We start from the raw sequence: 51,733 nt of genomic DNA, 5'->3' as shown, positions 1-51,733 counted from the left end.
CAGAAGTGGGACGCGCTGGACGAGTTGCTCGGCCATAGCGGCTCGACGCCGCATTTGAACTGGTTGGCGGAGAAGCAGCGGATCAAGCAGATAAGTTGGTGGAGTGAGGTGGCGGAGAAAGTGGGGTTGCCGGTGTATGGGAAGGTGTTTCACTTTCATCCGGTGGGGTTGGTGGGACATTTCTCTAGCCAGAAGGCTTATTGTTTTACCTTGGGCATGATGAAAAAAATATATTCGAAGTCAAGCTCATCAATGTTTCCTAGAATGCAAAAAATAATAAATGAATTGAACGAGCATATAGAGCTTTATAAGCTTGACACCGACTTAAGGCGCGCCCATTTTTGGGCACAAGTTACGCACGAAACCGGGGTAAATATCAGCATTGAAGAGTCTTTTATTTATTCAAAACAAGGTTTAATTGGCACATTTGGATATTTCGGACGTCACCCTGACAAAGCAACAGTTTTCGGCTATGCGGATAGTGCTCGCAAGACTATTAATGCTGCTGGTGAAAAAATCACCAGCATAGACCATGAAGAGATAGCAAATCGCGCTTACGGAGGCCTGCTTGGAAATGGAGATTATTTCACTGGTGATGGTTGGAAATACAGAGGTCGTGGCCTCAAGCAACTAACTGGTAGAAGCAACTACAACAAATTCAATAAATGGCATAAAAAACACTGGCCCAATGATCCAATAGACTTTGTCGAGAATCCAAATTCACTCCTTGAGGCGAAATATGCAGTAAGGTCTGCAGCTTACTTTTGGATAGATAATCACCTATATAACATCGCAGACTCCGGAGCAACAAGCAATGCTGTTGACAGGATGACCGAGATTATAAACAAACACACGCATAGCTATCCCGAACGCCGAGAAAACTTCGAAAAAATATGGAGAGAAAAATGGCTTATCCAATAAAAAAACCACAGGCTTTTTTCTTCGCGGAACTGAGCAACACACCCAAACATCTGCTTACCTTTAAAACATCAGACACTCTACGTCTTTTTCTGAGAGGCAGAAACTCGCTTATTGCGATAACTCTTCTATTCACATCAATTAATATTCGCGCGGACTGGTACGTAATTGACAACTACAAAGGCAGCATTGGACCTTATCAGATTCATATCTCTCTTCAGAAATACGACGACTATGGCAGCGGTCAAAATATAAGGGGGAGCTATTATTATGACAAGCATCTCGCTTCAATCCCTTTGTACGGGCGATACAGTTCATCATCGATTGAGCTATGTGAGATTCACAATAATAGAGAATATGAAACATACCTGAATCTAGGGCGAAATGACGGATTTAATATGCATTCCTGTTCGTTCAAATTGACAAAAAACGGAGATGACCTTGTCGGTGTCTGGCAAGGCGAAAAAAAAAGCTACGAAGTACTATTGAAACACACCAGCTCATTCGATAGCGAACGCAAGCAGAAAATCACTACAGAAAAAATCGAAATCCCTTTCTGGGGTCAAACTCCCGCACATGGCTTTATTGGTATTTACCAAGAAGATGAAAATGGAGCTTATATAAACAAAGTAAATATCATAGACAAAACGACCGGAGAGATCGTGCAGACTTTCAATCCTCAGTTACATGGATGTGATTTTGGATTTTTTATGACCACCATATATCAGAATATCGAAAGCAAAAAGGAGCGCTCGCAGGTTCGACTTAACTGCTACAGTACTAAATCCGATATCTTTTCGGATTACAGGTATGACAGTGAAAATCATCGATATTTATTTATCGACAATCAGTAATATTAGAGGTCGCGGCCGCATCCACTTGATATGAAAAAATAATTACCGAAAATTCTCAGACTTGCTGTCTTTTGACTTTGTTTCAAATCCAGACGCTGCGGCAAAATCCGAGTACTCCAGACCTATTATGATTATCGGCATGACTGAAGGAATTTTCACAGAAAAGAAACTGACCAACTACTTAAATATCAATAGAGTGGAATACTCGCCGGCAAGAAAGATCATAAATGGCAACGACGAAAAAGTGTTGACTGCCTCCTATGCAAAAAAATTTGAGGTCATTCAAAAACAGACATCTAAGTTATCTATGGAGTTTTAACATGACTAAACAGAGCCCCCTATCCAGAAAGAAAAATGCATTTCGCTCGCATTTGGAATGAAGGATTCCTTCAATGATTAAGACTATAAACTTATACCTCCTGACTTCATTGATCATAGGGGAAGCTGCTTGGGCGAAAGACCCTTATGTCGATATTGATACCACGATGTGTAGAGCGGGAGAAACAATATACATAAGTTGCGCATTGGATGGCGGTCCTGATGAGCATGATTATGATGGCCCAGTGGCTTCTATATGCGCTAAAAATAACGTTTCGCCCGAGACCGGTTATGTGCAATATCGCTATGGACTGCCAATTGATGGAAGGCAAGCACAAAAATTGGAAATGCAATTTCCAGAGAAAAAAAGCCCTCCCAAAGAAAAATTTAAAATCTATGAATCCAATAATCTTGAAAGCGTTGCAGTAGCATTGCGCTTCACAAACGGAAAATACACTTACTCATTTGAAAGTTACGGGCTTGGAGGCTACAAAGTCGTTGCCAGGGAGAGTGACAGAGAGGTGTTTAGTAAGAGCTGCACTTTACCCGGAGTAAATTACTTGGTCGACAAAGCCTATCAAGGAATAGAACGTATAAATTTTGATCAGCAGAAAATCCCTGGTACCAACGAATAAAATTCACTACATGGGGGGATTTTTTGTAACGTCATCACCTAGACCAAGAAATTTGACGACATTATCTCCTGGGGTGGCCAACCGTCGATTTATTTCAACCTCGATGGCAACTTGCCGAGCATTGGCGAGGTACTGAAGGCCTAGGCCAAAAAAGGTGTCGATACTCGAGCGCTGGGTTGGGATATTCGACGGTTGTGAATTGCTCAGGTCCTCGGAAGGCTACGACATCATCTACGACTACGGCACGCCYCGACATGCCCTCGCCTCGTTCTTCAGCAACATCCGCCARTTCAACGAAACGCAACTCGAACGCTACCGCCYCATGGCCGACGCWGAAGACAAGGGACCGGTAAAGAGCCGCCTCTTCGACATCATCGACCGCAACCGCGACGGCAAAATGACCGCCGAGGAACTGCAGGCAGCCATCCGCCTGCCGGCCCATGCGCAATCGATATCGGAACTGATCATTCACAAGGAAAGTGAGTGGTATCACCAGTCACAGAAGTGGGACGCGCTGGATGAGTTGCTCGGCCATAGCGGCTCGACGCCGCATTTGAACTGGTTGGCGGAGAAGCAGCGGATCAAGCAGATAAGTTGGTGGAGTGAGGTAGCGGAGAAAGTGGGGTTGCCGGTGTATGGGAAGGTGTTTCACTTTCATCCGGTGGGGGTGAGTGGATTGCTCAACACGACTGAAAGAAGAATTACTGTGGAACTGTTAGAAAAAGTCACGGGGAAATCTGGCAATTGGTTTACGGGACGAGGAGGTGGACGCAACTTTATTAACGAATTCAAGGCGAGATATCCATTAATACACAAACATGACAAGTATGAATTTGTTGCTAGTTTAAATAAAGCTTTTGAGAGATATCAAATTACAAGCCCGCACCAACAAGCACATTTTATTGCTCAGTGTTTTCACGAGTCAGCGGGCTTCGAAACAACTGTAGAATTTGCGTCAGGTGAGCAGTACGACCCTGGCAGGCATGTCAATGCTGCAGCCAGCGGGAATACGGAAATCGGTGATGGCCCTAGATATAAAGGAAGAGGTCTAATTCAGCTCACTTGGAAAAATAATTATGCAGCTTACTCGAGCTACAGAGGAGTTGACTTTGTACGCTCGCCAAACTTAATTGCCGAAAACATGTTTGATGCCATAGATGTTTCATGTTGGTACTGGCGGCACAACGGCGCGGTAAGTAGACGACACAATGCACGTGGAAACATTAACATCCTTATAGACAACGAGCCCGACAATGTCAGGCTCGTTACGTTGGCGGTAAATGGTGGTGATAATGGACTGCATGAACGAGTAAAAATATACGAAGCGATTAGAGAAGAGTGGGGATTAAATAAATGAACACCATGAAACCGGTATTAACTGCTGGACTTTCACTGGCGCTATGCTTTCTTTCTTTTGGGGTTAATGCTGACCCTTCTCTGCCTATTCTAAAAATTGATAATCGCACACCTCTTGCGATTTCGGTTTCTTTGCAAGGGATTCCTTATTCATTGCCGCCACCTACTAATTTCATGAGGCAAATCGAAGGGATTTATAGCAATGTTTATATTGAGGATTTAGATGGAGATGGAATAGGAGAAGTAATTTTTCGTCTAGAAGGAGACAGCATCAATATCTGCTATAAGGTATTGCAATACAGAGCCGCCAGCAATTCTTTAGATGAATTAATTTTCGATGATGGGGCTTTGTGTAATTTTAGAATCGGAGGTGATTATATCACCAGCTCCTACAGGGATGGCTCGACATGGAGTGAATATTTATATCACATTAGAGATGGGGTAGTTAAGCTTGAGATTCTAGATAGTTGCGTTGGGTGTGGAGAAATAAAGAGAGAGGTGTATCACCCGGATGGGTCAATTACTCGGCTTTTGGTTTCCGATAATGTTGATCATGAGCGTAGAACTCCATTGAGCGCTACGGTTTCATCATTTAAAGCCGTTATTTTTTCTTCGCCAGAGGCTGCAAGGTATACAAAAAAATATTTAGTCCAAGGAGACGAGGTCACACTGCTCGACTTTTTCAAAGACGATGATGGTTCGGATTGGATTGAATTTAGGTTTTCGGGGGTGGCAGTGACCGAAGGATGGTTAAAATGCAGTGACCTAGATAATTGCGAGAATATCAAGTAAATGTTCTCACCGCTGATCACCCACACAGAAAGTAAGTGGAATCAACAGCCACAGAAGTGGGAGGCGCTGGATGAGTTACTCGACCATAGCGGCTCGACGCCGCATTTGAACTGGCTGGCGGAGAAAAAGCGGATCAAGCAATTGATTTGTTAGGGGGACGAGGCGGACAGCGAGGGGTTGCCGGTGCAGGGTAAGGTGTTTCACTTTCATCCGGCGGGGTTGGATGGACAGTTGGCGAAGCTAGGTAGTCCAATTGATGTGGATGAGCTTTTAATGCAATACGAGAAGACACATACGCACTTCTCGCCTGCCATTTTAAAGCAGACATCAAAATTTTCCATGGAGTTTTAACATGACTAAATACTTTCCCCTACTCCTATCGCTACTACTTCTAGCCTGTTCAAAAGCTGCATCTAGAGAAATAGTGAGCGGGCAAACTCCGAGAAGTATCATACTGCGCGATAGCAATAGCGAAGTGATCTACAAGAATATAGTTGGCGACAAAGAAGGTTTCGACCGAAAACTAATAACCATAAATGACTCCCCTGCACTGCGCGCGAGTGCTAGATATAAGTTCTACTACACTCTGACACCTAAGGAGAACGAGATACTAATTGACTGCGCCTACTTTGACGTACGAAATATTTATAATGGCGCCAGAGTATCCACCGCTATATGCGGGCTAAATACACAACTTACCGAGAACTACGATGAGATTGCGCAGGATTATTCAAATACATGGAGAGAGTCATTTTTTTCATTTGACACTAAAGAGATATTTGAGACTGGTATTGGGAAAGATTTTTTCCTGGGAAAAATAGGAGAAATTGAAATCTTTGATAGATACCCATCAGCAAACTCACTAGAAAACTCAGCACCTCAAAAAATCATTAAAAGCCGCTCTGGGTGCTTTAATTTTGCAGATGCTGTTGGGTTTCTGGTTTTTATCAACAAAGATAAGCCCACTCTCCATTACCTTGATGTGCTTCGTTCTGAAGATCCGGTGCGACTTCAAAGAATACAGGAGCAGGATCTAAAAAAATAGCGGTGGAAAAATGTACGTGACGTTTCAGCGTAAATTTTAAACTCAACGAAACGCAACTCGAACGCTACCGCCCCATGGCCGACGCTGAAGACAAAGGACCGATCAAGAGCCGACTGTTCGACATCTTCGACTGCAACTCTCTGAGCTGCCACAGGCTGCGATCCCTTTGTCTTGATTCTCGGCAATCCCAAGCAAATCTAGAAAAGATCACAGCTTTCGGCAGCTCGGGTCGCGATTATTCAGGTGGGTCGAGTTGATCCAGTGCGCGGTTTACCGCCAGTTCACCCAGCATGATCACCTGCGCAATACCCAACAGCGCATTGCGGTTCGTCCCTTCCAGATGATCCACCAGATCGTTGGCCATGACATTGGCCGACGCCAGCGATTCACAGGCATGCACCAGCAAGGTTTCAGTGTTGAGTTCGGGATTGACGATGAACATCGTGCCGGGCTTGCGCGGCATCGCCATGATGTGGGGGCCGGGATTGAGATCGTGGCTTTCGTATGGGGATGCCGGATCGGTGTCCGGGGGATTGGGTGTGACCTTGAACATGGAATGAACCTCTAGCGCGAATAGTAAAGAGCCATCACCCTCGCTACCAAACGAAGGGTGGCGGCCACACGCGGGTTGGTAGACCGGTCGCACTAGAACCCGGCGCCCGCAAGGGAGCCCCGCGCATGACCACCATATAAAACACAGTCCCAAAAAATGACTGCATCAAGGTGGCGCAATGCGCCTAGAACGAAGACGGGCTACCAAACCCGATCGCTGTTTTCCAGCGACCGACAAACGATAAAACCCACCCCCAAGGCGCACAAGCCGGCGGATTCTGGCGTACCTGTAGGCAACGACGCAAGGTGTTGTAGCTTGCGGGAAGTAACGCTTACAGCGCTTAAACGCGCACGTTTAAACAGTACTGAATGATTGGATTCAAGCAACCTGCCAGCGCTGAAATCATGATGGAAATACAGGAAACATCCGACGTACTTTTACGTTGAGCCTGCCCCCTCCTATCCCCCAAGGGATATATACACCGCAAAACCCCGATTGCTAGTTTGGCCCCCGACGCACTGATTCATCACTGCAAGGGAGCCCGCCTCGTGAACAACACCCCGTCAAGCGATATCGAATTCTGCAATGTGGTCAAACGCTATGGCGAGGTGCAGGCCGTCAGCGGTCTGGATTTCGCGGTGCGGCGTGGCTCGTTTCATTCCTTTCTCGGCGGCTCGGGCTGTGGCAAGACCACCACCCTGCGCATGATCGCCGGCTTCGAACAGCCCACCAGCGGCGAGGTTCGCCTAGCCGGTAAAAGTGTGGCCGGTGTGCCGGCGTTCGAGCGGCCGGTGAACATGGTGTTCCAGCATTACGCGCTGTTCCCGCATTTGACCGTGGCGCTGAACATCGCCTACGGCCTGCGCTATCGCACCCCGCGCCCGGACAAAAAGCAGCAACTGCGCATGGCCGATGAAGCACTGGAGATGGTGCGCCTGAGCGGCTTTGGCCAGCGCAAGCCGAGTGAACTGTCCGGCGGCCAGCAACAACGTGTCGCCCTCGCCCGCGCCTTGGTCAACAAGCCAACGGTGTTGCTACTCGACGAGCCGCTGGCCGCGCTGGACCGCAAGCTGCGCAAGGAGATGCAATCGGAACTGCTGCGCTTGCAACGCGAGGTCGGCATCACCTTCGTGCTGGTTACCCACGACCAGGAAGAAGCCCTATCGATGAGCGACAGCATCAGCGTGATGCACAACGGTTCGATCATCCAGACCGCCACCCCGGAACAACTCTACGAAGCCCCGGCCAGCCGCTACGTGGCTGATTTTATCGGCGAGTCCAACCTGTTCGACGGCACTGTGCGCCAGCTCAACGGCAACTCGGTGGTACTGCGTACCGAGCAAGGGCTGGAGCTGACCAGCCCGCTGACACCTACCGGCAAAGGCCTGAGCGCCAACGCCGCCGGTTGCATTGCGGTGCGGCCGGAGCTGATCAGCATCGCCGGGGCCAACGCCGAGATGACCCGGGAAGTGAAGCTGCCGGGCTGCGTCGAAGATCGCATCTACCTGGGCAATTCCACCGAGTACCGCGTGCGCACCCAGGCCTTCGGCGTGGTCTGCGTGCGGGTGCCGCGCCAGCAGGACCATGGCGCCAATGCATTCGAACACGGCGCGCCAGTGCGCGTCGGCTGGGATCACGCCAATGGCCTGGCCATGGCGTTGTAAATCATCGATTCGTTTCATCAACCGGATGTGGAGCGTGCTATGGACCAGAAGACTTTTATAAAAACCTTGCGCAGCTGGCAGAACGGCTCGATCAGTCGCCGCGAGTTCCTTGGCCGCACGGGCCTTGGGATCGCCGCCGCCGTGGTCGCCACCAACATGCCCGGCCTGCTGACCTCCACCGCCGAGGCTGCCGAGCAAACCAAACTCGGTGATCGCCTGTCGCTGGCGACCTGGCCGAACTATCACAGCCAGGAAAACCTAGACACCTTCGGCAAGACCACCGGCGCCCGGGTGTCGATGAGCGTGTTCGGTTCCAACGAAGAAATGCTCGCCAAATTGCAGGCCGGCGGCAGTGGCTGGGACGTGCTGGTGCCGACCAACTACACCATCAGCACCTACGTCGGCCTGGGGCTGATCGAGCCGCTGGACCTGTCGCGCATTCCCAACTTCGACGCCTCGGCGTTCCAGCAGAAGTTCATGGCCCAGGGCACGGTGGACGGCAAGGTCTATGCGGTGCCGAAAAACTGGGGCACCACCGGCATGCTCTACGACGCCGGCAAGCTGAAAAACGGCCCTGCCAGCTGGAAGGAATTCTGGGCCGCCGCCCAAGGCCCGGCGAGCGGCCGCACGATGGTCCACGACTACCAGTTGACCGCCATCGGCAACGCGCTGAAGAGCTTCGGCTACAGCTTCAACTCCCTGGACCCGAAAGAACTGGCCGACGCGGAAAAGCTGCTGATCGAGGTCAAGCCACACCTGTTCGCGATCAACTCCGACATTCAGCCATCGATGCGCAGCGGCGATGCCTGGCTGGCGATGTCCTGGACCGGCGACGCCTCGCAACTGCACCGCGATAACGCGCAAATGCAGTTCGAACTGGGCAAGGAAGGTGGCGAGCTGTGGAGCGACTTCTTCGCGATTCCGAAAAGCTCGGAGCACAAGGACGCCGCCTACGCCTTCATCAACTACCTGCTCGATCCGCAGCACAACAAGCTCGAAGTGCTGAGCCACGGCTACCCGAGCGGCGACAAGCGTGTCGACGCGCTGCTGCCGGTGGCGATGCTCGACGATCCGATCATGTACCCGGCCGCCGAGGCCCTGAGCCCGCTGGAGTTCGGTGCCGCCGCGACGTTGACCAGCCCGGCCCGCGCCGAACTGATGGCGCGTTTCAAGTCCGCCTGATCGCTTGACCATGGCCAATGAGGAGTCACCCATGAATGCCGCCGCCCACCCGCAAACGGTGCAGCCGGGCCATGCCCTGTCGGTCGAGGTTCGCCAACGGCGCAGCCTCGGCCGGCGCATCACCCTGCTGATGCTCTTGCCTTCGACCCTGTGGTTCTTGCTGCTGTTGTTGATGCCACTGGTGATCATCCTGGTCTTCAGTTTTGGCGAGCGCAGCGCTGTGGGCGGTTACGCCGGTGGCTTCACCCTGGCCAACTACCTGAACCTCGGTTCTCGCGGCGCGGCATTCAGCAACACGCTGATGCTCGCGCCGCTGGGCACCCTGGTGTGCCTGGTGGCGGCGTATCCATTGGCGTACTTCCTTGCGGTCAAAGTCACAAGGAACCGCTCGCTGTTGCTGACCCTGGTGATCGTGCCGTTCTGGACCAGTTTTTTGATCCGCACCTATGCGTGGATTTTCATCCTCAGCGGCAAAGGCATCCCGGCGCTGCTGGCCAGCCTGGGTCTTGAGGATGTGCGGCTGATCAACACGCCGTGGGCGGTGCTGATCGGCATCGTCTACGGCTACCTGCCGCTGATGGTGTTCCCGATCTACGTCAGCCTGGAAAAACTCGACAAGCGCCTGCTCGAAGCCTCGGCGGACCTGGGCGCCAGTGCCTTCGAAAGCTTCCGCCGGATCACCCTGCCACTGTCCGCGCCGGGGATCATCACCGGGGTGATGCTGGTGTTCATCCTGCTGATGGGCGAGTTCCTGATCCCGGCCATTCTCGGCGGCGGCAAGGTGTTCTTTGTCGGCAACGCGCTGGTCGACCTGTTCCTGCAATCGCGCAACTGGCCGTTCGGCAGTGCGCTGGCCATGACGTTGGTGGCGATGATGCTGCTGATCATCGGCGTGTACTTGAAACTGGTGGCGCGCTACGGCGGCCGCCCTGCCGACGGAGGCCTGTGACATGTGGTTGCGCAGCTATTCGACCTCGCTGTACCTGTTTCTCTACGCGCCGATTGCCTTGATCGTGCTGTTCAGCTTCAACGCCGGGCGCAGTGGCCTGGCGTTCCAGTGCTGCTCGGTGCAATGGTTCGGCACCGCGTTCGGCAACCCGTTCATCATGGAAGCACTGGGCAACAGCGCGCTGATCGCCTTCAGTTCAGCGGTGATAGCCACGCTGTTCGGCACCCTGGCGGTGTTCGGCTTGCAGCGCTGCGGCGCCAAAGTGCGCATGCTGTTCGATGCGTTGACCTACTGCGCGATCATCGTGCCGGGCATCGTCATCGGCATCTCGACGCTGATTGCGTTCATCAGCCTGTTCGACCTGATCAACCCGCTGCTGGCGAGCTGGCTGCCGACTGTGCCGAAGCTGAACATGGGGTTCTTCACCGTGATCGCCGCGCATTCGTTGTTTACCATGGCCCTGGTGATGGTGATCGTTCGCAGTCGCGTCGACTCCTTGGACAAGGCCCTGCTGGAAGCCTCGGCGGATCTGTACGCGCCACCGATGGACACCTTCTGGCGGGTGACCCTGCCGCAAATCAGCCCGGCGATCATGGCCGGGTTCCTGCTGGCCTTCACCTTCAGCTTCGACGATTTCATCATCGCGTTCTTCGTCGCCGGTTCCGAAACGACGCTGCCGATCTACATCTTTTCCTCCATCCGCCGCGGCGTGACGCCGGAGATCAACGCGATTTCCACGGTGATCATCTGCGTGTCGCTGGCCCTGCTGTTCACTTCCCGCCATCTGCAAAACCGCCGTACCGGCGTCCAGGAGTCACACCATGCGTGATCAGCTCTACATCAACGGCGAATGGGTCAGCCCGGACCTGGGCGGTTATCTGGACGTGATCGATCCGGCTACCGAACAGGTCTTCCACCGCGTGGCGGCAGGCACTGAAGAGGATGTCGACCATGCCGTGCGTGCGGCCCGGCGTGCCTTCGACAATGGCTGGGGCCAGACCAGCGGCGCCGAGCGCGGGCAATGGCTGGAGGCGCTGGCCGATGAACTGGAAAGTGGTCAGCAGGCGCTGGCAGAACTGGAAGTGCTCGACAATGGCAAGCCGTTGCCCGAAGCGCAGTGGGACATTGGCGATGCGATTGGTTGCTTCCGGTACTACGCCGGGTTGGCCCGTGAACTGGATCAACAGCAGGACCAACCGCTGCCCCTGCCGGACGCGCGCTTTCGCTGCCGCATCCGCCACGAACCGATTGGCGTGGCCGGGCAGATCATTCCCTGGAACTACCCGCTGCTGATGGCCGCGTGGAAGGTCGCGCCAGCCTTGGCCGCCGGGGCCACAGTGGTGTTGAAACCGTCTGAACTGACGCCGCTGACCGCCCTGGAACTGGCCGCCGCCGCCGATCGTATCGGCTTGCCGGCCGGGGTATTGAACGTGGTCACCGGCCTCGGCGCCGACGCCGGCAGCCCGCTCACCGAGCATCCGGGAGTGGACAAACTGGCCTTCACCGGCAGTGTGCCCACCGGGGCGAAAATCATGTCGGCGGCGGCGCGGGACATCAAGAACATCAGCCTGGAACTGGGGGGCAAGTCTGCGTTCATCGTGTTCGACGACACCGATGTCGAAGCCGCTGTGGAGTGGATTCTGTTCGGGATTTTCTGGAACCAGGGTCAGGTGTGCAGCGCCACGTCACGCCTGCTGGTGCAGGAAACCATCGCCCCGCGCCTGATCGAACGGCTGGTGGAAGAAACCCGCAAGATCAGCATTGGCCCGGGCATGCAGCCCGGCGTGCTGCTCGGGCCGCTGGTCAGTCAGGGCCAGTACGACAAGGTACTCGGTTTCATCGACCAGGGCCTGGCCAGCGGCGCCCGTTTGCTCACCGGCGGACGGCGACCGGCGCATCTGGCCGAAGGGTATTTCATTGAGCCGGCAATCTTCGACGAACCGGGGCACAGCAGCATCTTGTGGCGCGAAGAAGTGTTCGGCCCGGTGCTGTGCATCAAGCGCTTCAAGACCGAAGAGCAAGCGCTGCAAATGGCCAACGCCAGCCGCTTCGGCCTGGCCGCCGCCGTGATGAGCGCCGATTTGCAGCGCACCGCCCGGGTCGCCAACCAGCTGCGCGCCGGGATCGTCTGGGTCAACTGCTCGCAACCGACCTTCGTCGAAGCGCCCTGGGGCGGGATGAAACACAGCGGCATCGGCCGGGAACTGGGGCAATGGGGGTTGCACAATTATCTTGAGGTCAAGCAGGTGACCGAGTACGTCAGTGACCAGCCGTGGGGGTGGTACTTGAAGTAAACGGGTCGACCTTTTCGCGAGCAGGCCGACCGCCTCGCTTTTGCTTTTGCTTTTGCTTTTGCGGTGAACGCCCCCTCGTGAGGCCGAGCGCAGGTTCTGCGCAGTGGGCAACCCGGCATGGATGCCGGGTTAGCCGCCGCCGGCCATGGATGGCCGATGGCGGCGGGCCCACGGAGCAGGACCGGAGCGAGGGCATGCCGAGCCACAGCGAGGCACCGAACGTCAGGGGCAAAGCGCTTTGGTTACTTTCGCGCTCTTCGAAAGTGACCCGCCGTAAGGGCGGAACCATAAGCGGCAGTTACCGCAGAAACGGATATGTATCGGCTGTGAGCACCGCATCGGCGTACACCCGTTCCCACATTTGTTTTGCTGACCAGCAGGCTTGTGACAACGGGTTATCAACGCGTAACTTGATTGACCTGCCCTTCAACACACGCCGGAGTTGATCCATGCGCATCGCCTTGCTGTCCGACATGCACCTGTCCGTCAACGCGATCCCTTTTCCCGCCGTGGATGCCGATATTGTCGTGCTCGCCGGAGACATCGCCCGGCCGGCCAAGGCCATCGAGTGGGCCAGAGCGTGCCCGGTTCCACTGCTGTACGTGGCAGGCAATCACGAGTTTTATGGCAGTGACCTGATCTCCACCTACGAACAGTTGAACAGCCTGGCGCAAGGCACGCAGATCCACATTCTGGAACGTTCGGAGTACATCCACGACGGCGTGCGTTTTCTCGGCTGCACCTTGTGGTCTGACTATCGCCTGCTCGACAGCCCGGAAGATCGGGCGCTGGGCATCGATCTGGCGACCCAGCTGATCCGTGACTTCAGCCACATCAGGATTGCCCCCGATTTCCCTGACCTGTTCACGCCGGCCATTTCCCAGCTGGTGTTTCTGCAGACGGTCGCCTGGCTGCAAGACTGCTTCACCCGCGACAGCAGCACGCCCACGGTGGTGGTCTCGCATTTCGCCCCGACGCGGTCGAGCATCAGCCCGACGTTTACCGGTTCGCCGATCAACTCAAGCTTTGTCTCGGACCTCGAAGCGCGGATCAAACACTGGCAGCCGGCACTGTGGCTGCATGGCCACACCCATGGCAGCTTTGACTATCGAGTAGGCAACACCCGCGTGGTCTGCAACCCCCGGGGCTATGCCAAAAATGGCATCAATGAAAATCCTGATTTCGATGAGGCTTTCGTGATCGATCTGGAGTTCTGAGGCAATCCTCAAATTGCCAGTTCCAGCGCATCGAACAGCTCGACATCCTCCGAAAGCCTCGGGCGCCCCTACCCCGCGTCTGGCGCGAAACGTTGCGCGTACTCCCTGGGACTCACGCCAAGGCGCCGGACGAACACCTTCCTCAGTACGTCAACGCTGTGATAACCGCATCGGCGTGCGACCTCCTCCATCGACCGTCCGCCCAGTTCAAGCTCCCGGCAGGCCGCTTCCAGCCGAACGTCTTCAACGTACTTGGCCGGGGTGGTCTGCAATTCCCGCTGGAAGATGCGTATCAAGGTTCTGACGCTGGTGGCAAAGCGGTCTGCCAGAATTTCCACGGTCAGCTGCGAACTCAGGTGCTCACTGATCCAGTGGCACAGCTCATCCAGATTTGAACCGGGCACCTGCTGCGATTGCAGGGCGACACTGAACTGCGCCTGCCCACCGGGACGGCGCAGGAACAGCACCAGGTTTTTCGCGATGTCCAGCGCGACGTCATCCCCCAGGTCTTCGCTGACCAGCGCCAAGGCAAGGTCGATGCCCGCCGAGATGCCGGCCGAGGTATAGACGTTGCCGTCCTTGATCCAGATCGGATTCGGATCGACCTGCACCTTGGGATAACGCTCGGCAAGATCGCGTGCCATGCGCCAGTGCGTCGTCGCCCGGCGCCCGTCCAGCAGCCCTGCGTCCGCCAGGGCAAAGGCGCCGACACAGATCGAGCACACCCGTCGCACGCTTTCGGACCTTGTGCGAACCCATTCGATGGCCGCCCCGTCCAGTTGATCGATGGCTTGCCAGCCTGTCGCCACGATCAGCGTGTCGATTGCCTTGTTGGCATGCCGCTCGTGCTCAAGGGTCGCGTGCGCCACGAGCCCGATGCCGGTGCTGCTCGCCATCTGCGGCTCGCCACCGGCGCAGACCAGCTCAAGTACATAGGGCGCGAATGCTCCGTCGTGCAGATTGTTCGCCAGGGAAAACACCTCGGCCGGGCCGATCACATCGAGCCCGTCCACGGGGGGCAGGCCCAATATCACGACGCGTTTTGGCGTACGGCCAATCGATGGACCGCCGGATTTCGTCTTGCTGGTCACGGCTGACTCCTGCGCGTACAAAGCGCCATATTGGCACAAATCATCCGTAAATAGTCAATTGTGCCATCCGCCAAATCCCTAGAGTGAACGGCAAGTCCACTTCATCCCTCGGGAGGCAACATGCATACACCCATCAACATCGGCGGCTTCAGCGCTCCGGACTCCGAGCTCGCCCGCAAAGCGGCTTCGCTCGTGGAGCGTGTCCACTCCAAGGCGCTGCTGCATCACGTACACCGGACATGGTGGTTTGCCGAATTCCTTGGCCAGCGTCGGGGCTCTAAGTATGACCGTGAAGCGGTCTACCTCGCCGCACTGCTGCACGACTTCGGGCTGACGCCCGAGTTTGCCGCCGACCAGCGCTTTGAAGTCGATGGCGCCGATGCCGCCAGTCGTTTTCTGCGGGCAAACGGGTATCCGCAGGCGAAAGCCGAACAGGTCTGGGATGCGATTGCCCTGCACTCCAGCGCCGGCATCGCCGACCGCAAACAGCCGGAAATCGCCCTGATCTATCTGGGCGCCCATGTCGACGTCATGGGGCTGCATCTGGATGAAATCACCCCGTCTCTGGTCGACGACACGCTTGCGCTCTACCCCCGCATCGGCATGAAGGCGGCCTTTACCCAAGCCATTGCCGAGGTGGCCAGGAAGAAACCCCATACGGCCATCGGCACCGGGCTCGCGGATGTCGGACGTCGCCATATCCATGGCTTCGACTGCCCGAATGTCTGCGACCTGATCGACAACGCCCCCTTCGACAGCTGATCCACGCCAATTCGTTTATTACAGTGGGAGAATCCACCTTGCAGCCACGCCAATACCTCATCACCGGCGCCACCGGTAAAACCGGTGTCTACACCGTTCGCCACCTGATCAATGAAGGCCATGCAGTGCGGGCTTTCGTGCACCAACTGGACGAGCGCAGTGCCGCCTTGCAAAGCGAGGGCGCCGAAATTTTCGTTGGCGACCTGCTTGAGCATGACGACATCCTGCGTGCCATGGAGGGCATGACAGGCGCGTACCTGTGCTACCCGGTTCGTCCCGGCTACATTCAGGCGACCGCCTACTTTGCCGATGCCGCACGCCGCGCAGGCGTCGAGGTGGTGGTGGAAATGTCGCAGATTTCCGCCCGAGAAGACTCGCTGAGCCACGCCGCCCGCGACCACTGGATCGCCGAGCGTGTACTCGACTGGTCGGGCGTGCCCACTGTGCACATTCGCCCGACGTTCTTTTCCGAATGGCTAATTTTCCCTTGGGTGCTGGATCAGATCGTCAAGGAAAACAAGATAACGCTGCCGTACGGTAGCGGGCGGCACGCACCGATTGCCGCCGAGGATCAGGCCCGTGTGATCGCCAGGCTCCTGACCCAGCCGTCCGGTCATATCGGCAAGACCTACCCGCTGTGCGGCCCCGTCGAACTGAGCCATCAGCAAATTGCCGAGGAAATCAGCGCCATCGTCGGCCGCACCATTACCTACAGCCCGTCGACGCTGGAGGAGTATCGCCAGCACCTGCAGACCTACGATCTGCCGGAATTTGTCATCCAGCACTTCCTGGCAGTCGCTGTCGATTACCAGAACGGAATCTTTTCAGGAGTGGATGGCGTGATTGGACAAGTCACCGGTCAAGCACCGCAAACGGTGGCTGACTTCGTACAGGCCAATCGCCAATTGTTCGAACAGTGACCGTGGCGAGCGTATGCGTCGTGTTCTTTTGAACCGCGCGTACGCCCAACGCCCTCAACAGCACCGCGTATTACATTTCCCCCGGCCAAAACGCGCTTCCTGGCGTTCACGGAAAAACATCTCATAACTCATGACAGGCTCGCCCGGACGGTTGCGGGCCATTTGTGCCACGTAGTTGTCGTACTCGGGAACGCCCACCATCAATCGGGCGCTCTGACTGAACAATCTGGCGACCTGCTGCAGTTTGCGGAACATGGCTGATCTCTCTGTGAGCGTGGGACCTGGCCCATGAAACCGCGCTGATGTATCTGCAATGTGTCCACATCAGGCGCCTTTGTATGTTCAAGTATCCAGGCTCGCGCCCGATGGAACGCCGGCAACCCGCTACACTTTCCTCGCTCCGCCGCGGCACCGAAGCGGCCAAGACCCCTGACTTCTGATCTGGAGGTATCCCATGAGCGACAGCAGCGAACTCACCACCTTTACCGGCTGGGCCGCCACCGCAGCGGGCGCGCCACTGGAACCCTTTAGCTACGATCCCGGCCCGTTGGGCAACGATGAGGTGGAAGTCGCCGTGGAATATTGCGGCGTCTGCCACTCCGACCAGTCGCTGATCGACAACGATTGGGGCATCAGCCACTACCCGTTCATTCCCGGCCACGAGGTGGTCGGTCGTATCGTGCGGGTCGGCGAGCAGGTGCGCGGTCTGGAACTGGGGCAACGGGTGGGCATCGGTTGGTACAAGGGCAGCTGCATGCATTGCACGTCGTGCATCGAAGGCTCGCATAACCTGTGTCGCACCGTGCAACCGACCATCATCGGCAGCAACGGCGGCTTTGCCGACCGCATTCGCGCGCACTGGGCCTGGGCTCTGCCGATCCCGGCGGGGCTCGATCCGGCGATGGCCGGGCCGTTGTTCTGTGCCGGTTCGACCGTGTTCAACCCGCTGGTGGAATTCGGCATCAAGCCCACCGACCGGGTCGGCGTGGTGGGCATCGGCGGTCTCGGTCACCTGGCGCTGCGCTTCCTCAACGCCTGGGGCTGCGAAGTCACCGCCTTCACCTCATCGCTGAGCAAGCAGGACGAAGCCAAGCGCCTGGGCGCGCACAAGGTGGTCGCCTCGACCGACACCGATGCGCTCAATGCCATTGCCGGTACCCTGGATTTTCTCCTGGTCACCGCCAACGCCAACCTCGACTGGACGGCCATGCTCGCCACCCTGCGCGGCAAGGGTCGCCTGCACTTTGTCGGTGTCGTGCCCGATGCCATACCGGTGCACGTGTTCAACCTGATTCCCCAGCAAAAAGTCTTGTCCGCCTCACCGGTCGGCTCACCGGCCAACACCGCGATGATGCTGGAGTTCTGCGCCCGCCATCAGATCCTGCCGCAGGTCGAGATGTTTCCCATGAGCCGGATCAATGAAGCCATCGATCATTTGCGCAGCGGCAAGGCACGCTACCGCGTGGTGCTGGACGCCAGTCAGTGACAGGCGACAAACGAAGAGAAAGGGCCGCTTATTCAAGCGGCCCTTTTTTTTGCCCTCAGGGATTAGCCACCTGCGCAGGCGGTGCTGGCATATGCGGGTCATTCCAGGTGAACCGATAGGCTTTGCCAGCCTCTTGCGGCAGGCATTTGCCGTTATCGGCATCCGCGCCCACGATGGACCAGTTCGCCCGGGAGTTTTCCCCCAGTTCACGGGCCGCTTCGGGCTTGAAGCACTGGCTCAGTACGTCATCCGGCACCAAAGCGTAGGCCTTGGGGTGTTCGCGCAGATACTGCGCAGCCTTCTCGATGGAGGAGTAATCCATGCCGAAATGCACGATCGGTTGACGGGCAAACAACCAGTGCCCTTCCTCCCAGTTGACCAGCACCAGATCGGCGCCTTGGGTCATGGTCGCAGCCTGCGCCATGAGCACCTGATCAATGTTGGTGCCTTCCTTGAGCGGTTCGATGAAACCACGGGCGAACCACAACGCGAACCAGGTTGCCACCAGTGCCGGGAACACCCGACGCAAACGCGGGTGCCGTTTGAACCAGCGCTTGAGCAGCCACGGGATCAACGGCGCGGCGACCAGCACCAGCCCAGGCAGCGCCGGGTAGATGTACAACTTGCGCTTGCCAGTGCTGATGCAGAAAAACAGCACCACCAGCACCACCCAACCGAGCAATACCAACACCCGACCATCGCGTTTTTGCAACTGCCGGCGCCAGGCGGGCACCAGCCATGGCAGCACCAGCACCAATGGCAGCCAGTACTGCGGAATCACGTTGGTGAAGAAATACCAGAACGGTTCGCGGTGATGCCACGCAGCGGCATAGCGGCCTGCGGTCTGGTGCAGGAGGATCTCCCGCGCATAGGCAATTTCGTCGGCGCTGCCATTGACGATGATGGACAAGGCCAGGGGCAACAGCCAGATCGCGATGGCGCCAAGCATCAGCGCAAACCCGAGCAACCACTTGCGCGCATCGCCGGGCATCGCCACCACGCCGGGCCAGCCTTTGCGCACCGCATAGGCGTATGGAATCAGCAACAGCGCCGGCAGGAAACCCACGCCTTTGGTGATCACGCCAATGCCCATGGCCGCACAACCCGCGTAAAACCAGCGCCACGCAGGTCCCAGCAGCAGGTGTCGCGCCAGACCGTACAGGCCCAGGGAGGTGAACAGAATCAAAAGGCTGTCGATCTGCCCGGTGCGCAGGATGCTGTAGGTCTGGTACGTCGCCAGGTACAACAGCGCGGCGTTGCGCCCGGTACGCTGGGTCCACAGGCGACGGCCCAGGTCATAGACCATCGCCGTGACCGTCACCGCCGAAAACAGCCCCGGGATATAAAGGGCGATGTTGGGTTTGCCGGTCAGCCAGGTGAAGAACGCCACCGTCCACATGAAAATCGGCGGCTTGTCGCCATAGATTTCGGCGGCCCGGTGCGGGATCAGCCACGAGCCGTTTTGCAGCATCTCCAGTGCGACGCCGAGGAAACGCTCTTCGTCCACATTCTGTGCCTGGCGCAGCCCCATTCCCGCGCCGATCAGCAACAGGGCAAGCAGCATCAGGCCCAGGCATTCGACCCTGGGCGACAACGATCTACGCATGGTTTATTCCTTCACGCTTCTGCTTTTGGCAATCAATTGCAGGTTGCGGAAATAGACGATGGAGCCAAACGCCTGACCAGCGATGAACACCGGGTCCTGGCGGTAGATGGCGTAGGCGAGCAACAAGGTACTGCCGACGATGCTCAGGTACCAGAAGTTGGTCGGGATCACGCTGCGTTTCTTGTACTCGCTGTACAACCACTGCAGGACAAACCGTCCGGTAAAGGCCACCTGCCCCGCAAAGCCGACGATCAGCCACAGGGTTTCACGAGACAACATCATCCTTCGATCTCCTGGGCAATGGTGTTCAGCCGCGTGCGCTTGATCAGCCACCAGACACCGAACAAATCGAGAATGCCGACCAGTGCGCGGTCGATGTTGCCGTATTTCGACACCCCGGCCGTGCGCGGCCGGTGGTTGACCGGATGGACGATCATGCGGCCGTTATGGCGCTGGATCAGCGCTGGAATATAGCGATGCATGTGGTCGAAGTACGGCAGGCGCAAGAACGCCGCGCGCTCGATCAGCTTCAGGCCGCAACCGGTGTCCGGGGTGGCGTCCTTGAGCAGGCGGCGGCGCAGGTTGTTGGCGAAACGCGAGGCGTAACGTTTGCTCGCCGTGTCGCGGCGATTGACCCGGTGCCCGGCAACCAGTTGCACGTCAACCTTGCCCGGTTCGCCGCGCACCAGCGCCAGCATGCCGGGGATGTCCGCCGGGTCGTTCTGCCCGTCGCCATCGAGGGTCGCCAGCCACTGCCCGCGGGCCTCACGGGCGGCGTGGTACAGCGAGGTGCTCTGTCCCAGCGAACGTTCGTGATGCAGGATGCGCAGGGTGTTCAGGCCGTTCTGGCGGATCTGCCGCAATTCCTGCAGGGTCGCATCGGTGCTGCCATCGTCGACGACGATGATTTCGTACGATTCAGCGGCCAATGCGACGCGGATTTCCTCAAGCAATGGCTTGAGGTTGTTCGCTTCGTTTTTGGCGGGAATCAGTACGGATACAAAAATGTCTTGGCTCATGGGGTCTCTCTCGCCCTTTTGATTTTTTCGAGATCAGAGGCGAATGCTTCAAATCTGATAGAACTGCCGATACCACTTCACAAACTCGCCGACGCCGGTTTCGAGCGTCATCTGCGGGCTGAAGCCCACCCACTCGGCCAGTGCCGAGATATCGGCCCAGGTCTTGACCACATCACCGGCCTGCATCGGCATATAGTTGCGCCGGGCCTGCGTGCCCAGGGCGGATTCCAGGCAGTCGACGAAATCCAGCAACGCCACCGGCATGCCACGCCCGATGTTGAAGAGCCTGTTTACCCCGGCGGCGGAGCCTTCCGGCACCGGTGGCTTTGGACGTAGTCGGGCGATACCTTCGACAATGTCGTCGACGTAGGTAAAGTCGCGCGACATCTGCCCCTCGTTGTAAATGTCGATGGGCAGGTCTTTGAGGATGGCGTCGGTAAACTTGAACAGCGCCATGTCCGGGCGGCCCCACGGACCGTAGACGGTAAAAAAGCGCAGGCCACTGGCTTTCAATCCGTACAAGTGGCAATAACTTTCGGCCAGCAGTTCATTGGCGCGCTTGGTGGCAGCGTACAACGAAACGGGATGCTCGACAGGATCCTCGACACTGAACGGCATTTTGCTGTTGGTGCCGTACACCGAACTGCTCGAGGCGTAGATCAGATGCTCGGGGCGATGGTGCCGACAGGCTTCCAGCACATTGAGGAAACCCACCAGGTTCGATTGCGCATAGATATCCGGGTTGTCCAGCGAGTAACGCACCCCGGCTTGAGCAGCCAGATGCACCACTTCGGTAAAACGGTGTTCTTGAAACAGGCTCATCAGGGCCGGTTTGTCGACGATGTCCATCTTCCGGAAACGAAAACCCGGCAAAGTTTCCAGCACCTTGAGGCGTGCGTGCTTGAGCTCCACGTCGTAGTAGTCGTTGAGGTTGTCGATACCGACAACCTCCTGACCCTCGCCGCACAAGCGCTGGACCGTATGAAAACCGATGAAACCGGCCGCACCGGTGACCAGAACGGTCATTGGGCGCACGCCTGCGACTGCGCCGCGATCGGCGCGAGATTACTGATCCAGACCCTCGTCAGCTTCATATGTAGCTCCTGCTTATGGCGTCATTCGCGCACGGTTTCGTTGTGAAGCTTATAAAACAGAAACATTTCAGTTTCGATAACGCCGTGCGCAACCTCAGCAAAAAAAACAATATCTGGCCGAAACAGCCGCTATTATCTGGCCGAATCGTCATGTGGCTTGTAAAACCGGAACAAACCGATATCCACGGTCTTGATGTATTGCGTGGCCCAATCCGGTTTGACGGTACGATCATGGAAATACAGGGCACCCTGCGTGCGGTCCGGCAGTTCCTTGTTCAGGGCCTTGCGCGCGATTTCCTTGGCCATCGCGTAAGGCACCTCTTCCTGCACCGAATCGGATTTGCCATCACACCACCAGGAAAACTGGCAACTCTTGGTCTCTGAACCCTGTTTGACCACTTTGCACACCGTGTCCGGAAAGCCCTCATGCCCCAGACGATTCATGACCACGTTGGCCACTGCCTCCATGTCGGCGATGTCCTTGCCCCTGGCTTCCCAGTAAATGGAGCGGGCCAGGCACGTGATCGCGTCGTCCAGCGGCGCGACACCCGCCGGGTCGACGGCCTGGACTTCGGACGGGGTAATCGCTTCAGCCTTGGGCACCGGTGCGGGGTTGTTGTTCTCGGCGGCTTTCTGTTCCAGCACCTCGGCCTTGTTCTCGGCCGCTTGCTGCTTTTGCGCTTGATCCGCAGCGGACACCGGGCTGGCAAGCAACGTGAGAGCGAGGCAGGTGGCGATCCAGTCGAGGCGCATGGTCGGTGTCACTCGGTGAGCGATTCGATTCAGTCTAGTAGTGAAATGATTTCGCCCACCCCACTACACTCTGGATAAATCCGTTGTCCTGGATGGACCAACTTCGCGCATCATGGGCGCAATCTGCTCAAGGGGATATTCATGGGTTTCATCTCATCCGCAATGCGTTTGACCGGTTTGTCTCTGGGCCTGGTATTCGCCGCCCACGCCGTGGCGGCGGACGAAGCGCAATTGGTCGAATCGATCAACGTCTACCGCAGCCAACTGCAGCGCTGTGCAGGCCAGGTTTCATCGGAACTTCCGCCGTTGTCGGCCGACCCACGCCTGGTGCTGACCGCCTCGAGCATCGGTAATCTGCAGCAGGCGATGGCCACTGCCGGTTATCCCATGAAGAATGTGCAAGCCATCAGCCTGTCCGGGCCTCGCGATGCCGCCTCGGCGATGAAGGCGATTCAGGAGAGTTTTTGCCAGATCGTCCTCGACCCGCAATTCGTCGATGTCGGCGTCAGCCGCCAGGACAATCAGTGGCGCATCGTCGTGGCGCGGCCACTGCTGAGTTCACGCTTGGGCGACTGGCAGACCGAGGGCCAGAAGCTGCTCATCGAACTCAACGCCGCACGGGCCAAGCCGCGTCAATGCGGCACCCAGTCTTTCAATGCGACCGCGCCGCTGGCCTGGAACGCCACGCTGGCCACCGCCGCCGAAGGCAACTCGCGCTCCATGGCCAACAACAACTACTTCGATCACAAGGACCGCGATGGCCGCACCCCGGGCGACCGCGCAGAACTGGCCGGCTACAACTTCCAGCAGATCGGCGAAAACATCGCCGCCGGGCAGGACAGCGTACGCAAGGTGGTCGAAGGCTGGCTGACCAGCCCTGGCCACTGCGCCAACCTGATGAACCCGCAGTTCCGCGAACTGGGCGCGGCGTATGCGACCGACCCGAAGAGCGATGCGGGGATTTACTGGACGGCGATGTTTGGGGCTCAGTGAGTGCCATAGCCCCCGAAGCGATTGCATTGGGGGCTATTTGTGGTCGACGAACACGTCGAAGAGCGGAGTAACTTTACAAAAAGAAAGATCCTTCTGAAGGAAATTTCTGAAATATGAAAAACCACACATGAAGTCTTGAAATTTCAAAGCTCAATAAATATACCTACCCCTTACGACACCATTTCGAATAACAATTTCGACTTCAAAGCAAGGGTCCTATGAAAAACGCAATATCACCTACAAGAAATGAAAACTTTTCTGACTGGTATCAACAAGTGATTACCCAGTCGGAAATGGCTGAGAACTCTCCAGTTCGAGGTTGCATGGTTATCCGTCCTTGGGGGTATGGCATATGGGAGCAAATTCAACGAGAACTTGATAAGAAAATCAAAGACACAGGACATTCAAACGCATATTTTCCACTTTTGATTCCATTATCCTTTCTTCAAAAAGAAGCCGAGCATGTTGAAGGCTTTGCCAAAGAGTGCGCAGTTGTAACTCATCACCGCCTCGAAAAATCAACGGATGGAGCGCTTACTCCCGCTGGAACACTAGAAGAACCGTTGATCATCAGGCCCACCAGTGAAACGGTCATCGGTGCATCCTTTTCACGATGGGTACAAAGCTATCGGGATCTGCCTTTGCTTATCAATCAATGGGCGAACGTACTGCGCTGGGAAATGCGTCCCCGGATTTTCCTGCGCTCATCGGAGTTCCTATGGCAGGAAGGTCACACCGTTCACGCAACTCATGATGAGGCCTTGGTCGAAACGCTAAAGATGTTGGATATCTATGAGCGCTTTACTACCGAGCACCTGGCCATACCAGTAATCAAGGGCGAAAAGTGCTCTTGGGAACGTTTTCCGGGCGCCGTCAGCACCTACACCATTGAAGCGATGATGCAAGACGGCAAGGCCCTGCAAGCAGGTACTTCTCATTTTTTAGGCCAGAACTTCGCACAGAGTTCAGACATCCGCTTCGTGAACAAAGAAGGGATAAAAGAACTGGCATGGACCACGTCTTGGGGAGTATCCACGCGACTGATCGGCGCGATGATCATGGCCCATGGTGACGATGATGGACTAGTACTCCCGCCCCTCGTGGCACCGACGCAGGTCGTCATTATCCCGATCGTGCGCAACGAACAGAATGCAGATGCCATTCATGACTACTGCAAAAAACTGCAAAAGCAAATTTGTCGGAAAAAACTGAAAGGGCAAAACCTTCGGGCCAGTGTTGATTGGCGGGACATGAACAGTGGCGAAAAAAAGTGGTACCACATCAAGCGTGGCGTCCCTGTCCGGATCGAGATTGGCATAAAGGAACTGGAGCAAAATGTGGTGTCCTATTCCTGTCGAAACAACTGCAAAATCCTCCTGAAACTTGACACTGAAGATTTAGTTAATAACATCTCGAAAACACTGGCAACCCTTCAAAAAGACATGTTAGAGGCGGCACAGAAGAGATTGTCCGACAACACCACAACGGTCACTACTCTGGACGAATTCAAAAAGCACTTCAAACAGAACGCAAAACTTAGCGCCTTTGTTCTCGCCCCCTTCAGCGAAGACAATAAAGTTGAACAAGCCATCGGAGAGCTTGGAGTAACCGTTCGCTGTATTCCGCTAAAACAACCTGGAATCTCCGCAACCTGTTTATTCACCGGCCGAAAAACGAACACGTGGGCACTTTACGCAAAGTCATATTGATCCCTGATCACCTACAGCCCCGCTATTGCGGGGCTGTATTGTTTCCAGAGAAGCCAACTTTCCGCCTGTTTTGTAAAAAATCACACCGCCTTTCCAACAAAAAAAAAACCGAAGCCCTGTCATGGGCTCCGGGTTCCATTTTTCGCAATAAACCTCAGTGGCTACTCATCCCGGCCGCATGCATCAACATCCGCAATGCCCCCGCCACCACTCCCAGCGCAACCACGCTGCCCAGCCAGATCACCACCAGCCATCCCAGGCGCTTGTACCAGCGCGCAGGTGCCGTTTGATTCGTTTCAATGGTAGCCATCGCCAATCCTCACTTTGCCGCGGAACACGTAGTAGCTCCAGACCGTGTACATCAGGATGATCGGCAGGATGAACAGCGCGCCGATCAGGATGAACAACTGGCTGGTCGGCGGTGACGCCGCTGCCCACAGGCTGATCGAAGGCGGCACGATGTTCGGCCAGATGCTGAACGCCAGGCCGATGTAGCCCAGGAACACCAGCATCAGGGTGAAGGCGAACGGCCAATGGGTGTGGCGTTGGCGCAGGGTCTTGAGCAAACCGAACATCGCCAGCAAGGCCAGCACCGCGAGGCCACCGAACACCACCAGGTGCGCATGGGCAAACCAGCGGGTGGCGATTTCCGGATGCAGGATTGGCGTCCACACACAGATCACCCCGATCACCGCCAACAGCAGCCAGGCCAGGGGCCGGGTGAACAGGCGCATCCGCGATTCCAGCATGCCTTCGGTCTTGACCAGCAGCCAGGTGCTGCCAAGCAAAGCATAAGCGACGATCAGACCGACTCCGCAGAACAGCGGAAACGGTGCCAGCCAGTCCAGCGAGCCACCGGCGAACTGGCGGTCGACCACCGGGATGCCGGCGATGTAAGCACCGATCACCACGCCCTGGGAGAAGGTCGCCAGCAGCGAGCCGCCGATGAACGCCATGTCCCAGACATGCCGCTTTTCAGGGCTGGCCTTGAAGCGAAACTCGAACGCTACGCCGCGAAAGATCAAGCCGCACAACATCAGGATCAGCGGCAGATACAACGCTTCCAGAATCACCGAATAGGCCAGCGGGAATGCGCCATACAGCGCCGCGCCGCCCAGCACCAGCCAGGTCTCGTTGCCGTCCCAGACCGGTGCCACGGTGTTCATCATCACATCGCGCTCCTTCGCATCCGGGATCAGCGGAAACAGAATGCCCAACCCCAGGTCGAAGCCGTCCATGATCACGTACATCATCACGCCGAAGGCGATGATCACGCCCCAGATCAGCGATAAATCGATACCTTGAATACCCATGACTCAACTCCCTTCCTTCAATTGACGCGGGCGTCGGTTTCGAAGATTTCAGCGTCGGCGGACAGCGGCCGGCGCGGTGTGATGACCTGATCGGAATGCCCGTCGACGGGATGCCCGCGATGCGGCTGCGGCCCTTTGCCAACCAGTTTCATCATGTAGCCGATGCCCACCGTGAACACCGAGAAATAGATCACCACGAACAGCGCCAGCGAGATGCTCAACTGCGCGACACTGTGGTTCGACGCGGCATCGGCGGTGCGCAGCAGGCCGTACACCACCCACGGCTGGCGCCCGACTTCGGTGGTGATCCACCCGGCCAGCATGGCGATCAGACCACTTGGCCCCATCCACAACATCAGGCGCAGGAACCAGCGATTGCGGTAGATGGCACCGCTGCGACGCAGGACCAGCCCAAGCACGCCGGCCAGCACCATCAACATGCCCAGCCCGGCCATGACGCGGAAACTCCAGAAGACCACCGTCGCATTGGGCCGGTCCTCTTTCGGGAAGCTTTTGAGCGCCGGGATCTGCTTGTCGAGGCTGTGGGTCAGGATCAGGCTGCCGAGGTACGGAATCTCGATGGCATATTTGGTCTTCTCGGCCTGCATGTCGGGGATGCCGAACAGCACCAGCGGCGTCGCTTCATTGCCGTTGTTTTCCCAGTGCCCTTCGATGGCCGCGATCTTCGCCGGTTGATGTTCCAAGGTGTTCAAGCCGTGGGCGTCACCGACCACCGCTTGGATCGGCGCGACGATCAATGCCATCCACAACGCCATCGACAGCATCTTGCGCACTTGCTTGGTGTCGTTGCCGCGCAGCAGATGCCACGCTGCCGACGAGCCGACAAAGAACGCAGTGGCCACGAACGCGGCAATTGCCATGTGCGCCAGGCGGTACGGGAACGACGGGTTGAACACGATGGCCAGCCAGTCCAGCGGCATCACCCGACCGTCGACGATCTCGAAGCCCTGGGGCGTTTGCATCCAGCTGTTGGACGCAAGAATCCAGAAGGTCGAAATCAGCGTGCCGATGGCGACCATGACCGTCGAGAAGAAGTGCAAGCCGCGCCCTACCCGGTTCCAGCCGAACAGCATGACCCCGAGGAAACCGGCCTCGAGGAAGAACGCCGTGAGCACTTCATAGGTCAGCAAGGGCCCGGTGATGCTGCCGGCGAAATCGGAGAAGCGGCTCCAGTTGGTGCCGAACTCGTAGGCCATGACCAGCCCCGAGACCACGCCCATGCCGAAGTTGACGGCGAAGATCTTCGACCAGAAATGGTAGAGATCGCGGTAGGTGTCGTTGTGGGTCTTCAGCCAAAGCCCTTCGAGCACCGCCAGGAAACTGGCCAGCCCGATGGTGATGGCGGGAAAGATGATGTGGAACGAAACCGTGAACGCGAATTGCATGCGCGCCAGGTCCAGTGCCTCCAGGTTAAACATGTCGATATCCTCATCGCGGCTGAAAAACGGCGGCACACGGCCGGGCCACCGTCAGGCCGGGGGGCCTGCAGCCAACACAAGTCGAAAGGGTTACGCGAGCGGCATCGGGCCGCCCCCGGTGTCAGGCGGCGGAAGTCGAAATCAGGTTGCTGGCCTTCGCCTGTTCCAGCCGGATGGCGATGAACTTGGAAGTCGGGGTGAAGGTGCGGTCACCGTAACTTTCCAGCGGCACCAGCGGGTTGGTCTCGGGGTAGTACGCCGCCGCCTGACCGGCAGGAATGTCGTAGGCGATCAGGGTGAAACCGCTGACCCGACGCTCGCGTTCGTCGTCCCACAGCGCCACCAGGTCGACCTTCTGCCCAGGTTCAAAGCCCAGCCGGCGAATGTCCTGCTCGTTGGCGAACACTACGTCGCGCATGCCGTACACCCCGCGATAGCGGTCATCCAGGCCGTACAGCGTGGTGTTGTACTGATCGTGGGAGCGCATGGTCTGCAGGATCAGGTGCGGCTTGACCGCCAGGTTGCGCACGCCCTCGCTGATCAGGTGCTCCGGCAACACGCTCGGGGTGAACTGAGCCTTGCCGCTGGCGGTTTTCCAGATGCGCTTGGCCGCATCATTGGGCATGTGGAAACCGCCCGGATGCAGCAAGCGCCGGTTGAAATCCTCGAAGCCGGGAATGGTGTCGGCAATCATGTTGCGGATGCGGCCGTAGTCGCCGATGGCCCAGTTCCAGTCGATCGGGTGCTTGCCCAGGGTCGCGGCGGCGATGCCGGCAATGATCGCAGGCTCGGAGCGCAGGTGTTTTGACTTCGGCTTCAGTTGCCCGTGGGAGATATGGATCATGCTGAAGGTGTCTTCCACGGTCACGCCTTGCGGCCCTTCGGCCTGAATGTCGATGTCGGTGCGACCCAGGCACGGCAGGATCAGCGCTTCGCGGCCGGTGACCAGATGGCTGCGGTTAAGCTTGGTGGCGATGTGCACGGTGAGGTCGCATTTGCGCAACGCGGCGTGGGTGCGCGGTGTGTCGGGGGTGGCCTGGGCGAAGTTGCCGCCCAGAGCGATAAACACTTTCGAACGCCCCTGCTCCATCGCGCCGATCGCCATCACGGTGTTGTGGCCATGCTCGCGCGGCGGCTTGAAGGAGAAGCGTTTTTCCAGGGCATCGAGCAAGTCCGCAGGCGCCAGTTCGTTGATGCCCATGGTGCGGTCGCCCTGCACGTTACTGTGACCACGCACCGGCGACAGCCCCGCGCCGGGGCGGCCGACGTTGCCACGCAGCAGCATCAGGTTGATGACTTCCTGCAGCGTCGGCACCGAATGCGTGTGCTGGGTCAGGCCCATCGCCCAGCACATGATCACCCGCTTGGACCGGGCGTACATGCGGGCGGCGAGTTCGATGTCAGCCAAAGTCATGCCCGACTGCTGCTCGATGTGCTCCCAACTGGTGGCGTCGACTTCGCCCAGGTAGGTACCCATTCCCGAGGTGTGTTCGGCGATGAACGCATGGTCGAACACCGGCTCGCCGCCGCTGACCTGAGCTTCGCGCTCCCACTGCAACAGGAACTTGACCATGCCGCGCATGACCGCCATGTCACCGCCCAGTGCCGGGCGGAAGTACGCGGTGTTGGTGGGCTCGGAGCCGTTCAGCAGCATTTCGATCGGGTGCTGTGGATGCTGGAAGCGTTCCAGTCCGCGCTCCTTGAGCGGGTTGATGCAGATCACCTGCGCACCGCGCTTGACCGCTTCACGCAACGGTTCGAGCATGCGCGGGTGGTTGGTGCCGGGGTTCTGGCCGATGACGAAGATCGCATCGGCATGCTCCAGGTCGTCAAACACCACGGTGCCTTTGCCCACGCCGAGGCTTTCGATCATGCTCACCGCGCTGGCTTCGTGGCACATGTTCGAGCAGTCCGGGAAGTTGTTGGTGCCGTAGGCCCGGACGAACAGCTGATAGAGAAAGGCGGCCTCGTTGCTGGCCCGGCCCGAGGTGTAGAACTCGGCCTGATCCGGCGATTCCAGCGCATTGAGGTGCCGGGCGATCGTCGCGAACGCTTCGTCCCAGGTGGTTTCCACGTAGCGGTCGGTGACCGCGTCATAGCGCATCGGGTGGGTCAGGCGGCCCTGATACTCCAGCCAGTAATCGCTCTGTTCGGCCAGCGCCGAGACGCTGTATTTGTTGAAGAAGGCCGGGTCGACCAAACGCCCCGTGGCTTCCCAATTAACCGCCTTGGCGCCGTTCTCGCAGAACTTGACCATGCCGTTTTCCGGCGACTCGCCCCAGGCGCAACCGGGGCAGTCGAACCCGCCATTCTGGTTGGTCTTGAGCATGGCGCGAATGTTCTTCAGCGCGTTTTCACTGCCCAGCCAGTTTTTGGTAACAGCGATCAGCGCACCCCAACCAGCGGCGGCACCTTTATAGGGTTTGTAGCGGTCGACTTGAGACATGGTACTTCTCCGTGACAATGCACACAGGCTTCGACCTGATTCAGGTCTTTGTTCGATGACGGAGAAAGAATATGAATGGCGTTTAATTATTGTCTAATCGCTATTTATGACCACATTATCGAAACGCTCTATCACGGTTTTATTACCTTGTTTTTCAATGACTTGAAATCACTTAAAGCTCTTTTAATCACGAAATAAAGTTCATCATAGATCCGCTCGATCACCCGGTCATCAATAGTGATTGGACGCCCGTTGAAGTTGCTCTTAGCCTGCGCTCAACAAGTCCGTCAGTGACGGAAATCCCATACAAAAAAGCGCCAAGCGAGGGTGTCATGTCAGAACGAGTCTTGATCGATGGCTACTCCCGGCGCGTGGACTATCTGCGGATGTCGGTCACCGACCGCTGCGATTTCCGTTGCGTCTATTGCATGGCCGAGGACATGCAGTTTCTGCCGCGCCAACGGGTGCTGACTCTGGAAGAGATTTACCAGATTGCCGAAAGCTTCGTGGCGCTGGGCACCCGCAAGATCCGCCTGACCGGGGGCGAGCCGTTGATCCGTCCGGGCGTGGTGCAACTGTGCGAGAAGATCGCCGCCCTGCCCGGCCTGCGTGAACTGTGCATGACCACCAACGGTTCGCAGCTGGCCAGACTGGCCGAGCCGTTGTTCGAAGCCGGGGTCAAGCGCCTCAACATCAGCCTCGACTGCCTGGACCCGCAACGTTTTCGCGAACTGACCCGCACCGGTGACCTGGCGCAGGTGATCAAGGGCATCGACGCCGCCAACCAGGCCGGATTTCGCAACACCAAGCTCAATTGCGTGGTGATGAAAGGCCGCAATGACCATGAGATCAATGATCTGGTGAGCTTCGCCATCGACCGTAACCTCGACATTTCCTTCATCGAGGAAATGCCGTTGGGCACCATCGATGAACACAGCCGCGCCGAATCGTTTTTCGCAAGCGCCCAGGTCCGCGAACGCATCGCCGAACGCTACACTTTGATTGATTCCGCCGAGTCAACCCAGGGTCCGTCGCGCTACTGGCGCCTGGCCGAGGCGCCGCAGATTCGCCTGGGGTTCATCTCGCCCCACAGCCACAACTTTTGCGGCACCTGCAATCGGGTGCGGCTGACCGTGGAAGGACGCCTGCTGTTGTGCCTGGGCAATGAACACTCGGTGGATCTCAAGGCTGTCCTGCGCAGCCACCCCGGACAGCCCGAGCGCCTGGAAAAGGCCATTATCGAGGCAATGAAACTCAAGCCATATCGACACAACTTCGAAGTGAACGACGATGTTCAGGTTGTTCGCTTCATGAACATGACGGGCGGCTGAAACCCATGATTGTGAGACCCAAACCCAACCTGATCGGCGTGTTGACGTCCCTCAAGGGTTCGATTGCCAAACGCATCGCCTGGCGCAGCCTGATGGTGACGCTGCTCGCCTCGGCCATCGTGCTCATCGAAACCCTGCACCCCAGTTACTTTTCCAAGGTCAGTGCCACGCCCTTCACGCTGCTGGGTTTGTCGTTGTCGATCTTCATGAGCTTTCGCAACAACGCCTGCTACGACCGCTGGTATGAAGCGCGCAAGGCCTGGGGCGATGTGATTGTGGAAGTCCGCTCGATGATTCGTGAAACCCTGGTAATCAAGGACACGGCTGAACGCCACACGATCCTCAGCAACCTTTGCGGCTTCGCCCATGCCCTCAACGCGCGCCTGCGCCAGGAAAACGAAATGGCTGCCAGTGGCGACTGGCTGCACCCGATGCCCAAGGGCAACTCCACGGACATCAGCGGGCAGATACTGATGCAGGTCGGTCAACAGTGCTCGACACTCAACGAGTCCGGGGCGATCAACGACTGGCGCTACACGCTCATGGCCAACCATCTGGCCAGCCTGACCCATGCCCAGGCTGTCTGTGAACGGATCAAGAACACCCCGCTACCCTTCCCCTACACCCTGCTGCTGCACCGCACCATCTACCTGTTCTGCATCCTCTTGCCGTTTGCCATGGCCGAACCCCTGGGCTGGCTGACACCGATTTTCACCGCGATTGTCAGCTACACCTTTTTCGGCCTGGATGCGATTGCCGACGAGCTGGAAGACCCGTTCGGCCGAGATGAAAACGACCTGCCCACCGACGCCATCGTGCGCAACATCGAGCGCGATGTGCTGGCGGCCCTGGGCGTGACGGAATTGCCGCCACAACTGGAGCCGGTGGATTTTGTGTTGAACTGATATTCAGGACAAACGCAAAACCTGTGGGAGCGGGCTTGCTCGCGAAGGCGGTGGGTCAGTCGACATTTCTGTTGGATGTGCCGGCCCCTTCGCGGGCAAGCCCGCTCCCACAGTATGTTTGCGGTATTCAGAACAGCTCGCTGAAGGGTATGAACCGCGCCATGTCGCCCTCTTCCAGTGTGCAGCCTTCCGGCACTTCCACCAGCCCATCGGCCCAGGATGCGCCCAGCAATACGCCTGAGCTCTGGTTCGGATAGAGCACCAGGCGACCGGCTTCGAGTTTCGCCCGCTGGTACTCGCGGCGGCTCCCGGGTTTGGGCCAGGCAAAGCCGACACTCACCAGGAAGCTCAAAGGCTCGACGTCTTCGACGCCCTGAATCCGCAACAGATAAACCCGGGCCAACAGGCCGAAAGTGACCAGCGCCGATGTCGGATTACCCGGCAGGCCAATCACCGGCACGCGGCCGAAGTGGCCCACGGTCAATGGCTTACCCGGTTTGATCGAGAGTTTCCATAGCAACGGCTTGCCGCACTCGCGCAGCACCTGGCCGAGGCAGTCGGCGTCACCGGCGGACACGCCGCCCGTGCTGAGCATCAGGTCCGCCGTGTGTTGTAGCTGTTCGAGCTTGAGCCGCGTCTGGCGTGGCTCGTCGGGGAGAATGCCGGCATCGATGACCTCGCAACCCAACGCACTCAACCAATGGCTCAACAACGTGCGGTTGCTGTTGTAGATGCTGCCGGGCTTGAGTGGCGTGCCCGGCTCGACCAGTTCATCGCCGGTGGACAACAACGCCACCCGTGGTCGCCGCACGACCTGCACATGGGTGCAACCCTGCGCCGCCGCGACCGCCAGTTCGAACGGGCCGAGGCGCTTGCCGGCGCGCAGCAGCACATCGCCGGCGCGGTTCTCCTGGCCTTGCGGGCGAATGTTGCTGCCGGCGCTCAAGGGCTGCTTGAAGCGGATACGCCCGTCATCCAGTACCTCGGTGTTCTCCTGCATCTCCACGCAGTTGGCACCCGACGGAACCGGGGCGCCGGTGAAGATGCGCGCGCAGGTTCCCGGTGCCAGGGCTTCGGGGGCGTGACCGGCAAACACCTGCTGCGACACGCTCAGCGGTTCGCCGCCCCAACCGTCGAAATTCAGGGCATAGCCGTCCATGGCACTGTTCGGCCACGGCGGCAGATCAAGGGTCGCCATCAGGTCACTGGCCAACACCCGTTGCCTGGCGCCACTCAGCGGTACCGCTTCACTGTCTTCAATCCACTGCGCCTCGGCCATTGTCAGCAGCCGGTCGACGGCTTGCTCCACCGAGATCAGCGGTGAAGTGCTCATCCCCGTGTCCCGCAGGCTTGCACAGGCTTGAGGTGTGGTACGAAATTGCACGGCCGGTGGCGCGCGTCGAGTTGTTCAGCAAGGATGCCTTCCCACGCGGTGCGGCAAGCGCCCGTGGAACCTGGCAGGCAGCAGACCAGCGTGCCATTGGCCAACCCCGCCAGCGCCCTGCTCTGCACCGTGGAGGTGCCGATGTCGAGTATCGAAATCGCCCGGAACAGCTCACCAAAACCATCGATCTGTTTATCCAGCAAACAGGCCACTGCCTCCGGTGTGCTGTCGCGACCGGTGAACCCGGTACCGCCCGTGATCAGCACCACCTGGATGCCGTCGTCGGCAATCCAGTTCGCCACCTGCGCGCGGATCTTGTACAGGTCGTCCTTGAGCAGGTTGCGCTCGCTGAGGGTGTGGCCGGCTTCCAGCAAACGGCTGACGAGTAATTGGCCGGAGGTGTCATTGGCATATTCACGGGTATCGCTAACGGTCAGCACGGCAATATTCAGGGGTATAAACAATGCATCCGGTTTGACGCTCATGGGGTTCTCCGGCAGATATTAATTAAATAACCAAATTAAATAGCTAACGGAGACTAATTCGATCAATCAAGCCGTGTCTAATCACTCTAACCAACCAGACTATCGAGCCAATCTATCAATATAAAAAGACCAGAAACCACCTCAATGATAGAGCCCGTCGATAACCCCTTAGATAGCAGTGATTGGACGCACACCAAAGACAATGAGATCGTCCGCACCTCACGATTCCTGCCTCGCCTTGTGTCTTGCGCACCTGAGTCAATACTTACCCCTTCACTCCCCCGCCAGCAGGTGCCGTCATGGACATCAAACAACTCAAGTTCCTGATCGCCCTGGAGCAGACCCGCCACTTCGGCCAGGCGGCCGCGCGCTGCCACATCACCCAGCCCACGCTGTCGATGCGCCTGCGCAACCTGGAGGATGAACTGGACCTGGTGCTGGTCACCCGGGGCCAGCGCTTCGAGGGTTTTACCGAGGCCGGCGAACGCGTACTGGCGTGGGCCCGGACCCTGCTGGCCGCCCACGACGGGCTCTTCGCCGAGGCCGCCGCGTGCCGGGGCCAGCTCGTCGGCAACTTGCGCCTGGGGCTGGTGCCGCTGAGCAGCTTCAACCCGGTCACCTACATCCAGGGCCTGTCCCGCAGCTTTCCCGAGCTCAAGTACAGCCTGTCGTCCTTGAGTTCCGACCAGATCATCGAGGGCCTTGGCAACAACCAACTGGACCTGGGCGTGTGCTACCTCGATCACGTCAACCCGAGCTATTTCGAGTGTTTCGAGATCGGCGAGACCCGCGTCGGCCTGCTGTACGACAACCGCCACTTCCATTTCGACGGCACGCAAATGAGCTGGGAGGACGCCGCCGAACTGCCGTTGGGGATGCTCAGCAACGGCATGCACTACCGCAAGTCCATCGACCTGAGCTTTCGCAGCCGCGGACTGGACCCGCAGCCGATCCTCGAAAGCGACTCGACTTACCAGTTGCTGCAGGCAATTCACGAAGGTTTCTGCTGCGCGATCATGCCGCTGGACAGTGGCCTGGAGGAGCCCATCGAACACCTGTCGTTCATCGAATTGCCGGATGCCAGCGTGCTCGCGCCCCTGGGCCTGGTGATGCGCAAGACCGAACCGCGCTCGGCGATTGCCGAGAAGTGTTTCGCCGAAGCGCGAACGTTATTCAGCCGGACCCACTGATCAAGTTGCGGTTTTATATAAACCTGAACCGGACATGTTTGCCCAGTTTGATAGACATCACCAATCGGCGCATCGGAACAAGCGATTGGACGCGTTGAAAAGTTACCCGTAGCCTGAACTTAATTCAGCGCTTCGAGGTTCTTTTCATGTTGTGCAAAGTTGAACAAACCGATATTCGAAGCGACACCAACGCCCCCGCGCCCAAACCGCTGAGTGTGAACTTTCGCGAGTACGACAATGCCGCGTCAGTTTGTCAGGCGGCGCTGGCATCAGAGATTGCCCTGGCAATCACCTACAACGGTTTGAGTCAGGCCGTGATGATGGTGTCGCCGGGCAACCTCGAGGATTTCATCCGTGGTTTCAGCGTCAGCAACGACATCGTTGCGCACCAGAGCGAAATCTACGACCTGCGACTCACCCACTTCGACCAGGCCGTTCAAGCAGACGTGCAGATCTCCAGCCGCGCATTCTGGGCGCTAAAGAACCATCGCCGGCAAATCGCGGGCACCAGTGGCTGCGGACTGTGCGGTGTGGAAGCCTTGGAGCAGGCCCTGCCGAAACTGGAGATTCTCGATCCGGTTGCGCTGCCGCCCGCCGAGCATTTCATCGACATCCGCAAACGCATCGAACAGGCACAGCAAATGGCCCGCAGCAGCGGCGCACTGCACGCGGCGCTGTACTTCGACAGCGAAGGCAACGCGCTGATCTGCCGCGAAGACATCGGCCGCCACAACGCCCTGGACAAGTTGATCGGGGCCCTGCAACACGCCGGCATCGACAGCCGTTGCGGCTTCACCGTGGTCACCAGTCGTTGCAGCCTGGAACTGATTCACAAAGCCGTCAGGGCCAGGCTCGGCACGCTGGTCAGCCTGTCGGCGCCCACCGCCCTGACCGTGCAATGGGCAATCAAACATCGCCTCAACCTGATTCACGTCCCCCACCGCAACGCACCACGCATTTACAGCCCGGCATGATGCCTTCACCTGATCACCGCGCTGGCAAGCGCAGGAACCTCCCATGACAGACATTGCAGATGCATCGCCCGATGGCCTGACCCACCTCGACCACCAAGGTCGCACCAACATGGTCGATGTCAGCGAAAAAGCCCCGACGCAGCGTGAAGCCCAGGCCCAGGCCTGGGTGCGGATGCGCCCGGAAACCCTGAAGCTGATTCAAAGCGACGGCCACCCCAAGGGCGATGTATTTGCCGTGGCGCGGATCGCCGGAATCATGGCGGCGAAGAAAACCCATGAGCTGATCCCGCTGTGCCACACCCTGCTGCTCAGTTCGATCCACGTCGAACTCAAGGCCTGCACACCGGACAGCGTGAAAATCGTCGGCACCTGCCGTGTCGAGGGGCAGACAGGGGTCGAACTCGAAGCCCTGACCGCCGTCAGCGTGGCGGCGTTGACCCTCTACGACATGTGCAAGGCAGTGGACCGCGGCATGGTCATCGATGACATCCGGCTGCTCAGTAAACAAGGTGGCCGCTCCGGTCATTTCAAGTTCGAGGACGCACAATGATCCTGATCAATTACTTCGCCCGTTACCGCGAGCAGCTCAACCTGGGCGGTGAAAAACTGCCCCTGACCGGCAGCCTCAAGACCATCGAAGACGTGCGCCGATTGCTGATGGCTCGCGGTGAGCTGTGGAGCCATGTGCTCGGTGAAAACAACCTGATGTGTGCGCTGAACCAGGAGCTGTGCCATCCGGACCGGGTGATCGAGGACTACGACGAGATCGCCTTTTTTCCACCGGTCACCGGGGGTTGAGGCATGACGGTTCGGGTCCAGCGTGAAGTGTTTGACGTCGGCCAATTGATCGAAAGCCTGCAGGCGAACGATTCGGGGGTGGGTGCCGTGGTCAACTTCGTCGGCTACGTGCGCGAGATCAATCAGGGTGAGGCGGTCACCGGGTTGTTTCTGGAGCACTACCCGGGCATGACCGAACGCTCGCTGCAAACAATCATCGACAACGCCAGGGCCCGATGGCCACTGAGGTCCGTGGAAATCGTGCATCGTATCGGCCCGTTGTCGATCAGCGAGCCGATCGTGTTTGTCGGCGTCAGCAGCCCCCATCGTCAAGCCGCTTTCGAGGCCTGTGCGTTCATCATGGACTTCCTGAAAACCGACGCGCCGTTCTGGAAACGCGAAGACGTGGCGTGCGGCGCTCGCTGGGTCGATGCCCGTGACAGCGACCGCTCAGCCGTTGAGCGCTGGGCAGATACGCAGTGTCAGGCGGCTATGCAACGCGCGCCGGCGTAGCTACAGTCATTGGCTCAACGCTTTTCTGCACAAGGAATTTCCGCTTGAGCCCCACGCCCTCTCCGATCACGCAACAGGATGGGCCGCAGCCCCGGTCCATCAGCCTGCGCGAAGCCTTCCTGTTCTGGCTCAAGCTCGGTTTCATCAGCTTTGGCGGGCCGGCGGGGCAGATTTCGATCATGCACCAGGAGCTGGTCGAGCGCCGGCGCTGGATCTCCGAGCGGCGCTTTCTGCATGCCCTCAACTATTGCATGTTGCTGCCCGGGCCTGAGGCTCAGCAGTTGGCGACCTACATCGGCTGGCTGATGCACCGGACCTGGGGCGGTGTGATCGCTGGCGTGCTGTTTGTGTTGCCGTCGCTGTTCATCCTGATTGCGCTGTCCTGGGTGTACATCGCCTTTGGCGAAGTGCCCGTGGTCGCCGGATTGTTCTACGGGATCAAGCCTGCGGTCACGGCAATCGTGGTGCAGGCGGCTCACCGGATCGGCTCGCGCGCGCTGAAAAATGGCTGGTTATGGGGCATCGCCGCCGCGTCCTTCTTGGCCATCTTCGTGCTCAATATGCCGTTCCCATTGATCGTGCTCGGCGCGGCGGTCATCGGCTTTTTCGGCGGGCGTCTGGCACCGGAAAAATTCAGGACCGGTGGCCACAGCGCGGCGAAACAGTCCTTCGGTCCGGCCGTGATCGACGATGACACCCCAACCCCTGAACACGCCCGTTTCAGTGGCTTGAAACTGGCGCGCCTGGCCGTGATCGGTGCGATCTTGTGGACGCTGCCCATGGCCATGCTCACCGCACTGTTCGGCTGGGAAGGCACGCTGACCCAGATGGCCTGGTTCTTCACCAAGGCCGCGCTGCTGACCTTTGGCGGCGCCTACGCGGTGCTGCCGTATGTCTACCAGGGCGCGGTCGGCCACTACGCATGGCTGACGCCGACGCAGATGATCGACGGCCTGGCGCTCGGTGAAACCACGCCAGGTCCGTTGATCATGGTCGTCGCCTTCGTCGGTTTTATCGGTGCCTACGTGCTTCAGGTCTTCGGGCCGGATCAAGCGTTTGTCGCCGGTGCCGTGGCCGCCACGCTGGTGACCTGGTTCACCTTCCTGCCTTCATTCCTGTTCATCCTTGCCGGCGGGCCGTTGGTGGAATCGACGCACAACGAACTCAAGTTCACCGCGCCGCTGACGGCCATTACGGCCGCCGTGGTGGGCGTGATTCTCAATCTGGCCTGTTTCTTTGGCTACCACGTGCTGTGGCCCAAAGGCTTCGAAGGAGCACTGGACTGGCCTTCGCTGCTGATCGCGATGGTGGCGGGCATTGCATTGCTTCGATTTAAGCGTGGAGTGATCGAAGTGCTGATCGGTTGCGGGTTGATCGGCCTCGGTGTGCACCTGATGTCCTGAATCAAACATTTACACGCGCCCCAATCCTCCCTAGTATCCAGCCATCCCCGGATGGCTTGTCCTGCTCGCCACCGACGATTTCCGCCGCCGGAAACCTGCGCCATGCGTACTTTGCCGTCAGAACAGCAGTTGCTGAACCTCTCGAACCTGGCCACCTCGCTGCTGGCCGTGGACGGCATGGCATGAAGCGCATCGTCAACCTGCCCATGGCCCTGCGCCGCTCCAAACTGCGTCACTCCGCACGTCCGCCGGATAGCGCCCTGCTCGCCTGATCGGCGAGCCCCCTCCTTCGCTATCCCTGCGTTTGCTCAGCGTATGCAATCCCTGTAGGAGCGAGCCTGCTCGCTCCTACAGGTTGCGCACTTCGACTGGCTGGCATTGGGTTCTCCCAAATTTGCTTGGACACCGACATGACTCAACGTTGCAATTCCTACTACACCGCCACCCTCAACCAGGACACCGATTACCCGACGCTGCAAGGCCGGCACCGGGTTGACGTGGTGATCATCGGCGGCGGTTTCACCGGCGTGGCCACCGCCGTCGAGCTGGCGGAAAAAGGCCTGAAGGTCGCCATCGTCGAAAGCCACAAGATCGGCTGGGGCGCCACCGGACGCAACGGAGGCCAGGTCACCGGCAGCCTGTCGGGCGACGAGGCCATGCGCAAACAGATGCGCCGTACCATCGGTGATGACGTCGACGATTTCATCTGGAACCTGCGCTGGCGCGGGCACCAGATCATCCAGCAGCGCGTGGAAAAGTACGGCATCGCCTGCGACCTCAAGCACGGCCACCTGCACGCGGCGTACAAACCCGCGCACATGGTCGGCTTGCGCAAGGATTACGAAGAGGCGGTGCACCGTGGCATGGGCGACGAGGTCAGCCTGCTCGACCGCAGCCAGGTGCGCGACCTGCTGCAAAGCAACCTCTACCACGGCGCGATCAAGAACACCCGCAACATGCACCTGCATCCGTTGAACCTGTGCATCGGCGAGGCTCGCGCAGCCGAAAGCCTCGGTGCGTTGATCTTCGAGAATAGCGAAGTGCTGGAGATCATCCATGGAGACACGCCGGGTGTACGCACGGCCCAAGGACAGATCGACGCCAACCAGGTGCTGCTGGCCGGCGACGTCTACCACAAACTGGAACCGGGCAAGCTCAAGGGCAAGATTTTCCCGGCCATGGGCGGCATCGTCACCACCGAGCCACTGGGCGATCTGGCCAGACAGATCAACCCTGAAGACCTGGCGGTCTACGACTGCCGTTTCGTACTCGACTACTACCGCCTCACCGCCGACGGTCGCCTGTTGTTCGGTGGCGGCGCCAACTACAGCGGCAAGGATTCACGGGACATCGCCGCCGAGTTGCGCCCGTGCATCGAGCAGACCTTCCCGGCGCTCAAAGGCGTGGCCATCGACTATCAGTGGAGTTGCGCGATGGGCATCGTGATCAACCGCATCCCGCAACTGGGCAAGCTGTCGGACAACGTCTGGTATTGCCAGGGCTACTCCGGCCACGGCATCGCCACCACCCACATCATGGGCGAAATCATGGGCCGGGCGATCACAGGAAAACTGGAACAGTTCGACACCTTCGCCGCCTGCAAGCACATCCGCGTGCCCATGGGCGACCTGCTCGGCAACCCGATGCTCGCCGCCGGCATGTGGTACTACCAGATGCTTGAGCGATTGCGCTGAGGTTGTTGGTCAGCACATTCAGCATGGATGCTGCCTGGGCTGGCCTCTTCGCGAGCAGGCTCGCGAAGAGGCCGGTATATTCAATACATCTGCCAGCAAAAAATCCTCAAGCCTGCACCACCTCAATCCCCAACGCCCGGTAGTCCTCGACATTGCCTGACGCCACATGCCGTTCGGTGATCAGCGTATGCACGCGGTTGCAAGGCGCGACGACAAAGGGTTCCACCGCCCCAAGTTTGTCCGCCGTGGTGACGGCGATCACGTGGGAAGCACAGTCGAACATCGCCTGTTTCACCGGCACCTCATCAAAATGCAGTGAGCTCAAGCCCACCTGCGGGTGAATCGCGCAGACCCCGGTAAACAGCAGGTCGGCCTTGATGCCTGCGAGCAGCCGCAGGGTTTCGTGGCCGCTGGCCGACATCGTCGCCGGGTTGAGTTGGCCGCCCGCCAGAATCACCTTGATGCCTTTGTATTCGGACAAGGTAATGGCGGTCATCGGCGACGCGGTGATCGCGGTAATGGCGATCTCCAGCGGCAGCGAACGTGCGATCTGCAAGGTGGTGGTGCCGGAATCGAACACCACGATCTGACCGTCCTGCACCCGTTGCGCGGCCAATTGCGCCAGATGGGTTTTCACCTCATCGGTTTCGCTGATCCGGGTGAAATAGTCCTTGCCGGTGTCTTTGGGCCGCGGCAACGCCCCGCCGTGCACCCGCTGCACCAGCCCGACACTGGCCAGCTCCGCCAGATCCCGGCGGATGGTGTCTTCGGACACCGCGAAATGCAGGCTCAACTCCGAGGCCATGACCTTGCCGTCACGTTCGAGGATCAACAGGATTTTTTGCCGGCGTACCGATGGAAGTTCGGCAGCGGAATGGTTGTCGTGCATGTTTTTGCCCGTTTATGCATGTAGTTGCGCGTTACACGAGAGTATCCGCAACCCGGAGCAAAAACAACGAACCGGCCAAGTATCATTTTTTTCGATCTTTCAAATCATTACGCCGAATTTTTTATTTTCCCGTGACCTGTTCAAGATGGCGCCGTCACTCATGTTTCGGATGGAAACCTCATGAATATCAATTTTGCTTTTGCCTGCATGATCGTGGTCTCGTTCACCATTGCGCTGGTGCACACCTGACCGACATGTCGCGGGGCGTCAAGATGTGCAAGGTCGAGGTAAAAAGCCTGACAGATCAGGAATATGCTCTATAACCAGTGGTGACACGATTTCCGATCAGCGGGAACTGGAAGGCTCCCCCGGAAGTTGATCTCTAAAAAAGTTGCGGACAATTGAGTGCCCGCCAGGAGACGCCACCGATGAAAGCCCTGAAAATCGCCGCCAGTGAAGGCGCATCCACATGTTTCCTGAACGCCCGGGAGGTGGTCCCGCTCGGTCACACCGACTTCACCGACGTCGCCGTGGCCGTGGTGTCGGTCAATGATGTGCTGGCCGGATCCCTCGACGTCATTCAGCGCACCGGTTTTGATATCCCGATCTTCCTGGTGGCGTCCCCCGGCACCAGCACCCACCCCCGGGAAGTCTACAAACACCTCAATGACGTGCTGCTGCAAGTGAACGGCATCTTCGACCTGTCGCCCAGCAACGTCGAATACCATGGCAACCAACTGGAGACAGCAGCCAAGGCCTATGAAGAAAGCCTGCTGCCGCCGTTCTTCGATTCGCTCAAGCATTACACCGAAGCCGCCAACGCCACCTTTGCCTGCCCCGGTCACCAGGGCGGCCAGTTCTTTCGCAAACATCCGGCCGGTCGGCAGTTTTTCGACTTCTTCGGCGAGACGCTGTTTCGCGCCGACATGTGCAACGCCGACGTCAAGCTCGGCGACCTGCTGATCCACGAAGGCCCGGCGCTGCTGGCGCAGAAACACGCCGCGCAAGTGTTCAATGCCGACAAGACCTACTTCGTGCTCAACGGCACCTCGGCCTCGAACAAGGTGGTGACCAACGCCCTGTTGACCCCCGGTGACCTGGTGCTGTTCGACCGCAACAACCACAAGTCCAACCACCAGGGCGCGCTGTTGCAGGCTGGCGCCACGCCGGTCTACCTGGAAACCGCGCGCAACCCCTACGGCTTCATCGGCGGCATCGACGCCCACTGCTTCGAAGAGGACTACCTGCGCGAACTGATCGCCGAAGTCGCCCCGGACAAGGCGCAGCTGCCGCGGCCGTTTCGCCTGGCGATCATTCAGCTGGGCACCTATGACGGCACCATCTACAACGCCCGCCAAGTGGTCGACCGCATCGGCAAGCTGTGTGACTACATCCTGTTCGACTCGGCGTGGGTCGGCTACGAGCAGTTCATCCCGATGATGAAGGACTGCTCGCCGCTGTTGCTGGATCTCGACGAGAACGACCCGGGCATCTTCGTCACCCAGTCGGTGCACAAGCAGCAGGCCGGTTTTTCCCAGGCCTCCCAGGTGCACAAAAAGGACCGCCACATCAAAGGCCAGGCGCGCTATTGCAACCATCACCGGCTCAACAACGCGTTCATGGCCCAGGCGTCCACCAGCCCCTTCTACCCGCTGTTCGCCTCGCTGGATGTGAATGCGCGCATTCACTCAGGCCGCAGCGGCCTGCGCCTGTGGGAAGACTGCGTGAAGTTCGGCATCGAAGCGCGCAAGTTGATCCTCGAAGCCTGCACCATGGTCCGCCCGTTCGTGCCCTACAGCATTGAAGGGCGCGCGTGGGAAGACTATCCGACGGAAGAAATCGCCAATGACATCCGTTTCTTCGAGTTCCATCCCAAGGATCGTTGGCACGCCTTTGCCGGATACGCCGAGAAGCAGTACTTCATCGACCCGTGCAAGTTGCTGTTCACCACGCCGGGCATCGACCCGGTGGACGGCAGCTACACCGACTTCGGCATTCACGCCGGCATCCTGGCCAACTTCCTGCGCGAGAACGGCATCGTCCCGGAAAAGTGCGACCTCAACTCGATCCTGTTCCTGCTCACGCCGGCCGAAGACTGGGCGAAGATGACCCACCTGGCCGCGCAAATCGCCCGCTTCGAACGTTTCATCAGCGATGACGCGCCGATGAGCCGGGTGCTGCCGGCGATCTACGCGCAGCATCAGGAACGCTATCGCAACTACACCATTCGCCAGCTCTGCCAGGAAATGCACGACCTGTACCGCCACCACAACGTGCAACAGTTGCAGAAGGACATGTTCCGCAAGGCACACTTCCCGAAAAAGGCCATGAACCCGCAGCAAGCGCAAATCGAGTACATCCGCGGCAACGTCGAACTGGTGGCACTGGCGGATGCCGACGGGCGTATTGCCGCCGAGGGCGCGCTGCCTTATCCACCGGGCGTCCTGTGCGTGGTGCCGGGTGAGATCTGGGGCGGCGCGGTGTTGAAATACTTCCTGGCCCTGGAAGAAGGCATCAACCGCTTGCCCGGCTTCACACCGGAGTTGCAGGGGGTTTATCTGAAGGAGCATGAGGGGCGTATTCGCGCTTATGGATATGTGATCAAGGCTTGACCCCTGTGCAGGCGTAGCCGCGGGCACGGACCGCGGCTACGCCTGTATTTCCCTCCCCCCTCGCCTACACGGGGCGCTCCCCTGACGCCGTTTGCCCGCATGCACCCGCTTGTGGCAACAGGCTGATTTCAACCCGTCGGTTCGCCGCACGCCCGGTTTCGCTGTCATCACTGCTGACAGGCTGGCTGGCGGCAAACCCCTGCACCGCAAAGCAACTGTCAGGAATATCACCCATGCGTTGCATCCAGTCACGCACGGCCGAGGCCCGGGCGTGGGAAAGCTGCTGATTGTGCTGCGCACTGCCTCGACCATCCGTATGCCCGCCAATGACGATCAGCCAGCCGGGCTGGGCCTTGATGTCGACCAGGGCGCTGATCAGGATCTTGGTCGAGCCCGGCTTGAGCTCGGCGCTGCCGGCCTCGAACAACGACAGGCTGTCCAGGCGCACCGGCGCGACAATAGTCGGTGGCGGCTGCAATAGATGCGCCAGGCGTTGCTCGGCGACGCCGGTCGAGCCCAGCCACCAGGCTCCGCTGACCAGGCCCGTCACAACGGCTGCAGCGCAAAGCCACCGGGCCAGGGGACGCTTCGCCGGCGGCATTTCAGGCATGGGCAAGGGGTTGGGCGGCAATATCACCACGGGCATCATCACAGCCGGCGCCGGCTCCCTTGCAGGCGGCGATAGCGTGCCGACCACAACGCTGCTGCGCTGCATGCGCCGGATCAGGCTCTCGATCTGCTGGCGCAAGGCATGCAGGGCCACCACCGGCGCTTGTGCCTGCAGCTCCAGGCGCTGCTGCAAACGCGCCAGCCCGCTGTCCAGTTGAAGCAACTCGGGGAAGTGTTGTGTTCCCGGCGCCAGATTGCGCAACAACGCCTGCCACTGCACGCACAGCCAGACGAGGATATCCAGGCGCACCGACGCCATGGGTGGCCAACAGGCCGCCCACTGGCCGCACAGGGTTTCGATCAGCGTCACCCCCTGGGTCATGCCTTCCACGCCATGCCGCTGGCTGCGCGCCAGGGCAAACGCGGCGGCCGTCTGCAGGTCTGCGCCGTTGTGTTCGAACAGTGCCAGGCACCACTGCTCCACTCTCGCCCAATCTACATCGGGACAGGCCGGATGACTCAACTTCGCCAGCTCTTCGCGCAGTGCAATAAACTCACCGTAACCGCGCGGATCACCGCCCAGTCGAATACGCATTTCAAATAGCACCGTCAGCCTCCGTTGCTTTATAAGTTCAGGATTTCGACAGCCATTGCTGTCGTTTCAGATGGCGCACCAGGACTTTGCCCTCCGCTGCCAGTGTGGTACCGAAGGTCACCTGCCGGCCGCTTTTGAGCAGCACGTCGAGGCTGTAGTCCAGATGGCCTGGCAAAGCTTGCTCGAGCAACTCGATGTGCACGGTCGCCAGACGCGGTTCGTACTTGTTCAGGGTGTCCTGCATGGCCCTCATCAACACGTGCGCCGAGCCCGGCAGGCCCTGGAGGATCTGGCCCATGTCGGGAAGACCGTAATCGGGCAGGTGCGCGAGTGTTCCGGCCCGGCTGTTGAGGATGCGTTGCAGGTTGTCCAGTACCGACAGCGTGTGCTGGTCCTCTTCATTGACTTGATACAGGTCCAGGTCACCGTCGAAGTTCTGCAGCAGTGTTTCGTAAAGCGATGGATTGAGGTCAGGCATGGTCAGTCCCGGGCCAATGCGCGCAGGGTCAATTGGTTGTCCCCCAGCTCGATGACCCGCACCCGGTCGGGGTCGAGGTCGTCGCGGTTCAAGGTCAGGCGCCAGGTATTCCTCTGCACATCGGGGTTACGAAACAGCGCGACCACCGTGACGAAACGCGCGTCCTTGTCCAGCGGCACATCCAGTTTCGCGCCCTCGCCAGGCTTGATCACCAACGCCCGGGTATCGAGCAATTCGCCGGCCAGCGCCTGCTCGTCGCCACCGAGCAGGCTGTCGTAGGAAGCCCTCAGCAGCGCCTTGCTGTCGCTCAGTTGATAGACCCGCACCAGCGTCGGGACCGACATCGCATTCATGTCCGCAACATCAGTGTTGATGGCCGTGCGGGCACTGAAATCCAGGCGCAAGTCTTTCACCTGTTTGTAGAAAATCGAGCGGGTGGCAGATGCCGTGCCTTCCGAGACAGTCTGAGTGACACCACAGCCGGCGAGCACTACCGCCAGCGTCGTCAGGATCAATGAATTACCAACGGTACGCGACATGCCGTGCTTCCCTGTTCCGAGTGTTTTTCGACAGGCCCTGGTAGCGGCCCAGATTGATGGTGATGGTGTCGTGTTCCGCGCCCTGCCAGGTGTCACTGCCCGAACCCAGCATGCCGGTCATGCCCAGGCGGATCGGCGCCCGCCCCAGCACCGGTTGCGGCAAGCTGCGCACCGGCAGCGACAACTGCAGCCTGGCGGTGCAGCGCCAGCCCAGGTAGACCCGCAGCAACACCAGCAGATCGTTATACAACTGGCCATCGGGCAACCAGCCCCGTGCTTCGTCCCGGTCCCTGGTGAACAGCGCCAAGTGCAGCTGGCTGTTGGCGTCGAATCCGTTGCTCCCCAGCGGCGTGCCCTGGGACAGGCTGACCGGACGACTCGCGGACAGACTCGCCGGATGGGCCAGGGGGATTCTCTGTGGCCAGTGCGGCGTGATCCTGGCCCGGGTCTCTGGAGCCAGCAGCGACACCAGAGCGGTGATGCCCTCGGCGTTGCGGGTGGGCATGCGCATCACACTAAGCAGCGCGAGAAACCGCGAAACCGGCGTGGCAATGCGCTTGGCCGTGCCGGGAATGCCAAGACCGACCAGACCCAGCAGACACTGCGACGTCGCATCACTGCCGCCGGCTTCGAAGGTGGCCGGGTAGGAATACTTGCGCCAGATCCGATAGAACTGGGTGAAGATCCGGTGGTTGAAAATATCCAGAAACACCTCAAGCGCCTCATGCCCGTCGCGGCGCTGGGCAATGTCGTCGACAAAAGCCGTCGGCAATGGCGAATCCACGCCGTACAAGCCCAACAGCCGCGTACGCACCGTCGCCGGACGCAGCGGCTGCCGGTCATCGATCTCGATGCACTTCAGCTCACCGGCGGGAAAGCCCATGCCAGGGTCCGGGCGAAACCGTACCGGGTCGTCTGCCGGATGGCTGGTGCTGCCCAGCGGCGGATGGCCTGGCAGGGCTTGCTCCAGCAGCTGGCAGAACCGATACAGACTGGCCTCGGCCACCCGCCCCTCCAGCACCTCGAGCAATCCGCAGGCTTTCAGCCGGGAATACGCTGACTGTGGTTCTCGTTCCATCGCAGGCACTTTCCAGTAGGTTGAAGGATCAGCGTGAGCTGGTTGAACAGGTGAATGTCGGCGTACAGCGCGAAGAAGCGATGGAGCATTTCGCCGAACAGGCTGATGTCGCCCTCGCCGCAAAAACCATGGGCGTCGAGGGTCACTTCGATGTCCACGCCGCGCAGCAGAAAGCCCTTTTCGAACCGCTGCACCAGGTGGTGCCTGACTTCGACGATGGCCGCCAGGCGACGGCGGTTCAGTTCGCTGCCGGTCCAGTCGTACAGCGCCAGGGTGCCGCGCAGCACTTCGGCGTTATCGAGCATCGGCAGGAAGTTGGAGCCCAGGTGGCTGAGTACGCGCCAGTGGAAACGATCGCGGTTCGGCGGATAGCACGGCAAGGTCGGGGCGCTCAGATTGCGCACGCGCAAGCCGCTCAAGGCGGTGTTGACCAGCCCATCAAGCAGGGTGCTTTGCAGCGCCTTGCGTGGCAGCAGGCCGTGGGTCCCGGTCAGTTGCAGGGACAGGCTCTGGCTGCCCTGCAAGCGATCCTGATCGAAGCCGTCGCCCCCGAGAATCAGCCAGGTATCGTGCAGGCCAATGGCGCCTCGCTTGAGGCGGGTATGGAAGTAACGCTCGGGCGCCTCGTCGCGCAACATTCCGCCCTTGTGACGAAAACTGCTGAACGGCACATAGTCCAGACGCTCGGTGTTCTTCGATGCGGTGACCCGGTCCACCGAGTAAATTTCCGTGTGACCGTCCTGCAGGCGCATGGGACGCAACAGGTAGTCGGTTTGCAATGGATCCAGCGGCATCGGATCGGCTTCCAGGGTGAACAGATTGATCACCGGTACCGCATGCAGGCGAAGGTGTTCGGCGCTCAGGTTGAATGCCTGCGGCCACGACTCGCGCAGGACCACCTCCAGTTCGAACCAGGGCATATCCGCAGTGATGTTCACCTGCTCCAGGCCATGGAGGGTGACGAACATGAACTTCTCGCGGAAGGTGAAATATTCCAGCAGCAACTGATAGCCGCTGAACGCGCTGTCGCCCTTTGGCCACAAACGGTCCTCGTCGGCAAAGCCCTTGGGCGCGAAATGACCTGCCAGTGCAACTCGTTGCGCCTCGCCCGGCAGGCGCACATACAACGCCTGGGCATGCAGGGTCAGGGCCTGATGCAGCGCGCTGGCCAGAGGGGCATCGGCGTTCAGGTACATCGGCACGCGGCTGAGGTCGATCTGGCTCCAGTCGATCGCCGTTGCGCAGGCAAACCGCAGGCGCAGCAGCGAGCGGCCGTCGGGCTCATGGGCCAGGCGCAAGGATTGCAATTCGATGGGTTGCAGCCGCAGGTCCTGGGTGGTGGTGTAACGGCATACGGTACGCTGCGGCCCGATGGGTTGCGAGAGCACCTCCTGCCCGGCGGCGATCAGCTCGCTGCGCCTGAGCTGTGCCAGTTCCACCTGGAACTCGACGATCGACAGCGAGGGAATGGTGCGCAGGTAATGGGGCCACAACAGGCTGACCAGGCCTTCGGTCAACTCCGGCAAGTCGTCGTCGAGCTTTTCGCGCAGGCGCCCCATCAAGAAAGCGAAGCCCTCGAACAGACGCTCCACATAGGGATCGCGGGCGCCGGGTTTGTCCAGGTTCAACTGCGCCGCGCGGTCGGGAAACGCTTGCGCAAACTCCTGCCCGGCTTCGCGCAGGTAGCGCATCTCGGCGTCGTAATAACGCAGTGTCAGATTGTCCATGCTGTAAATAATCCTGATAAATGGGGTTCAACCGCACAGTACGGCGGCGCGTACCGGATCGATGGCAACCAGCGCCGCCAGCAACGTCTCCATGCGCCTGGCCAGGGCCGGCTTGTCGGCATCGTTGCGCTGCGCTTTCAGGCGGGTCAGCTTGAGCAGGCGGGCCTTGACCTCGAAATTCAATTCCGGCTCCCAGTCCGCCAAGGCCTGGCGCTCGGCCGTGGCATCCAGTTCACCGAGCAGGTGCAGGGCCAGGTCGTTCTTGCCACATTGCTCGGCCACCCGCGCCATCAGCAGGCGCAGCAGCCAGCGCTGGCGGCCGGTGTGAATGTCCGGGCGCGCGGCCAGCCAGGCCAGCGCATGCTCGACGCCGTCGCTGTCGGCCTGGGCCAGTGCTTCGCTCTCCAGCGAGAGAATCTCGACGTCGGCCAACACCGTTGGCGCAGCCGCTGCGGGCAGGAGCTGGCGCGACTGATCGGCGCTGACGTGCTGAGCGATCCATTCACGGGTGGTCTCGTCGGCGAACGGTGTACCGTCGTTCCACCCCAGCGCCTCCAAGCCCGGCAGCCGCTCGAGGAACATACCCAGGTCGCACTTGACGATATCGGCCCAGCCGTCGTGAGGCGCCGGTAGTTTGCTCAGGGCCTGGACCAGGTACCACTGCAGGTCCAGCCAGAAATGGTTGACCCCCTCGGCGAACGTGCGCTCGACCTGATCGAGCAATTCGCTCCAGTTCTGCTGCTGATACAGGCGCTTTAGTTGCGCCCGGGATTCGCCCCGGGGCGGCGCCAGGCGCGTCGTGCCGCTGGCGTCCTGTAGCGGCGGCTCGTGCAAGGTATCCCAGCGCAAACTCTTCATCAGGCGGTGCGCCGCCAGCCAGCCCAGGGGCTGGTCACGCAGGTAGTCGGCCAGCTTCCGGCCGCTGTCCAGCAGGTCGCGCCCGGACTTGATGGCCAGGCTGTCCGGCGCGCTGGCCTGGCCGACGGACTCGTGACTGGCGCTGTGCTGGGGCACTACGGCATCGACCCCGCCGGACTGCGCCAGGCGCGCCGACAACGCCCCATGCAACGCATCCAGCTGCGGCCGCTGATCCTCGGGCCAGGCTTGCAACCCATGTTCAAGCCAGGCCAGCGCCGCCGCCGTGCGTTCCGCCTCGGCCTTGACCACTTCAGGGTAAAGCGACAGACAATCCAGCACCTTGGCACTGGTCAACCATTCCAGGGCCATCTTGCGACTGTTGGCCCGTTCCGGAAACACCTCGCCGGCATAGCGCTCGATCAGTGCCGCCAACAAACCAAGGCCATCGGCCAACCCCGTCTCACCGTCCTTCTGCAGGCGTGCCCACAGGTAGTAAGTGGCGACGCGCAGGTCCTTGCAGCGCTGGCCGAGCAACTTCTCCGCCAGCTGAATCACCTCGTCGACGTTCGCGCCGGAGAGCTTGTTGACCTCTTCGCGCATGCGCTGGAAGTCATCGTCATAACCCGGGTCTTCACCGACCGGCGACTGCGCGCTGATGGGCTGCAACCAGGATTGCCAACAGTCGGCCTGGGTACGGGCAAGGGCCAGCGGGTCACGTTCGCCGAGGCAACGGGTGATCAGTTTGAGCAGGCTCATGGGTAACTTCCATTCTGCGCATAGGGCTGTACTTGAGTGCCTTCGCCGAGAAAGATCTGCGCAGGCAATTCAAAGCCGCGCAACTTGAGCAAGGCCAGCGGCCCTGCACCCAGTTCAGTGCGCAGGTGCCAGGTCAGGTCGAGGCCGTCTGGGGCCTGAAGCTGCACGCGGTACTGGCTGTCGGTGTCGTTCAGCGCGGTGACTTTTGCTTGTTCGAGCAGGCGGATCAGGCCCCAGGTGCCTTCGTAATCGCCGTAGAGACGTTCATTGGCCAGCACACTGATCCACAACAAACGCGTGCCCGGGTGCTGGCTGAAGCCCGGCCAGCTGAAGCGCTGCCAGCGTTCCTTCTGGTTGAAGTACTCATGCTTTTCGCCGTTGAGGATGAAAGTGGTCTGCACCACGTCGCGCACCGGCTTGCCGCGCAGCTCGAAACTCAGGCCCATGCCGCCGTCGGTGTAGAGCACGTCGGCGAGGTGGCTGAGCTGGTTGATCGCCGTCAGGAACTTCGGGTTGAAGTGCAGACCC

Annotated in this window: 50 protein-coding genes; 28 read left to right on the top strand and 22 right to left on the bottom strand. The window is 59.1% G+C overall.

Translation table 11 applies throughout. The features are described 5' to 3' along the window. From AC1DVE_RS26295 to AC1DVE_RS26265, 7 genes are all read left to right on the top strand, one after another. Nucleotides 1–921: glycoside hydrolase family 19 protein (locus AC1DVE_RS26295; protein WP_477784324.1), on the top strand; the 921-nt coding region annotated here is incomplete at its 5' end. Further along, nucleotides 906–1,772 carry a hypothetical protein gene (locus AC1DVE_RS26290; RefSeq protein WP_223533266.1) on the top strand — a complete coding sequence of 289 codons (867 nt, stop codon included), beginning with the start codon at nt 906–908 and terminating at the stop codon, nt 1,770–1,772. The genes AC1DVE_RS26295 and AC1DVE_RS26290, both read left to right, overlap by 16 nt. A gap of 392 nt (nt 1,773–2,164) precedes the next feature. Then, on the top strand, nt 2,165–2,725 hold the full coding sequence (locus AC1DVE_RS26285; protein WP_223533267.1) for a hypothetical protein: 561 nt from the start codon (nt 2,165–2,167) through the stop codon (nt 2,723–2,725). Nucleotides 2,726–2,879: 154 nt separating this feature from the next. After that, nucleotides 2,880–4,082 carry a glycoside hydrolase family 19 protein gene (locus AC1DVE_RS26280; protein ID WP_477784323.1) on the top strand — a complete coding sequence of 401 codons (1,203 nt, stop codon included), beginning with the start codon at nt 2,880–2,882 and terminating at the stop codon, nt 4,080–4,082. Continuing rightward, entirely contained in the window at nt 4,079–4,873 is a 795-nt protein-coding gene (locus AC1DVE_RS26275) for a hypothetical protein (protein WP_223456810.1), read from the top strand. Before AC1DVE_RS26280 ends, AC1DVE_RS26275 begins: the two co-directional genes overlap by 4 nt. After that, nucleotides 4,874–5,026, top strand: coding sequence for a hypothetical protein (locus tag AC1DVE_RS26270; RefSeq protein ID WP_223456808.1), 153 nt, complete (start codon nt 4,874–4,876; stop codon nt 5,024–5,026). A 199-nt stretch (nt 5,027–5,225) separates the two neighbouring features. Then, the gene (locus AC1DVE_RS26265; RefSeq protein WP_223533269.1) at nt 5,226–5,918 is read left to right on the top strand and encodes a hypothetical protein; all 693 of its coding nucleotides are present in this window, start codon (nt 5,226–5,228) and stop codon (nt 5,916–5,918) included. Between the two features lie 235 nt (nt 5,919–6,153). On the opposite strand, the gene AC1DVE_RS26260 is transcribed toward AC1DVE_RS26265, so the two are convergent. After that, nucleotides 6,154–6,471 (bottom strand): DUF6124 family protein, encoded by a 318-nt coding sequence (locus AC1DVE_RS26260; RefSeq protein WP_223456804.1) that lies wholly within the window; start codon nt 6,469–6,471, stop codon nt 6,154–6,156. Between the two features lie 548 nt (nt 6,472–7,019). On the opposite strand from AC1DVE_RS26260, the gene AC1DVE_RS26255 reads away from it, so the two are divergent. The 6 genes from AC1DVE_RS26255 to AC1DVE_RS26230 all read left to right on the top strand — a co-directional run bounded on the left by AC1DVE_RS26255 (nt 7,020) and on the right by AC1DVE_RS26230 (nt 13,777). Beyond that, nucleotides 7,020–8,135, top strand: coding sequence for an ABC transporter ATP-binding protein (locus AC1DVE_RS26255; protein WP_477784322.1), 1,116 nt, complete (start codon nt 7,020–7,022; stop codon nt 8,133–8,135). A 39-nt stretch (nt 8,136–8,174) separates the two neighbouring features. Next, nucleotides 8,175–9,317 (top strand): ABC transporter substrate-binding protein, encoded by a 1,143-nt coding sequence (locus AC1DVE_RS26250; protein WP_223456800.1) that lies wholly within the window; start codon nt 8,175–8,177, stop codon nt 9,315–9,317. Between the two features lie 31 nt (nt 9,318–9,348). Then, complete coding sequence (locus AC1DVE_RS26245) at nt 9,349–10,266, top strand: ABC transporter permease (RefSeq protein ID WP_057715264.1); 918 nt, start codon at nt 9,349–9,351, stop codon at nt 10,264–10,266. Nucleotide 10,267: 1 nt separating this feature from the next. Beyond that, nucleotides 10,268–11,095, top strand: a complete 828-nt coding sequence (locus tag AC1DVE_RS26240; RefSeq protein ID WP_057715265.1) for an ABC transporter permease — start codon at nt 10,268–10,270, stop codon at nt 11,093–11,095. Further along, nucleotides 11,088–12,560, top strand: coding sequence for an aldehyde dehydrogenase family protein (locus AC1DVE_RS26235; RefSeq protein ID WP_223536692.1), 1,473 nt, complete (start codon nt 11,088–11,090; stop codon nt 12,558–12,560). The genes AC1DVE_RS26240 and AC1DVE_RS26235 overlap by 8 nt, the downstream gene beginning before the upstream one ends. A 449-nt stretch (nt 12,561–13,009) precedes the next feature. Beyond that, nucleotides 13,010–13,777: a metallophosphoesterase gene (locus AC1DVE_RS26230; protein WP_223456794.1), complete on the top strand. Its 768-nt coding sequence runs from the start codon at nt 13,010–13,012 to the stop codon at nt 13,775–13,777. A 68-nt stretch (nt 13,778–13,845) separates the two neighbouring features. Here the strand turns inward: AC1DVE_RS26230 and AC1DVE_RS26225 are convergent, their stop codons facing one another. Beyond that, nucleotides 13,846–14,868, bottom strand: a complete 1,023-nt coding sequence (locus AC1DVE_RS26225) for a GlxA family transcriptional regulator (protein WP_223456793.1) — start codon at nt 14,866–14,868, stop codon at nt 13,846–13,848. Between the two features lie 120 nt (nt 14,869–14,988). Here AC1DVE_RS26225 and AC1DVE_RS26220 point away from each other — a divergent pair, with 120 nt between their 5' ends. Both AC1DVE_RS26220 and AC1DVE_RS26215 read left to right on the top strand, forming a co-directional pair. Next, nucleotides 14,989–15,630 carry an HD domain-containing protein gene (locus AC1DVE_RS26220; protein ID WP_477784321.1) on the top strand — a complete coding sequence of 214 codons (642 nt, stop codon included), beginning with the start codon at nt 14,989–14,991 and terminating at the stop codon, nt 15,628–15,630. A gap of 38 nt (nt 15,631–15,668) precedes the next feature. Next, nucleotides 15,669–16,550: an NmrA family NAD(P)-binding protein gene (locus AC1DVE_RS26215; RefSeq protein WP_223456789.1), complete on the top strand. Its 882-nt coding sequence runs from the start codon at nt 15,669–15,671 to the stop codon at nt 16,548–16,550. Between the two features lie 54 nt (nt 16,551–16,604). On the opposite strand, the gene AC1DVE_RS26210 is transcribed toward AC1DVE_RS26215, so the two are convergent. Beyond that, nucleotides 16,605–16,805 (bottom strand): YbdD/YjiX family protein, encoded by a 201-nt coding sequence (locus tag AC1DVE_RS26210; RefSeq protein WP_150814436.1) that lies wholly within the window; start codon nt 16,803–16,805, stop codon nt 16,605–16,607. 199 nt (nt 16,806–17,004) lie between these two features. On the opposite strand from AC1DVE_RS26210, the gene ahr reads away from it, so the two are divergent. Beyond that, complete coding sequence (gene ahr, locus AC1DVE_RS26205) at nt 17,005–18,036, top strand: NADPH-dependent aldehyde reductase Ahr (protein ID WP_223456787.1); 1,032 nt, start codon at nt 17,005–17,007, stop codon at nt 18,034–18,036. A 55-nt stretch (nt 18,037–18,091) separates the two neighbouring features. Here the strand turns inward: ahr and AC1DVE_RS26200 are convergent, their stop codons facing one another. The 5 genes from AC1DVE_RS26200 to AC1DVE_RS26180 all read right to left on the bottom strand — a co-directional run bounded on the left by AC1DVE_RS26200 (nt 18,092) and on the right by AC1DVE_RS26180 (nt 22,508). Further along, the gene (locus AC1DVE_RS26200) at nt 18,092–19,642 is read right to left on the bottom strand and encodes an ArnT family glycosyltransferase (RefSeq protein ID WP_223456785.1); all 1,551 of its coding nucleotides are present in this window, start codon (nt 19,640–19,642) and stop codon (nt 18,092–18,094) included. Between the two features lie 3 nt (nt 19,643–19,645). Next, nucleotides 19,646–19,924, bottom strand: a complete 279-nt coding sequence (locus tag AC1DVE_RS26195; RefSeq protein WP_223456783.1) for a lipid-A-disaccharide synthase N-terminal domain-containing protein — start codon at nt 19,922–19,924, stop codon at nt 19,646–19,648. Beyond that, nucleotides 19,921–20,661, bottom strand: a complete 741-nt coding sequence (locus AC1DVE_RS26190; RefSeq protein WP_223456781.1) for a glycosyltransferase family 2 protein — start codon at nt 20,659–20,661, stop codon at nt 19,921–19,923. The genes AC1DVE_RS26195 and AC1DVE_RS26190 overlap by 4 nt, the downstream gene beginning before the upstream one ends. Before the next feature lie 48 nt (nt 20,662–20,709). Continuing rightward, the gene (locus tag AC1DVE_RS26185; RefSeq protein WP_223456773.1) at nt 20,710–21,687 is read right to left on the bottom strand and encodes an NAD-dependent epimerase; all 978 of its coding nucleotides are present in this window, start codon (nt 21,685–21,687) and stop codon (nt 20,710–20,712) included. Nucleotides 21,688–21,887: 200 nt separating this feature from the next. Next, nucleotides 21,888–22,508, bottom strand: a complete 621-nt coding sequence (locus AC1DVE_RS26180) for a cell wall hydrolase (protein WP_223456771.1) — start codon at nt 22,506–22,508, stop codon at nt 21,888–21,890. A 141-nt stretch (nt 22,509–22,649) separates the two neighbouring features. Here AC1DVE_RS26180 and AC1DVE_RS26175 point away from each other — a divergent pair, with 141 nt between their 5' ends. Together AC1DVE_RS26175 and proS are read left to right on the top strand one after the other, a co-directional pair. Then, the gene (locus tag AC1DVE_RS26175) at nt 22,650–23,501 is read left to right on the top strand and encodes a CAP domain-containing protein (protein ID WP_223456769.1); all 852 of its coding nucleotides are present in this window, start codon (nt 22,650–22,652) and stop codon (nt 23,499–23,501) included. Nucleotides 23,502–23,719: 218 nt separating this feature from the next. Next, the gene (gene proS / locus AC1DVE_RS26170) at nt 23,720–25,210 is read left to right on the top strand and encodes a proline--tRNA ligase (RefSeq protein WP_223533274.1); all 1,491 of its coding nucleotides are present in this window, start codon (nt 23,720–23,722) and stop codon (nt 25,208–25,210) included. A gap of 154 nt (nt 25,211–25,364) precedes the next feature. On the opposite strand, the gene AC1DVE_RS26165 is transcribed toward proS, so the two are convergent. From AC1DVE_RS26165 to AC1DVE_RS26150, 4 genes are all read right to left on the bottom strand, one after another. After that, nucleotides 25,365–25,520, bottom strand: coding sequence for a DUF2474 domain-containing protein (locus AC1DVE_RS26165; protein WP_151214959.1), 156 nt, complete (start codon nt 25,518–25,520; stop codon nt 25,365–25,367). Next, nucleotides 25,507–26,523 carry a cytochrome d ubiquinol oxidase subunit II gene (gene cydB, locus AC1DVE_RS26160; protein WP_223533275.1) on the bottom strand — a complete coding sequence of 339 codons (1,017 nt, stop codon included), beginning with the start codon at nt 26,521–26,523 and terminating at the stop codon, nt 25,507–25,509. Before cydB ends, AC1DVE_RS26165 begins: the two co-directional genes overlap by 14 nt. Before the next feature lie 17 nt (nt 26,524–26,540). After that, nucleotides 26,541–27,962 carry a cytochrome ubiquinol oxidase subunit I gene (locus tag AC1DVE_RS26155; RefSeq protein ID WP_223543065.1) on the bottom strand — a complete coding sequence of 474 codons (1,422 nt, stop codon included), beginning with the start codon at nt 27,960–27,962 and terminating at the stop codon, nt 26,541–26,543. 121 nt (nt 27,963–28,083) lie between these two features. After that, nucleotides 28,084–30,408, bottom strand: coding sequence for an FdhF/YdeP family oxidoreductase (locus AC1DVE_RS26150; protein ID WP_223456764.1), 2,325 nt, complete (start codon nt 30,406–30,408; stop codon nt 28,084–28,086). A gap of 332 nt (nt 30,409–30,740) precedes the next feature. Here AC1DVE_RS26150 and moaA point away from each other — a divergent pair, with 332 nt between their 5' ends. Next, nucleotides 30,741–31,739: a GTP 3',8-cyclase MoaA gene (gene moaA / locus AC1DVE_RS26145; RefSeq protein WP_223456754.1), complete on the top strand. Its 999-nt coding sequence runs from the start codon at nt 30,741–30,743 to the stop codon at nt 31,737–31,739. Nucleotides 31,740–31,744: 5 nt separating this feature from the next. Then, nucleotides 31,745–32,644 (top strand): bestrophin family protein, encoded by a 900-nt coding sequence (locus AC1DVE_RS26140; protein WP_046037405.1) that lies wholly within the window; start codon nt 31,745–31,747, stop codon nt 32,642–32,644. Nucleotides 32,645–32,771: 127 nt separating this feature from the next. Here AC1DVE_RS26140 and AC1DVE_RS26135 read toward each other — a convergent pair whose 3' ends face one another. Both AC1DVE_RS26135 and moaB read right to left on the bottom strand, forming a co-directional pair. After that, nucleotides 32,772–33,977, bottom strand: a complete 1,206-nt coding sequence (locus AC1DVE_RS26135; RefSeq protein ID WP_223456752.1) for a molybdopterin molybdotransferase MoeA — start codon at nt 33,975–33,977, stop codon at nt 32,772–32,774. Further along, nucleotides 33,974–34,513 (bottom strand): molybdenum cofactor biosynthesis protein B, encoded by a 540-nt coding sequence (gene moaB, locus AC1DVE_RS26130; protein ID WP_007976036.1) that lies wholly within the window; start codon nt 34,511–34,513, stop codon nt 33,974–33,976. The genes AC1DVE_RS26135 and moaB overlap by 4 nt, the downstream gene beginning before the upstream one ends. Before the next feature lie 299 nt (nt 34,514–34,812). On the opposite strand from moaB, the gene AC1DVE_RS26125 reads away from it, so the two are divergent. The 7 genes from AC1DVE_RS26125 to AC1DVE_RS26095 all read left to right on the top strand — a co-directional run bounded on the left by AC1DVE_RS26125 (nt 34,813) and on the right by AC1DVE_RS26095 (nt 41,064). Further along, complete coding sequence (locus AC1DVE_RS26125; RefSeq protein ID WP_223456750.1) at nt 34,813–35,703, top strand: LysR family transcriptional regulator; 891 nt, start codon at nt 34,813–34,815, stop codon at nt 35,701–35,703. 146 nt (nt 35,704–35,849) lie between these two features. Then, complete coding sequence (fdhD, locus tag AC1DVE_RS26120) at nt 35,850–36,677, top strand: formate dehydrogenase accessory sulfurtransferase FdhD (RefSeq protein WP_223456740.1); 828 nt, start codon at nt 35,850–35,852, stop codon at nt 36,675–36,677. Between the two features lie 43 nt (nt 36,678–36,720). Further along, the gene (gene moaC, locus AC1DVE_RS26115) at nt 36,721–37,227 is read left to right on the top strand and encodes a cyclic pyranopterin monophosphate synthase MoaC (RefSeq protein WP_223456738.1); all 507 of its coding nucleotides are present in this window, start codon (nt 36,721–36,723) and stop codon (nt 37,225–37,227) included. After that, complete coding sequence (gene moaD / locus AC1DVE_RS26110) at nt 37,224–37,475, top strand: molybdopterin converting factor subunit 1 (RefSeq protein WP_223533278.1); 252 nt, start codon at nt 37,224–37,226, stop codon at nt 37,473–37,475. The genes moaC and moaD overlap by 4 nt, the downstream gene beginning before the upstream one ends. Nucleotides 37,476–37,478: 3 nt before the next feature. After that, the gene (gene moaE / locus AC1DVE_RS26105) at nt 37,479–37,967 is read left to right on the top strand and encodes a molybdopterin synthase catalytic subunit MoaE (protein WP_223456735.1); all 489 of its coding nucleotides are present in this window, start codon (nt 37,479–37,481) and stop codon (nt 37,965–37,967) included. Between the two features lie 44 nt (nt 37,968–38,011). Continuing rightward, nucleotides 38,012–39,370 (top strand): chromate efflux transporter, encoded by a 1,359-nt coding sequence (gene chrA, locus AC1DVE_RS26100; protein ID WP_223456733.1) that lies wholly within the window; start codon nt 38,012–38,014, stop codon nt 39,368–39,370. 410 nt (nt 39,371–39,780) lie between these two features. After that, entirely contained in the window at nt 39,781–41,064 is a 1,284-nt protein-coding gene (locus tag AC1DVE_RS26095; protein ID WP_223456731.1) for an NAD(P)/FAD-dependent oxidoreductase, read from the top strand. Between the two features lie 106 nt (nt 41,065–41,170). Here the strand turns inward: AC1DVE_RS26095 and AC1DVE_RS26090 are convergent, their stop codons facing one another. Further along, nucleotides 41,171–41,953: a DeoR/GlpR family DNA-binding transcription regulator gene (locus AC1DVE_RS26090; RefSeq protein WP_223456729.1), complete on the bottom strand. Its 783-nt coding sequence runs from the start codon at nt 41,951–41,953 to the stop codon at nt 41,171–41,173. Nucleotides 41,954–42,381: 428 nt separating this feature from the next. Here AC1DVE_RS26090 and speF point away from each other — a divergent pair, with 428 nt between their 5' ends. Beyond that, nucleotides 42,382–44,565 (top strand): ornithine decarboxylase SpeF, encoded by a 2,184-nt coding sequence (gene speF, locus AC1DVE_RS26085; RefSeq protein ID WP_223456728.1) that lies wholly within the window; start codon nt 42,382–42,384, stop codon nt 44,563–44,565. Nucleotides 44,566–44,629: 64 nt separating this feature from the next. Here the strand turns inward: speF and AC1DVE_RS26080 are convergent, their stop codons facing one another. The 7 genes from AC1DVE_RS26080 to AC1DVE_RS26050 all read right to left on the bottom strand — a co-directional run. Further along, on the bottom strand, nt 44,630–45,769 hold the full coding sequence (locus tag AC1DVE_RS26080; protein WP_223456726.1) for an OmpA family protein: 1,140 nt from the start codon (nt 45,767–45,769) through the stop codon (nt 44,630–44,632). Between the two features lie 37 nt (nt 45,770–45,806). Next, nucleotides 45,807–46,247 (bottom strand): type VI secretion system baseplate subunit TssE, encoded by a 441-nt coding sequence (gene tssE / locus AC1DVE_RS26075; protein WP_223456724.1) that lies wholly within the window; start codon nt 46,245–46,247, stop codon nt 45,807–45,809. 2 nt (nt 46,248–46,249) lie between these two features. After that, nucleotides 46,250–46,786, bottom strand: a complete 537-nt coding sequence (gene tssJ / locus AC1DVE_RS26070; RefSeq protein ID WP_223456722.1) for a type VI secretion system lipoprotein TssJ — start codon at nt 46,784–46,786, stop codon at nt 46,250–46,252. Then, nucleotides 46,767–47,864, bottom strand: coding sequence for a type VI secretion system baseplate subunit TssG (tssG, locus tag AC1DVE_RS26065; RefSeq protein WP_223533279.1), 1,098 nt, complete (start codon nt 47,862–47,864; stop codon nt 46,767–46,769). Before tssG ends, tssJ begins: the two co-directional genes overlap by 20 nt. After that, the gene (gene tssF, locus AC1DVE_RS26060) at nt 47,828–49,591 is read right to left on the bottom strand and encodes a type VI secretion system baseplate subunit TssF (protein ID WP_223456718.1); all 1,764 of its coding nucleotides are present in this window, start codon (nt 49,589–49,591) and stop codon (nt 47,828–47,830) included. Before tssF ends, tssG begins: the two co-directional genes overlap by 37 nt. Nucleotides 49,592–49,618: 27 nt before the next feature. Continuing rightward, complete coding sequence (tssA, locus tag AC1DVE_RS26055) at nt 49,619–51,205, bottom strand: type VI secretion system protein TssA (RefSeq protein WP_223536759.1); 1,587 nt, start codon at nt 51,203–51,205, stop codon at nt 49,619–49,621. Next, on the bottom strand, nt 51,202–51,733 hold a 532-nt coding region (locus AC1DVE_RS26050), incomplete at its 5' end, for a type VI secretion IcmF C-terminal domain-containing protein (protein WP_477784320.1). The genes tssA and AC1DVE_RS26050, both read right to left, overlap by 4 nt.

The sequence above is a fragment of the Pseudomonas sp. P4_B4 genome, from assembly GCF_056402255.1.
Note: the sequence above shows the minus strand (reverse complement) of the source record. Positions and strands in the feature narration are given on the sequence as shown.

What these genes read in the sequence shown, in the direction of transcription:
- AC1DVE_RS26290 (WP_223533266.1), top strand. Translation starts at nt 906, where the DNA reads ATGGCTTATCCAATAAAAAAACCACAGGCTTTTTTCTTCGCGGAACTG.
- AC1DVE_RS26285 (WP_223533267.1), top strand. Translation starts at nt 2,165, where the DNA reads ATGATTAAGACTATAAACTTATACCTCCTGACTTCATTGATCATAGGG.
- AC1DVE_RS26275 (WP_223456810.1), top strand. Translation starts at nt 4,079, where the DNA reads ATGAACACCATGAAACCGGTATTAACTGCTGGACTTTCACTGGCGCTA.
- AC1DVE_RS26270 (WP_223456808.1), top strand. Translation starts at nt 4,874, where the DNA reads ATGTTCTCACCGCTGATCACCCACACAGAAAGTAAGTGGAATCAACAG.
- AC1DVE_RS26265 (WP_223533269.1), top strand. Translation starts at nt 5,226, where the DNA reads ATGACTAAATACTTTCCCCTACTCCTATCGCTACTACTTCTAGCCTGT.
- AC1DVE_RS26260 (WP_223456804.1), bottom strand. Translation starts at nt 6,471, where the DNA reads ATGTTCAAGGTCACACCCAATCCCCCGGACACCGATCCGGCATCCCCA.
- AC1DVE_RS26250 (WP_223456800.1), top strand. Translation starts at nt 8,175, where the DNA reads ATGGACCAGAAGACTTTTATAAAAACCTTGCGCAGCTGGCAGAACGGC.
- AC1DVE_RS26245 (WP_057715264.1), top strand. Translation starts at nt 9,349, where the DNA reads ATGAATGCCGCCGCCCACCCGCAAACGGTGCAGCCGGGCCATGCCCTG.
- AC1DVE_RS26240 (WP_057715265.1), top strand. Translation starts at nt 10,268, where the DNA reads ATGTGGTTGCGCAGCTATTCGACCTCGCTGTACCTGTTTCTCTACGCG.
- AC1DVE_RS26235 (WP_223536692.1), top strand. Translation starts at nt 11,088, where the DNA reads ATGCGTGATCAGCTCTACATCAACGGCGAATGGGTCAGCCCGGACCTG.
- AC1DVE_RS26230 (WP_223456794.1), top strand. Translation starts at nt 13,010, where the DNA reads ATGCGCATCGCCTTGCTGTCCGACATGCACCTGTCCGTCAACGCGATC.
- AC1DVE_RS26220 (WP_477784321.1), top strand. Translation starts at nt 14,989, where the DNA reads ATGCATACACCCATCAACATCGGCGGCTTCAGCGCTCCGGACTCCGAG.
- AC1DVE_RS26210 (WP_150814436.1), bottom strand. Translation starts at nt 16,805, where the DNA reads ATGTTCCGCAAACTGCAGCAGGTCGCCAGATTGTTCAGTCAGAGCGCC.
- ahr (WP_223456787.1), top strand. Translation starts at nt 17,005, where the DNA reads ATGAGCGACAGCAGCGAACTCACCACCTTTACCGGCTGGGCCGCCACC.
- AC1DVE_RS26200 (WP_223456785.1), bottom strand. Translation starts at nt 19,642, where the DNA reads ATGCGTAGATCGTTGTCGCCCAGGGTCGAATGCCTGGGCCTGATGCTG.
- AC1DVE_RS26195 (WP_223456783.1), bottom strand. Translation starts at nt 19,924, where the DNA reads ATGATGTTGTCTCGTGAAACCCTGTGGCTGATCGTCGGCTTTGCGGGG.
- AC1DVE_RS26190 (WP_223456781.1), bottom strand. Translation starts at nt 20,661, where the DNA reads ATGAGCCAAGACATTTTTGTATCCGTACTGATTCCCGCCAAAAACGAA.
- AC1DVE_RS26185 (WP_223456773.1), bottom strand. Translation starts at nt 21,687, where the DNA reads ATGACCGTTCTGGTCACCGGTGCGGCCGGTTTCATCGGTTTTCATACG.
- AC1DVE_RS26180 (WP_223456771.1), bottom strand. Translation starts at nt 22,508, where the DNA reads ATGCGCCTCGACTGGATCGCCACCTGCCTCGCTCTCACGTTGCTTGCC.
- AC1DVE_RS26175 (WP_223456769.1), top strand. Translation starts at nt 22,650, where the DNA reads ATGGGTTTCATCTCATCCGCAATGCGTTTGACCGGTTTGTCTCTGGGC.
- proS (WP_223533274.1), top strand. Translation starts at nt 23,720, where the DNA reads ATGAAAAACGCAATATCACCTACAAGAAATGAAAACTTTTCTGACTGG.
- AC1DVE_RS26165 (WP_151214959.1), bottom strand. Translation starts at nt 25,520, where the DNA reads ATGGCTACCATTGAAACGAATCAAACGGCACCTGCGCGCTGGTACAAG.
- cydB (WP_223533275.1), bottom strand. Translation starts at nt 26,523, where the DNA reads ATGGGTATTCAAGGTATCGATTTATCGCTGATCTGGGGCGTGATCATC.
- AC1DVE_RS26155 (WP_223543065.1), bottom strand. Translation starts at nt 27,962, where the DNA reads ATGTTTAACCTGGAGGCACTGGACCTGGCGCGCATGCAATTCGCGTTC.
- AC1DVE_RS26150 (WP_223456764.1), bottom strand. Translation starts at nt 30,408, where the DNA reads ATGTCTCAAGTCGACCGCTACAAACCCTATAAAGGTGCCGCCGCTGGT.
- moaA (WP_223456754.1), top strand. Translation starts at nt 30,741, where the DNA reads ATGTCAGAACGAGTCTTGATCGATGGCTACTCCCGGCGCGTGGACTAT.
- AC1DVE_RS26140 (WP_046037405.1), top strand. Translation starts at nt 31,745, where the DNA reads ATGATTGTGAGACCCAAACCCAACCTGATCGGCGTGTTGACGTCCCTC.
- AC1DVE_RS26135 (WP_223456752.1), bottom strand. Translation starts at nt 33,977, where the DNA reads ATGAGCACTTCACCGCTGATCTCGGTGGAGCAAGCCGTCGACCGGCTG.
- moaB (WP_007976036.1), bottom strand. Translation starts at nt 34,513, where the DNA reads ATGAGCGTCAAACCGGATGCATTGTTTATACCCCTGAATATTGCCGTG.
- AC1DVE_RS26125 (WP_223456750.1), top strand. Translation starts at nt 34,813, where the DNA reads ATGGACATCAAACAACTCAAGTTCCTGATCGCCCTGGAGCAGACCCGC.
- fdhD (WP_223456740.1), top strand. Translation starts at nt 35,850, where the DNA reads ATGTTGTGCAAAGTTGAACAAACCGATATTCGAAGCGACACCAACGCC.
- moaC (WP_223456738.1), top strand. Translation starts at nt 36,721, where the DNA reads ATGACAGACATTGCAGATGCATCGCCCGATGGCCTGACCCACCTCGAC.
- moaD (WP_223533278.1), top strand. Translation starts at nt 37,224, where the DNA reads ATGATCCTGATCAATTACTTCGCCCGTTACCGCGAGCAGCTCAACCTG.
- moaE (WP_223456735.1), top strand. Translation starts at nt 37,479, where the DNA reads ATGACGGTTCGGGTCCAGCGTGAAGTGTTTGACGTCGGCCAATTGATC.
- AC1DVE_RS26095 (WP_223456731.1), top strand. Translation starts at nt 39,781, where the DNA reads ATGACTCAACGTTGCAATTCCTACTACACCGCCACCCTCAACCAGGAC.
- AC1DVE_RS26090 (WP_223456729.1), bottom strand. Translation starts at nt 41,953, where the DNA reads ATGCACGACAACCATTCCGCTGCCGAACTTCCATCGGTACGCCGGCAA.
- speF (WP_223456728.1), top strand. Translation starts at nt 42,382, where the DNA reads ATGAAAGCCCTGAAAATCGCCGCCAGTGAAGGCGCATCCACATGTTTC.
- AC1DVE_RS26080 (WP_223456726.1), bottom strand. Translation starts at nt 45,769, where the DNA reads ATGCGTATTCGACTGGGCGGTGATCCGCGCGGTTACGGTGAGTTTATT.
- tssE (WP_223456724.1), bottom strand. Translation starts at nt 46,247, where the DNA reads ATGCCTGACCTCAATCCATCGCTTTACGAAACACTGCTGCAGAACTTC.
- tssJ (WP_223456722.1), bottom strand. Translation starts at nt 46,786, where the DNA reads ATGTCGCGTACCGTTGGTAATTCATTGATCCTGACGACGCTGGCGGTA.
- tssG (WP_223533279.1), bottom strand. Translation starts at nt 47,864, where the DNA reads ATGGAACGAGAACCACAGTCAGCGTATTCCCGGCTGAAAGCCTGCGGA.
- tssF (WP_223456718.1), bottom strand. Translation starts at nt 49,591, where the DNA reads ATGGACAATCTGACACTGCGTTATTACGACGCCGAGATGCGCTACCTG.
- tssA (WP_223536759.1), bottom strand. Translation starts at nt 51,205, where the DNA reads ATGAGCCTGCTCAAACTGATCACCCGTTGCCTCGGCGAACGTGACCCG.